Source organism: Micromonospora sp. RHAY321, from assembly GCF_023896955.1.
In the GTDB taxonomy this organism is placed as follows: domain Bacteria; phylum Actinomycetota; class Actinomycetes; order Mycobacteriales; family Micromonosporaceae; genus Micromonospora.
Map to the genome: position 1 here is coordinate 1 of NZ_JAMHIW010000009.1, position 57,671 is coordinate 57,671.

A 57,671-nucleotide genomic window follows, 5' to 3' on the forward strand; every position below is an offset into this window, starting at 1 on the left:
CGTCAACGCCGGCGGCCGACTCGTCGTCACCGCCACCCGCGTCGGCGGAGACACCCAGCTCGCCCAGATGGCCAAGCTCGTCGAGCAGGCCCAAACCGGCAAGGCAGCCGTGCAGCGCCTCGCCGACCGGATCTCCGGCGTATTCGTGCCGATTGTCATCGCGCTCGCCGTGGGCACCCTCGGATTCTGGATCGGCAACGACGGTGGCGTCACCGCCGCGTTCACCGCCGCCGTGGCGGTACTGATCATCGCCTGCCCCTGCGCGCTCGGCCTGGCCACCCCGACTGCGCTGCTCGTCGGCACGGGCCGGGGCGCCCAACTCGGCATCCTCATCAAGGGACCGGAGATGCTGGAATCGACCCGGCGGGTGGACACCGTGGTGCTGGACAAGACCGGCACGGTCACCACCGGGAAGATGACCCTGGTCGACGTGGTCCCCGCCGACGGGCAGGACGCTGACGAACTACTGCGCCTCGCTGGCGCGCTGGAGGCCGCAAGCGAGCACCCGATCGCCCAGGCGGTCGCCGCTGGCGCCGCCAAGGCCGGCGCGCTAGCGCCGGTGGAAGGCTTCGCCAACGCCGAAGGGCTCGGCGTGAGTGGCGCCGTTGACGGTCGCGAGGTACTGGTCGGTCGGCTTCGGCTGCTGCGCGAGCGCGGCCTGGACGTACCGCCCGAGGTCGAGCAGGCCGCGGCCGACGCGCAGACGGCAGGTCACACAGCGGTTCTGGCAGGCTGGGGTGGTCGGGCCCGAGGGGTGCTGGTGGTCGCCGATGTGGTCCGGCCAACCAGTCGAGCCGCGATCGGCCAGCTCCGGTCACTGGGGCTGACCCCGGTGCTGCTCACCGGCGACAACACCGCCGTCGCCCGAACCGTCGCGGCGGAGGTCGGCATCGATGAGGTGATCGCTGAGGTCATGCCGGCTGACAAGGTCGACGTGGTCAAGCGGCTGCAAGCCGACGGCAAGGTTGTCGCGATGGTCGGTGACGGAGTCAATGACGCCGCCGCGCTGGCCCAGGCCGATCTGGGACTGGCCATGGGCACCGGCACCGACGTGGCGATCGAGGCATCGGATCTGACCCTGGTCCGCGGTGACCTGACGGCCGCCGTGGACGCCATCCGGCTCTCCCGCCGAACCCTGCGCATCATCAAGAGCAACCTGTTCTGGGCCTTCGCCTACAACGTGGCCGCTCTGCCGCTGGCCGCGGCCGGTCTGCTCAACCCGATGATCGCTGGCGCGGCGATGGCCTTCTCGTCGGTGTTCGTGGTGGCCAACAGCCTCCGGCTGCGCCGCTTCCAACCCGTCAGCTAGGACATCGCACATGAGGCGCAGCTGCTTGGCACTGTGCCCGAGATCAGCAGGTCGAGCTGCCCCAGGACCAGGGCGGCGTCGGCCCGACCGATCCTGGCGTCCCAGGAGCCACGACCCGGACCCGCTCCGTTGGTGACCGGAACACGGATACGGCCGATGTGGCAACACGCCACATCGGCCGTATCCGTACCCGGGGTGGGTCGCCACTCGAAGCGGGCCTTCCCGCCGTGTGCGCCCGAGAAGGACGATCTCTGTTCAGCTCATCCAATCAGGGCGCCGGCGGCACCTACCGGAGCTGATCGCGCAGATTGTTCATCTCGGACACGTCCTGCAGCTGCTCATCATGGATCTTCTTTGCCAGCTCCGCCGCCTGGCCGGTACCGGTGGCCGACTCCATGTCCGCCATCATGATCGCCGACATGTGGTGACTGCTGAACATGTCCAGCCACGCGAGGTCGAACTCGCGGCCGGACAGCGACTGCAGTTGGCTCATCTCCTGTTCATTGAACCGTGACAGCGGCGGCTCCGGCGGCTGCGCGCTCATGTTGGCACCCTGGGCGACCTGCCGAAGCTGGGGGAGTTCGGCCTGCTGATTCCGCTGGGAGCGTTCGGCGACCGCCTTCACTCCCGGAGTTGATGCCTTATCTATCGCCAGCTGCGCGAGTTCGATGCCCTCTTCGTGGTGGGACACCATCATGGCGGCGAACATGGCCGATCCGTGGGTTGATCCTGATGGCGACGGGCTAGCCGGACTGGGCGCCGCGAAGGCTGCCACGTTGCCACTGCCGCCGACCGCGATGGCCAGTGCGATCAACGCGCCTGCTCCGATGACCCGGAAACGTCGTCTGCTCATGTCGTGCCTCCACACTGACCCCGAAGGGCCTTGATGAGGATCCGATAGCGCGAGCGGTGGCCACGCACATCGGCGAAATCTGGGCGGCAGCGCATACCCCTGCAGCCGCTGCACTAACGCCGACCTCTCCGCCGGCCAGCGTCGGGCAGGGGTCACCTTGGCCGCAGGTCTCCATCGGAGCTGAACAAGCCCTGGCGACGCTCGCCGGAAAGCAATCAACGCTCGCGACGCGTGCTCGCCGCAGCTGTGATCCTGTGCCGTCCAGCAGCCGTCCTGATGCTCAGCCCGCGTGCCGCGCCGTTGACGCCGTGTGGACCGGCTTGGAGGATGCCCGCCTTCGCTCAGGGTCGACGCGCACCCATGTACGGCATGGTGTCCAGACGCGCCATCTTCACCGGCACCCCGGCACGAGAGGCGTGGACGATAAGACCATTGCCCACGTACATGCCGACGTGATGCAGGTCGCTGTAGAAGAAGACCAGGTCGCCGGAGCGCAGGTCGGCCCGGGCGACAGGGGTTCCCTGGCGCCACTGGGCACCGGTGAAGTGGGTCAGCGACACTCCTGCTGCCTTCCACGCGTACTGCGTCAGCCCGGAGCAGTCAAAGGAGTCCGGCCCATCTGAACCCCACACATACGGCTTGCCGATCTGGGCGCACGCCACCTTCACCGCTGTCCCGGCGGCACCGCCGGGGTTGACCGCTGGGCAGGAGCCAATCCGCAGCGACGCCGTCGACGCGCTTGATCCGCCGCCGCTCCGCGACCGCAAAGTCTCGAGCCGGTCGACTTCGGCCTGGATCACCTTGCGGCGTCCTGCGAGTTCGGCGTCCAGCCGCTTCTGCTTCGCGACCAGCGCTTCGACGCTCGCGCGCTGACGCATCAGGTCGTCGCGGGCTGCCACCACCCCGGCGATTGCCCGGTTGTTGGACCGCGAGACGTAGTCGAGCATCGCTAACCGATCCGACATCGACTGCGGGTCGCCCGTCGCCAGGACGGCGTTGATGTAGGAGGCAGGGCCCAGCCGATACTGCCGCGCCGCCAACCCGTTCACCTGCCCCTGAGACAGTTCAACCCGTAGTTGCAGGGGCGCGATCTTCTTCTGCAGCGCCGCGGACTTGGCTTTGTTGGACTGCAGCTCCGCATGGATCCCGTTGTACTGCTCGATGACCGGTTCGAGTTTCTCCCACGCCGCATCGAGCTGCCGCTCAATCTCCGCCGCTGACGGCTCGGCTCTCGCTGGCACCGCGACGCTCACCCCGCCTGCCACGCTGATCAACGCGACCATGACCGCACCGACCAGCAGGCGGTTCATGCGTGACCTCACCACTGCACACCCTCTCGGCCGAGCGGATTCGGCTGACACGTCGTCGGGCACGTTGAGCGGCCATCCCCACACGGCGGTATTTCCACGCCTGAAGTGCGGGCCGGCCGATCACACCGGAGGTTACACAGGCACCGTCGAGCCGTCTACTACCGGCTGTTAGTAGTCGGCGGAAGCGGGTAGGCATGGGGGCCAGCGGCTGACGTGAAAGCGAGGACCCAGTGATATCGACGCGTCGAGCATCGACGGCGAACTCACCCACGTTGATCCGGATCAGCTATCCGTCGAATGACGTGCGCACCTACCGCGGGCTGGCACGCCAGGCGCGAGGCTAGGCGCCTAGTGATGACACCGCGACACGATGCTCGACTGGCTGAGCGGCACTGCGACGCCGACGCAAGGGTGGTCATGGATGCGCCTTGCGGTGTCCGTAGCTGGTGAGCCCTCGGGGCTTGACCACGGACAGGACCAATGCCGTGAGCAGGAGGGCCACTGCTGCGCCGGCGTGCAAGACGGGGGAGGGGCTGCGCATAAGATTGAGATCTGCTGGGCTGGTCGCGTTGCGGGCTAGCGTCGCCAGATACCCCAGGGTCTGCATGTACAGCAGGAGCACGCCGACCGCGACAAGGTTCATCGCCAGCTTTGTGAGGACCCAATAGTGCCGGAACAACCCCCACCTGCTGCCCAGGGACTGGACGAGGCCGGTAAGCAAGGACGCGAGGCTCAACGGGATGAGGGCGTACCAGCCGACGACCTCGAGAACAAGGTAGGCCCCGCGCGTCATCGCAGCGTCACTAGCGAGCCACCCCGCCATGGCGAGAACCAAAGACGTCACAACCGCGCCTAGCCAGCCGACTGAACACCCGATGTGCATCACCAATGCGACCTTGCGACCACGCGGACTCAAGCGCACGACCGGCACGCCCCGCGCCCGCTGTCCACGCCCAGGGTCACAACCGGAGAGGCGCCGACAGCGGCGGCCGCACCGTGCATGTGCCGGCCGGGCCCGTGGCCGGCGAGCAGCATCGCGATCACCAGCAACAGCAGTGCTGCCCCGACCACCGCCAGCACCTTGAACCAGCGCGGGGCCCGACCAGTCGCCGTCGCGCGAGCATCGGCCGAGGCCTTCACCGGACGAGTGGTCGAACTCTGACCGTCGCTGTTCACCGTTTGATCATCCATGGAGCATCTGCCTCTCAAGCGCCTATCGGTTTTTCGAGACAGAGTGTCGCACCTTGAGTCATGGTGACGCCAGGGGGCCACCACGTATGATTTCTTCGTGCCCAGGCTCTGGACGACCACGATCGAGGAACACCGCCGGACCGTGCAGGCCGCCGTCCTCGACGCGACCGCCGACCTCGTAGCACAGCACGGACTGACGTCGGTGACGATGTCGCAGATCGCCAAAGCCACCGGGATCGGGCGGGCGACGCTCTACAAGTACTTCCCCGACGTCGAAGCCATCATGATCACGTGGCATGAACGGCAGATCGGGCACCATCTCGACCACCTCGCCGCCATCGGATCGAAGGATGGCGGCCCGGAGCAACGGCTCCACGCCGTGCTGAATGCCTACGCGGCCATCCAGCATGGGCACCGCGGCCATCCGCTCGCGTCGCTGCTGCATCGAGGCCCTCATCTGCTCCAGGCACGTCGCCAACTGCGCGACTTCTTCGCCGAACTGCTGTCCGAGGCCGCGGCAGACGGACACGTCCGCGACGACATCGCGCCGAGCGAACTCGCGGACTACTGCCTGCATGCCCTAGACGCCGCGACCGAGCTATCGACCGAAGCCGCTGTCAACCGGCTTGTCGTCGTCACGGTCGCAGGGCTACGCCCCTAGGATCTGCGTCGAAACCGGTCGAAGCCGAGGCGGTGGTGGATGGAGGCATGGCCGGCGACATGCCCCCGTTGCTGCCCGCGAGGCCGCCCGCCTGGCGTGTGACGCTTGGACGTCACGTTCGACTACGGTGCCTTTTTCTGTGGGCTTGGGGCGCGATCCCCGCTCATGGTGGCCGTTCCTGCCGCAGAGTCGTGGGCATGGCACGCCCGGAAGGACTGGGCCTCTCGGCACGCCTGGCCACCGGGCTGCGGGCGTGGTCGGACTGGAAGGCCCTACACAGCGAGTACGGCGGTGGTCGGGTCGCCACCGACGAGCAGTACCGGGAGTGGATCGGCCAAGGCCGGAAGCTGGCTCGGCGACTGTCGGAGGAGACCGGTGCGACGGTCGCCTACCCGGGGGATCGCGGCGAAGCCAATCCCGACTTCCCGCACTGCGGCTAGGCGGAGTCGGATACCGCCATTCGTTTGATAACGGCGGAGTGGAGCGTCGCCCTGGTAGTGCGCGGCCGTTTGTCGAACGGGTTAGCGACCGCACTTCAGCCCCCGGTCCAGGCCGGGCCGAGCTGTCCAGGTGGGACAGCGGGGCGCAGAAAGGCCCGGCCTGGACTTCCGCGCTTTCGTCAGGCGGGGACCGCCTCGTAACCGGCTTCCTGGATCGCCCTCACGATGATGGCGTCGTCGATGTTCACGTCTGACGTCACCGTCACCTGACCGGTGGCAGAGTCCGCCTCGACGCTGGCGATGCCCTCTACCGCACCGACTCCGGCCTTTACCTTGTTCGCGCAGCCGTTACAGGTCATTCCGTTGACCTTGTAGGTCTTGGCACCCACGACCATCCCCTTTCTCCTATACCCCTACAGGGTATGCACTTGCTCGGACCCTACGTCACAGGAGTGGGACCGGACAACCCCAACCCCCTACGGGTATTCACGCCTCCACGGCATGCTTCGTCGGCTCACACACCCCAGCCAGGTCCTGGCTCGGGTGCCTCAGAGCCTTCCGGCGCACACAACGGGGCCTGTCGCAGAGGCGTCCTGATGCGGCGATGTCGCTTGTCCGGCGGAGGCTGCTTGCCGGCCGGCGCAATCAGCGCCTGCCCTTGCCGAACGTGTCGCCGGTGGAGTCCCACCCGACCGGCGACACGTTCAGGGGTCAGTTACTGGAGTGTGGTCTGGGCGTGATGATGAAGGCCAGGCCAGCGGCGGCGGCCGCGATGATGGCGCCGGTGGTGAAACCACGGGAGAACCCTTCAGTGCTGGTCCCGGCGATACTCGCCGCGGCCATGCTCGACACGACAGCGGCGCCGAGCGATGCCCCGAACTCGTGGAACGTGCTGACAATTCCAGACGCCAGCCCGGCCTCTCGTGGATCGATCTGCGCTAGAGCGGTGGCGGATGCGACGACGAAGACGGCCCCGGTGCCGGCGGCGGCAAGGCTGACGCCGGAAACCATGGCCACGGTCCCGCCCCATAGCGCGGGGATCACGAAGCCCGCCGCGGCGAGGAGAAGTCCCAGCACGGCGAGGGTGCGCGGGCCCGTACGACCAATGACGCGGCCCGCTGCGTTGGCTCCGAGCATGGTCGCGAGCGCTACCGGGAGAAAGAGCAACCCGGTCTGCAGGGCGCCGTAGCCGCGGTAATCCTGAAGGTAAAACGACCCGAGGAAGAAGACAGTGATCATCAGGGCAGTGGCCACCAGGATCAGCAGAGTCCCGGTCGCCACCGGTCGGCGCAGCAGCAGTCCCAAATCCATGAGCGGGCTCGCCGCGAGGCGCTGACGGACAACGAAACCACCGTAGAGAACCACCGCCGCTGCAAGGAGCGCCGCGGTCGTCGGAGTACCCCAGCCCTGGTCTCCAGCCCTAATCAGGGCGTAGATCAGAGCTCCGGTGGCAGCGGTCACCAGCGCCGCTCCCGGTACATCGAGCCGACCCGACGCGCCAGTGCTCTGCTGGGGCGGGAGTTGTACTCGCAGGATGAGCAGCAGGACGAGTCCCACCGGGACGTTGATGAAGAACACCCACGGCCAGCCCGGTCCGGCGGTCAATAGGCCACCGAGAAGGACCCCCAGGGCTGCCCCGCTGCCACCCAGCGCAGACCAGATCCCGAGGGCCTTGTTGCGTTCGTCGCCCTCGAAAATCGTGACGACCAGAGAGAGCGCGGCGGGGGACAGGATCGCCGCAGCAACGCCTTGGGCGATGCGACCGCCCAGCAGCATGGGGCCGTTGGTTGCCAGTCCAGCGAGCAGGGACGCGGCCGTGAACAGAAGGAGCCCCACGATGACAAGGCGTCGGGCTCCGAACAGGTCTGCGGCGCGGCCCCCGAGTAGCAGCAGGCCACCGAAGGCGAGGGTGTAGCCGCTCACCACCCAGGTGAGGGTTTCCCGCTCGAGGCCGAGGTCGGCACCCACGTGGGGAAGGGCGATCGCGACGACTGTGACATCCAGGATCAACATCAATTGGGCGACGCCGACGAGTCCCAGGATCTTCCAGCGGTGTGGGTTGGGTCCGCGTGTCGGACTCGTCGGGGCCATGGTTTCGGCCATGACTATCCGCCTCCTTCAGGTAAGTTGAACAGTGCTGTTCGAGTTGCAGTGGGTACCATAACTCATACAGTGGTGTTCAACTTGGAGGAGTTGCATGTCCCACTCGGGAACCAGCCAGGCCCGCAGAGCCGACGCTCGGCAGAACGTGGAGAAGATCCTGGACGCCGCGATCACCAGCCTCAGTCGAAACGCCGACGCGAGCGTGAGCGAGATCGCCCAGGCCGCAGGAGTGGGTCGAGTCACCCTCTACGGGCACTTCCCGACTCGGGACGCCCTCATCGAGGCTGCGCTGGTACGAGTCATATCCGAGGGGGAGGCGGTCCTGGCGAAGCTGGATCTCTCAGGCGACCCTCGACGGGCATTACGCGTCCTGATCGAATCAAGCTGGCTACTGATCGCCCGGGCGAGCGCCGTCCTTGCAGCGGCGCAGACGGCGCTCCCTCCCGGACGGGTACACCAACTTCACGCCGAACCGGCCCAGCGCGTCGACGAACTGATCCGTCGCGGCCAAGCCGAGGGAGCCTTTCGAGACGACCATCCGGTGACCTGGCTGACCAGCGTCCTGCACCACTTGTTGAAGGGTGCGGCGGTGGACGTAGCCAACGGGCTCCTAGCGCAGGCGGACGCGCCACGTCTCATCGCCGAGACCGTCCTGGCCGCCTACACGCGTGCCGACACATAGCAGGATTGCGCCAGCGCAGGCTGCTTCACCCACCTGAATCCGGGGAGCAGGCTGAGGGCAGCAGAGTGGGGGCCTAGGGGAGTCGTTCCAGGGAGACACCATAGACACTGGATCTCCTCCGCCGACACCCCGTAGCGCCGGCCGATCTCCGTTACGTCCTGGCCCTCACCGTATGCAGCAATGATCTCGCCCGCGCCTTCCTCTGCTGTTGGTTCGATGGCCTCCGGAGACATGTCCAGCACCGTAGTGTCGTCCACAACGGACCCACGTCCCCCACTTGGCCGACCTCGGACCCCAACGAGACGTCCGCCCACTCGCCCATCGGCCCGCACGCGGAACCCCTCAACTCGGCTCCCTAACTCCCAGCCTCAGAGACGGAATCGACGATGGCCCGGTCCTGACCAGCCACGATCAGGCCGCACCGGCATCCGGCAATTCGGCCCAGATCCGGCCGTTTCCGCCGGTCATGTCAGCCACACGACACCCGTCCGCCCTCGGGGCCTTCCCGCCACGGCCCGAGCGGGGTGCATCATCGTTCGGATGCGCACCCGCCTCAGCATCGTCGCCCTGGCCACTGCCGTCACCCTGACCGCTATCGGCTGCGGCAGCGATATCAACAGCAGTCCCTCCGTCACCGCCACCACCGCTGTCGCCGCCCCGACAGCCGCCCCGACGCCAGCCGCTCCGCATGATGCCAAGACCGTCCTCGCTGCGCTCACCGCCGCGAAGGTGGGTCTTAGCGGCGGTGCCGTGCAATCCGAAGACACCGACCCGAACGACCTCCTCGGCCGCCCCAACGGCTACCTATCCCGGGCCTCAGCGGACATGCCCGGCGGGGACCGCGACGGCGATAAGTACGGCATCGAACGGGGCCTCGTGATCGAGGTGTTCCCGACCGCGGCCGACGCCGACCGGCGGTCCAAGTTCATCCAGGACACGCTCAAAAGCATGCAGATCCTCGGCACCGAGTATCACTATCGGGCCGGCGGGGGTGCGGTGCTGGTGCGGGTGTCGGGGAAGGTAAAGCCGTCGGTTGCGAAAAAGGTGCAGGCAGCCGTCGCCACACTGTGACCGGCGGACCCGCTGCGCGGCCTCGTTCAACAGGGTGAGGGCGGCCCGTGCACACTTGGCGAATGGACAACGGCCCCGTCCTCTGACTTGTGGGCGGGGCCGTTTACTCGTGTCGTCAGTCCTCGAAGGCACCCGGCGACGCGTACGCGACGCAGGAGGCCGGCTTGCCGGTCATGAGGAGGTCTATCTCGGCAACTGCCTTGCCTGAGGGCGGGATCAACTCGGGGTAGGTGAAGGAACCCCCGCTGATCTTCTTTGCGGCGTCGTAGCAGACGACGTCTACCTTAGGGCTCTTGAGCGGCTCCGTCTTCGGGTTGGTCACCTCGACCTTGGCTGTGAATCCGTCTCCGTACTCCGACTTCGCCACCTTGACAGGGCCAGTCTTGATCTCCGGGAAAGGCTCGGAGGAAAAGGTGCTCTTGTCCTCAACGAGCAGCGTCGCCTCGACCTTGGCCGCCTTCTTGCCCTTGGGCATTTCCACCTGGGTCTGGACCGGGAACTTCTGTCCGGCCCGAGAGAAGTGCTCGACCTGTGACTCGCTCGCGAGTAGTTCGCCGTTAGCGTCCTTGACGTTGAACTGCACGGTCACGGACTGCCCAACTTTGTCCGAGGTGTTCTGCACGATGGCGATGAGCGACACGTAGATGTCCCTCTGACCGAAGCCGGTCTCCAAGAGCGAGCCAATCGGCTTCTCCTCGGCCGCGGCTGCGGTGCTGTTGGTCCCACCCGTCGAAGAGCCCTGCTCCACCTTGTCAGCCTCACCGCAGGCTGCGAGGGACAGTACAGAGCACGCAACGAGAGCGGCGATCCGAATATTAATCAAGCTGGTCCCCGTTCAGGAGTTGTTAGGCCCGGGAGACGATAACGCAGCTTACCGACACGAAGGCCAACTATCCGGTGTGCGCTGTCGCACGAACGGCTGCATCGGTCGCGCCCTTCGTCAGAGCAATTGGTCGAGCGGATGCAATTGACCAACTGGCCGCTGGCATACGGCAGCCAGTTCAACCCAGATTTCTTGGCCACCGCCGTGAGCAACCTGGACTTGCTGCCGCAGGCCTCGCTGCGAGTCACCCCTGCCGTCAGCCCTGAAGGTGCAAGTTCAGCGTTACGGCTGTGATGAGGGATGATGTCGATCCGCCATGATGAGCGACGGCGGGTAATGGAGGGTGGTCCGGCCCCTGCGGCCTGACCAGGTCGAGGTCGAGAGCGTCAGAGCGGCGCCCGCATCTCCGGATGGATCGCACCAGACCGGATGTGCGACGCGGCCCTGGGGTACCGAGGGGTACGGTCATCCGATGGCGCATGTGCCTTCCCTGCCGCGGCGGGAGCGGCAAGTGTTGGCCGCGCTGTCCGCGGTGGCCGGGCGCTACGGCACGGCATGGGTCGGCACGCCCCCCGCGCCGAGGCGATCGCCGCAGTGCACGAGGTGACCACAAACCCGTGGCTGCTGCACGTTCAGCCGAATCGGTAACCGGACCCGTTCTTCCTTCCGCTGCTCGTGAAGGAGGCGGGTCTCCTGGCCGACGCAGGCGAGCAGCGGCGGCGGGCCGAGTCAGCCGCCGTGCCCTCCGGTCCCACGCATGCTGCGGATCCGCCATCCGGGACGCGAGACACCGTGGCCCGACTTGCCGAGCGGACCCCGCCAAGCAACTGGGTGCAGGCCACGAGGGACAGAGACCGCCCGCACCTACTGACGACGGTGGCGTCCCAGCGGACGACCGCCGATCGCTCACGCTCGTGAGTCACGCCGTGCCACACGACGGGAGGACGGAAGGCGACGTGCCCTCGAAAACCGCGGCCGCTGTGGCCTACTGGTACCGGCGGATCCCGATCTGCATCCGGCGGAGATCGCCGCGAATCGGCCGATCCGAACGCGCCGTACGCCGGCATTGGCCGCCGCCCACAGACACCGCCACGCCTCCCGTCAACGGGCCGCACCCTCGCCACGTCGCTGACGGCCTGCGCCGTGGACGCCCCGGTCTGACAACCTATCCGGCCCTTCCATCGAAGGGACCGACTTTCACGTCTCGCGGCCACTCCGGCCACATCTCCGCTTACTTCTGACCACCCGTACGGCCGCTAGTTCTTGCTCCAGCGTTGATCTAGATTGCAGTCCTCATGCCTGCCTCGAAAGGTGAGAAGGCATCGACATTCAGAGGAACCGAAATGGCACAGCCTTCCACCCCGCCCGTACCGCAGCCGCCGCCCAACCAACCGCCGTCCGGTGACCAACCCGTCGCGGCCCTGGCTGCGCCCACCGCAGCACGACCAGTCCGTGAATGGATTGTGTTGGGAGCCGGTATTGCGGCCGTCATCGGCTCATTCATGCCGTGGGGCAAAGTGAGCGCACCAATTCTTGGCACGGTCACCGTGTCGGGTGTCGACGGACCGGACGGTTGGATCACGGCGGGTCTCGGCCTGGTGCTGGTCGTCTACGCCGGCATGAGCCTGCGCGGCCAGCGCACACCCATGGCCGTGCCCGTCCTTGCCGTTCTCGCTGCTCTCGGGCTGCTTGGTCTAGGCGTATGGAAGATCGTTGACCTGCAGGCGACTGAGGCGGATATGCGAGCGGAAATGTCCGGGGAGGACGATGTCCTGGGCATCGGAAAGGCGATGAGCGCGGCCGTACAGGTGAGCGTCGGGTCCGGGCTCTGGTTGCTGACCTTCGCTGGGTTGGCGGGCTCGGTCACCATGGTTCTCATCATGGTCAGCCGGTATCGCGCCCGCGACAGCAGCTGATGTCGCTGGCGCCGAAAGCGAGTTCGGCAGCAGTCCCTCTTCACGACTATGGATCGTGTTGCGTGTTGGCCTTGCGGGAGTCCTGTCCCTTGCCGCTTGCGGTTCATCGGCCCCAGGCTCGACGCCGGCAAACAGAACGGGGTCCTCCACCTCGCCTGCTGTTGCCTCGTCCAGTTCCCAGCAATCGAGCCCGGCAGCCCAGCCCTTGCTCGACGACCCCACCTTGATGGCATCCCTGAAGACCTACATCTGTGGGGCGCCTGAGCTGCCGTGCCCGCCATCTTGGGTTGACTCGACAACCATGGCGAAGGATGGGGACTCGATCAGGACCCATCTACCGATAAAGAGCGACACGGCCGGTGCCGAGTCAGCTGGCAGGTGCCTAAACGATCGGTGCGGCGGGCGGTGCGGCGGCAGCGTCACCGGCGGCAGTGCGCCCGATTCATAGCGTGTGCGGTAGCACACACATGGTGATCGCAGCTGACGTCAAGGCTGCTACAAGCTTGATCTTGGACATTTGTACACATGAACGACGCCGCACCGCGTGGCCGGCGACCCGCCCGCTATCTCACGGTCGCGCTGGCCGTCGCCCTCTGCTGCGCCCTCGTCGTGTTCATGAGTGTCCGCGCCGGCCACACCGCAGCCGCCCCGCCGAGCGAACCGTCGCTGACGGACTCGCCGTCGGACCAGCCGTCGGATCCGCCGTCGGACCCGCCGCCGGCAGATCCGACGCTGCCGGCTGACCCGCAGCCCTTGAAGGTCGCCCCGGGTGACACAAGCGTGGCGGTCGCCGCCTCGGTCCAGACCTACCTCAAGAGTCAGGGCGACCAGGGTGCGGTAGCCGTCCTGGACGCGACGACCGGAGCGCAGGTGGCGGTGAACGCGGACGTTGGATTCCATACGGCCAGCATCGTCAAGGTGGACATCCTCGCCACCCTGCTGCTCCAACGCCAGACGGAACAGGGTCTCACCGCGAACGAACGAAGCCTGGCGTACGACATGATCACCAAGAGCGACAACAACGCCGCGACAAGCCTCTGGAACGAGATCGGCGGCACCTCTGGGCTGGCCGCCGCCAACCGCACGCTCGGCCTGAGCGAGACCACCCCCGGCACCGGCAACTCCTGGGGTCACACGACCACCACAGCGAAGGACCAGCTTCGCCTCCTACAGGATCTGACCAGCACCAGCGGCCCGCTCAACGCGACCAGTCGCAGCTATGTGCTGAACCTGATGAGCCAGGTCGAGAACGATCAGGACTGGGGCGTGCCGGCCGCGGCGTCAACGCAGGCCACCGACGTGTACGTGAAGAACGGCTGGCTGGACGACGCCACCGACAATGGGCTGTGGATCAACAACAGCGTCGGCCGGATCGTCGAGCCTGGCCACGACTGGCTGGTCGTGGTGCTAACGAGCGGGAACACGAGCGAGAGCAGCGGCATCAATGTCGTCGAGCACGCCGCGACCCTCGCTGTGAGCGGCCTGCGCGCGTCGTAGCCGGCACCCACCTACCCGGTGCACCCCTATGCCTGGCCGGCACCGGCCCGGCCCAGCTGCCGGTGGCGCTCGGAACGATGGGCGGCTCCCTGAATTTCTGGTCGTACTTCGACGGCTGGGGCTACGTACACCTCTACCGCAACCAGAACGGCAAGATGACCGAACTGGCTCCGGCTGAATCGGGACCACCTCCTGAAGCATCGGGAGGTGCTGAGCGTGGAGGACTGGGCGGAGATCCGGCGGCTTACGGCGGTCGGAGGGGATGGCGATCCAGGCCACAGCACAGCGATTGAGGATGTCTCCGCAACACCGTGCAAAAGGCCCTGCCCAGTGACGAGCCGCCGCGGTATGGGTGGGCAGCGAAGGGCTCGATCGTTGGTGGTAGCCCGTAAATGCCGGTTGCAGCCGTGGGGGCGTCGTTGACGACGCTCGGGTCGATGCTCCAGCGACTGGCCATCGCCATCCGTCCGATTCGGACGGTGTTGTTTCGTACCAGGCTGTCCACTCATCGTCCGACCAGTGTTCCCATCCGTGTTCCATACCGCGAGTGCCGATGCCCAGTTCGATCTCGTCGGCCGTCGGAGCGCCGACGAACAGCGGAATCTCGCCTCGCTCGCCGTTGAAGCAGTAGGCGCGCGACAGCTCACCATCCAGGGCCCGGGCCCAGGCTTGATAGTCCGGAACTCGTTCGTAAGCGAAGAACTGCACCTCGCCCAGATGCTGACTCAGCACTCTGAGCCAATCGGGGAAGGGCGGCTCGGTCGCGTCGAAGCCCGGTGGCATATGCCGCCGGCCGTGGGCGAGGGTCCAGCCTGGCACCGCCGCGTGGGATGGACGTTAGGCCTGGCTTGCGGTCGTCGTCTTCCTGAACGCGATGGTCAACCTGTCCTACTACCTGCGCTGGATCGTCCCGACCTACCCCGCGCTCGCATCGCCGGACAGCGACCAGCCCCGTCGCATGACACGCCGGGGAGGCGATGGTCGGCGAGGGGTGCGGCGACCCCTGCCGCCCTCACCTTCGCGGTGGGCGTCCGCGCGGGCCTGCTTCGGGGCGTGGCGGCGTCGCCGTAGGCACCGAACCCGGAACACCCACCACACCCACCGGTCCCGACGGTCGCCCGGCCGGGCGTAAGGCGAGGCTCCGACGGGATGTCTGCCAGTCCAGGGACAAAGATCGCGGGGAGCGAATGGACCACCACCACGTCCTTGCACCAGTCGCGGCACGGCATCGATCAATCGGCTCGTGGGTACCGAACCCGTGGTGCCGTTCCTTCTACTTGATAGCGATGACAACAGCGGCCAGGACAAAGCCTGCCGCGGCGATGACCGCCAGGCAGAACATGACGAACAGCGGAAGATCGCCGCCCATCAAGCGTCGCCGTTGTGGTGGTCTGCCATCAGATCCGAACATCGCAAGAGCCCTTTCCTGTTGGACGGTTCCGCCTTCGGCCTCGTTCGGTGCGTTCGTTGACGACACCGGTGGGCAGGTGAACGGCTCAGCGGCGGTTCCGTAGTCGCTGGGCGAGCTGTCGTAGCCGTCGCGGGTTCTCGGGCTTCTTGAGCTGCTCGCGGCCCTTCCGGATCATCCGCTGTCCTTGCGGACTGCCGACGAACCGGCGGATGCGATCGATGATTGATGCCATGGTCCTGACCCTTCAATTGTGAGGAACAAGCCGATAGGGGTTGCTAGTCGCACCGGCGACCGGGCTGTGGGTGGCCCGTCTGCGCCCGTCGACGTGGACACTGCGGGCGGAGGGCCTTGGTCTTGTAGGTTTGATCAAGTTCCTCGGCTGAACGCGACCGCTTCATCTGCGGCGGTGTGGCGACAGACGCAGTCAACTGTTGTGATCGCCGGTTGGCCGGCAATAGTTCCGTGGGCTCGTCGCGGAGCCAGGGATATGGATGATCACTTCTCGGCGGTGGCTTCAGTCGCGTCGGCGACTGTTCCCGTGATGTCAGTGACCGCTCCTGTCGTTTCGGTGACCGCCCCGGTGGCGGTGTCGACGAATGTCTGACCCGCCTCGGTGATGCTGCCGGCGGCCTGGCCTGGTAGGTCGGCCAGACCGCCGGGCAGTTCGATACCAAGCTCGCTGACTTGGTCTCCGGCTCCTTGCAGCAGTTCGGTTGCCTTGTCCTTGAACATGTCGAACAGACCCATGGCAGTAGCCCTTCGGTTGATGTCTGGGGGTATGGAGATGCCCGCTGCCCCTGAGCGGCACCGATGCTCGGCAGCTCACGTTGGCGCTGCGTCTAGCGTCCGCTGCCGTCTACCGCTTGCTGTACGCGCTGCTGGTTGTCCGCCGGGTCAGCCGGCGCCGGTCGGAAGGGTGCGGTGAGGGTGGGCAGGATGTGGCGGCGGTTGCGGATCAATGCCGCGAGGGCGATCGCGGCGTAGATGCCGGACAGCACGTAACGCGCTGTCTGGCCGGGCAGGGCGAATTGCACGACGAACAGGCCGAGCAGGGTCCAGGCGGCCCAACGGGGGAACCGCAGGGCGAGTAGTGCGGCGACGCCGAGGAGGGTTTGGGTCGCGGTGAGCAGGAATTCCTCCACCTGGCGGGCGTCCAGGTGCAGGGATGTGGTGCCACCGCCGAGCAGGTAGGCGATGGGAAGACTGCCGACGAGCAGGGTCCACTGATTGACCTTGCTGGAGATAAGCGTGCCGATCGCGGCGGCGCCGTTACCGCGTACGGCGAACAGGATCGCGACGATGAACTCCGGGGCCTCCGACGCCAGCGGCGCGAGCCACTGCACGAGCAGGAACTGGTCGATGCCGAGCTGGGTGCCGGTGCCGATGAGCGCGTGGGCGAATGGTTCGGCGCAGGCCAGGATCACCGCGGCGGCGAACGTGAACAGGCTGACAACAAGGACGCGGCGGGTGCGTGTCGGAAGCTGGCCGATAACGGCTGCCGGGCCGACCAGGTGGGGCTCTTCGACCTCGCTGCGGGAGACTTTCCACAGGTAGAACACGAAGAAACCGAGCAGGGCGAACCCGAGCAGCAGCGAAATCTGACCGGTTACCGGGATGACGAACGCGACGACCGACGCGATCGCCAGGAACCCAAGTTCGACCCGGTAACCGGACTCCAATGTCAGCTCCCGTACCGACTTGCCGGTGCGCCGCTTGGCGATCGCCAGGGAGACGAGGACCACCACTGACCAGCCGAGGCCGAGCAGCAGGCGGTTGGAGCCGGTCATGTTCGCCGCGGCGTAGGCGACGTACTCCGGGTTACTGCCGGCGGTGTAGGCGAAATATAGATCGACGGCGTACTCGGGCAGCACGGCGATGACGGCGAGGATAGCGATCGCCAGCCCACCGGAGATGTCCACCTGCGCGGCCTCGGCGGCCCAGGCCAGCACGAATGACGCCGCTACGACCGCCATGCCGAACAACAGCAAACCCACCACCGGGGTCGGGGACACGCCGGCGAACCGCACAAACAGCGCGGGCACCGTCAGGCCGGCACACAGGGCGAGCGGGCGCAGCAGCTTCGAGAACATAGTTCTCCTTCCCGGTCGGCGACCTGCCTCGACCGGGGGATTCCCAGGGGTCTCGGCCAGACGCAACATCGACTGGCCGAAGGTCTCGCCCACCCACGTCAAACGCGGGCCCTGCCGGCGGAGAACACCAGGGTTCTCAGCATGTCGACTGGCAGGCTTGCGGGCTACTCCCCTTCGGAACCCGACCAGCGTGACACACGCTTCGTCGCTTTCGCAACCAACGAAACGAGGCGATAATCCTCAACGTCCAGGTTGCCCCTGCGGAACAATAGGATCGCCATGCCGAACCCGCCGCCACCTGACACCGCGGAGCCATTGGTGCACGCCGACGCGGAGCCCACCCGGGCCCAACTTGCGGCCGCAGCCGCTACCTTCGCCCTGCTCGCCAGCCCGACCCGGCTGCACCTCGTATGGCTGATCACCCGAGGCTCCTACGACGTAGGCACCTTGGCGAAGCGCGTCGGGGTAGGCATCGCCACCGCCAGCCAACACCTGGCCAAACTTCGCCTCGTCGGGGTCATCACCGCGCGCCGCGAGGGCCGGCACCACATCTACGCCGTCGACGACCCCCACATCGTCACCATGGTCGAACAGATCTTCGACCACATCGCCCCCGACGGCAGCCTCGCACCCGACCCGCCCTCGCGCCCAGCCACCGACACCGCCTAACCGCCCCATCCCTCCCAGTGCCCGGACTGGACTGCGACGCGGCCCGCAAGCCGGTCCTGCAGCGATCGAACGATGTGTGGGGTAGGCGGCCACAGCACCGCCCAGGGGCCCGAGTCCGGCACAACCGAAGCGGGCCGCGCATACAGCAGCGGGGCTGTCTCGCTAACGGTGTTTCCGGCGATCTTGGTTAGTAGGTTTCAGCGGCTGGGAAGCGGTCGCTGAAGGTGATGGCGAAGGCGTTCAACGCGGGTTTCCAGCGCATCGTCCATCGGGTTCTTCCTACTCCGGTGGGGTCCAGGGACCGGGTCACCAGGTACAGACACTTCAACGCGGCCAGCTCGTTGGGGAAGTGGCCGCGGGCTTTGATCGCCCACCGGTAGCGGGCGTTGAGTGATTCGATCGCGTTGGTGGAGCAGATGACGGTGCGGATCTCCACGTCGTAGTCGAGGAACGGGATGAACTCGGCCCAGGCGTTGTCCCACAAGCGGATCGCCGCGGATACTGCCCGCCCCACTTCTGCGCCAGGTCGTCGAACGCGGCCCTGGCGGCGGTGGCATTCACGGCGGTGTAGATCGGCTTGATGTCGTGTTTCCTTGGCCGCCCGGACCAGCTCAGCGGCCTCCTTCGCCTCCGCCGAGGGCTCCGCGCGCTTCTTGCGTCCGCTCTGATCATTATGTGTCGCGGTCATCACGGCACCCTCCTCACCAGGCACAACGCCTGACGGGTCAGGCCGGGAACAACGTTAGATCCACAGTCCCTGTGTGGTGCGATCGGAGAATCGGTCAGACCACCGGACAAGAGTGATTGAGCGCGATCGCGTCTATTCACCTGCGATCCAGGACGAAGTCGTTCTCGGGCGCGTCGCCGGGCTTCCCGGGCACCTGTAGGCGCGTCCGCCCGCCTGGACAGGACCGGGTCGTCTGCTGTGTGCGCACCGCCCGGTCCTGTTACTCCCGGCCCCTGACGTCACTCGGACGACTTCCCTCATCCACCGGATCCGCTCCGCCGGAGAACCGCTACTTCCCGCATCCGCGCCGTTCATGTCAGGGCTGAGCAAGCTCGCCCAGCCGCGCACCCAAACGACGACCAAGCCGACGAGGCTTCCCACGGCCCTCCGACGTGGTCATCAGCGCCTCCCGCAGTTGCGCCTCGGTGGCCTGGGCATGGCCTCGTCGGCGGGGGCTTGCGGTGGTGGCTGCTGCTGCGCTCAGCCTCGCGGTGGGTGTCGCCGCAGACCTGCGGACGTGGCGGCCGGGCCATAGGCACCGATAAGGCGGCCCGGTGAACGGTGAGGGAACCAGCCATGACATCGGTTTGCGAGTCGGTGGTCAAATGAGGTCGAATCCGTTGGTCTGGTACTACCCACATGCGAACGAAGGAGTGTGGCATTACCCGAAAGGATGAGCTGATGGATCAGGCGACGGAGGCCGTCTCTCCGCGTCCTTTCGGCCTCGCACTGCTCGGCGTTTGGGTGGCTGTACGCCCAGCACGAGTGGCGAGCCTGAGGTCGTGGACGCGATCCTCGCCTGACCAGGGCCGCTAGCGCCGCGCTTCTCGGGCTACTACCGACCCACGAAGCCGCAGACGTTCCTGACCTACAACGTCCTCGGCGGGGCGCTCTGGGGCATCGGCGTCCTACTCGCGTCAGTGTTACGGGCGACCGGTCCGGTGTGACGAATTCGTCACACCGAGCGCTGGACCAGTGACGGAGGCAGCCCCGCCCCGTCCTGGCACTGCCCTCCCCATCACCTCCCGAAGGAAGCGACGTGAGTAGAACCCCCACACGACGCGGCCGCGCAGCGGCTGCGGTCGTCGCGTCGGTGTTGACCGCCGGCGCCCTCACCACAGCGTTCGCCGGATCCGCCAGCGCCCAGCCGTCCGCCAACGTTGTCAAGAGCAGCCCCACAGGGTGGAGCCCCACTGACCAGGACCGGCTGGCCGAGGCCCGCAACAACGGCCAGCAAAAGGTTACGGTCCTAATCGGAGCGCAGTCCGGGCAGACCGGCACTGTCGCCGACGGCCTCGCCGGCCTCGGCGCGGACGTGCTCTACCGCGATGACGACCTGAGCTACCTACGGGCCAGCATGGCCGTCGATCGGGCCGACCGGGTTCCGCGGCTCAACGGCGTGCAGACCGTCGAGATCGACGCACCGGTCCCGCTGCCGGACCCGGCCCCGGACGCCTCCCAGCCCCCGGCACCCCAGCCGGCGCCCGGCAAGAACACTCCCGCCGCCAACCCATACATGCCGATCAACGACATGGGCGCGGCGCAGTTCGTGGCCGAGCACCCCACCCTCGACGGGCGCGGTACCACCGTCGGCATCCTCGACACCGGCGTCGACCTGGCACACCCGGCCCTGCAGAACACCACCACCCGTGAGCGCAAGATCGTCGACTGGGTCACCGCGACCTCCCCCACCGACGACGGCGACCCGACCTGGATCAGCATGGCCAAGAACGTCTCCGGGCCGAGCTTCACCGTGGACGGCCGCACCTGGACCGCCCCGGGCTCCGGCTCCTACCGCTTCGGCGTCTTTAACGAGCGTGACGCCGCTCTCGGCGGTGAGGTCGGCAACGACGTCAACCGGGACGGCAACCCGACCGGCAGCAGCGGCCTCTTCGGCGTCCTGTGGGACGGCGGCACGACCGTCTGGGTCGACACCAACCAGAACGGCACCTTCGCCGACCAGACCCCGATGACCGACTACAAGCTCCGCTACGACGTTGGCACCTTCGGCATAGACAACCCGGCGACCCCGATCGCCGAGGCGATGCCGTTCGTGGTGCAGGTCGATGGCAAGGGCAAGTTCGTCAACATCGGCATCGTCTCCGGCGCGCACGGCTCGCACGTCGCCGGCATCACCGCCGGCAACGGGCTGTTCGGCGGCAAGATGACCGGCGCCGCGCCGGGCGCCAAGCTGATCTCCGTCCGGGTCTGCATGTTCGTCGGCGGCTGCACCTCGCACGCCCTAATCGAGGGCATGATCTATGCCGCCAAGCAGGCGAACGTCGACGTCATCAACATGTCGATCGGTGGCCTGCCGTCGCTCAACGACGGCAACAACACCCGGGCGCTGCTCTACAACCGCCTCATCGACCAGTACAACGTGCAGATGTTCATTTCGGCCGGCAACAGCGGGCCGGGCACCAACACCGTCGGCGACCCGTCGGTCGCCGAGAAGGTCATGAGCATCGGGTCGTACATCACGGACGCCACCTGGCGGGCCAACTACGGCTCCAGCTCGCCGTACCAGGACAACCTGCACTATTACAGCTCTCGTGGCCCGGCGGAGGACGGCGCCTTCAAGCCCAACATCGTCGCCCCCGGGTCGGCCATCTCGTCCATCCCCACCTGGCAGCCGGGCGGCCCCGTCACCGGCACCTACGAGCTGCCCCCGGGCTACGCCATGTTCAACGGCACCTCGATGGCCTCTCCGCAGGCCGCCGGTGCCGGAGCGCTGCTCGTCGGCGCAGCCAAGGCGCAGGGCTTCCAGCGCAAGCCGGCTCAGCTCCGGCAGGCCATGATGTCCTCGGCCCGCTTCCTCGACAACATCGGCGCGTACGAGCAGGGCGCCGGCCTGATTGACGTGCCGGCGGCGTACGACGTGCTGCGCAAGAACATCAAGACCGTCGACATCACCTCCTCAGTGCCGGTGAACACCGTGCTGTCCGGCTTCCTCGCCACCCCCGGCGTCGGCGTCGGCATCTACGACCGTGAAGGCGTCACGGTGGGCCGCAAGTACACCCGCACCTACACCTTCACCCGCACCACCGGCGGGTCGAAGACCGTCACCTACGACCTGTCCTGGGCGGGCAACGACGGCACCTTCTCGTCCGGCACCTCAGTGGCTCTGCCCCTGAACAAGCCCGTCGAGGTACCGGTCGCGATCAACCCGGCCACGCTAGGCGCGCACTCGGCGATCCTGCGACTGGACGACCCGGCGACCACCGGCGTCGACTACCAGACGATGAACATGGTGGTCGCCCCGTACACCTTCGCGGCGGCGGACAACTTCCAGGTGACGATCAACGGCAAGGTCGGCCGTAACCAGTCGCTGCGCTACTTCTTCCGCGTGCCGGCGGGCACGCCGGCGCTGAAGGTGGACTTCACCGGCCCGTCCAGTGAGCCGGGCGCCGGCCAGGCGCGGTTCCTGCGCTACCACCCGTACGGCGTGGCGATCGACGACAACGCCTCCACCTCGTGCTTCGTCCCGGCCGCGGGCGCCTGCGCCACCGGGTCACCGAACAGCCGCACGACCTCCAACCCGCTGGCCGGCGTCTGGGAGGTCACCGTGGACGGCCGGCGTACCTCCGATGCGGAGTGGACCAAGTTCGCGTTGACCGCCTCGGTCCTCGGCGCGACGGTCTCCCCGAACCCCGACGTGATCGACTCCGCCACGCTGAACGTGCCGGTGTCCCGGTCGTACTCGCTGACCAGCACGCTCGGCTCGTTCACCGGCCGGGCGGTCGGCGGCACTCTGGGCAGCGCCCGGCAGGGCCAGTTCGCCATTGGCAACGGGACCGTCCAGGAGTACGACCTGACGGTGACCCCCGGTTCCACTCAAATGCGGGCCACCATCGGTGGCACCTCCGACCCAGCCGCCGACCTGGACCTGTACGTGCTCAACTGCACGTCCGGGACCTGCGTGGAGGCCGGGCGCAGCGCCGACGGCGACTCCGAGGAGTCGGTCACCATCGCCAACCCGGCGGCAGGCGCTTGGAAGGTGCGTGTCGACGGGTACTCGGTGCCCTCCGGCTCGACCAGCTACAACTACATCGACGTCTTCACCAACCCGGCCTTCGGCACGGTCGCCGTGAGCGACGCGAACGCGCCGCGCCCCAGCGGCACCTCCTGGACTGTGCCCGGCTCCGTGACCGTCAAGGCCGCCCCTGCCACCGGCCGAATGCTGTACGGCACGGTGCAGGTCCGCACCGACACCAACATCCTGATCGGCAGCGGTGACATCCTTGTACGAAACGTAGGCTGACACTCCTTGAGGCAGGAGGCCCGCCCCCGGTTCTCGGGAGCGGGCCTCCTCGCGTTCGTCATGCATCCGATCCGCCGGCCGTCCCATAAGCCTTCGATCCCACTGGTCCGGTAGACGATCGTGTCGTTGCGGTTGCCCGGCTCTTGGGGCGCCGCGCGAGCAGCTCTGCTTTCCACTGCGCGACCGACGCCCGATAGTCGAGCTTCCCTGCTCGGGTTACAGCACGCTGTCTCCCCGCTGGCTAATGCGGCGGCGGCAGGGCGGTTGATGGATGGTGACACCGGGCGGGCAGACTGGATGACCATGTCGCCGTTCATGCCCACCCTCCGGTTGCACGATCGGTACGTCTTGCGCGAGCGCATCGGGCTCGGCGGGATGTCGGAGGTGTGGCGCGCCGACGACGAGGTGCTCGGCCGGCCCGTCGCCATCAAGGCACTCGCTGGCGAGTTCGCCGTCGACCCGCAGCTGCGGGCCGCCATCCAGCGGGAGGCCCGCGCGGCCGCCCGGCTCACCCACCCGCAGATCACCCAGGTGTACGACTACGCCGAGGCGACCCTGCCCGGCGGTACAGTCGTGCCGTACCTGGTCATGGAGCTGGTCGACGGAGGCAACTTGGCCGACCGGCTCACCAGCGGGCCGCTGGCCTGGCCGGAGGCGGTCCGGGTGGCCGGGCAGATCGCTGCGGCGCTGGCCGCCGCGCACCGCATCGGCGTGGTGCACCGGGACATCAAGCCGGGCAACATCATGCTCACCGAGACCGGCGCCAAGGTGCTCGACTTCGGCATCGCCGCGCTCGCCGGCCCGCACCACCCGCTGGCTGGGCAGACCGGTGAACTGCTGATGGGCACGCCGGCCTACTTCGCGCCGGAGCGGCTGGCCGCCGGCCCGCCGGACCCGGCCAGCGACGTCTACGCCCTCGGTGCGCTGCTCTACCGCACCCTCACCGGGGAGGCGCCGCTGCCCGTGCGGACCTGGGAGGACGCGCTGGAGGTGCACGGCCGGCACAGCCCGGTGCCGCCGCTGCGGATCCCGGGCCTGCCCACCGACATCGCCGAGGTCACGCTCGCCTGCCTGGCCGCCGATCCGGCCCGCCGGCCCACGGCGGCGCAGCTCGCCACCCGGTTCGGCGCCGGCCAGCCGGCCGACCCACCCACCGCGATCCTGCCCACGCTTGCGGGCGGCCCGGCGGCCGTCGCTCCGGCGCACCCGCCCACGCTGATCGACCGCCCCCCGATGGCACGGCCGCAACGACTGGGACTTCCAGCCGGCTCATCGCGCCAGTCGAACCGGCTCCTCGGCGTGCTCGTCGCGGCCGGCCTCACCCTCGTCGTGGGTCTGGTCGGGGTACTCGCCCTCGACGACGGATCGGACACTCCGCCCGCTGCGGGACCGTCCAGCGTCGGGCCCGTCGACCAGCCGACGTCGGAAGCGCCGCGCCCGCCGTCCGGGTCAACTACCGCTGCGCCACCGACCGGCGGAATCACTTCGGTCACCCTGCAGCAGTTGGCCGCCCAGCTGGCGGGGGTGATCGACAACGCGGAGCGCCGGGGCGAGATCGACCCGAAGACGGCCGAGGAGTTGCGGGACAAGCTCGCCGAGCTGGATCGGGGCAAGCCGAAGGATCGGGCCAAGCGGATCGGGGAGTTGACCGAGCGGATCGCTGAGGCGGGTGACCGGGGCCGGATCAGCGCGGACACCGCGAACCGCCTGCGGGACCTGCTCGACGGGTATTCCCAGGAGCGCCGCGGTGAAGACGACGACTGACAGCTCAGGTGGCTGGGTGCCCCGGTGCCATTCACCCTCAGCGCGATCGATACGAGGTGACGCAGGGCGTGCCGTATTAAGCAATTTGTCCCGACCCTGTCCGCGTGCGTGTTTCGTAGTGGCTGCTGGACACCCCGGCTTCCACCACGAACACGCCTTCAATCTCCGGGCTTCCACGCAGAGGCGAATTGGCAGGTTTGATGCCCTTGCATCATTGCAGTGCTTGTCGGAAAGCAATGGTCGCGGATCCGCCGTTGGCGGCTAGCCTGCTGGTATGAGCGACGGCGGTGACCGGGTGGGCGTAGGGGTGGGCCTGGGCGTACACGGCATACAACCGCCAATGCTGCTATCGCAGCCGTTCACGGGCGCCACGGTGACGCAGGTGCGTCATCTGCTTGCCGCGCAGGTCGCGGCGGCCGGGTTGTCCGGCGATGCCGCAGACGACTTCGTGCTGGCGGTTCATGAACTGGTGACCAACGCGGTGCGCCACGGCGGTGGGGCAGGCCAGTTGGAGCTATCCCTGCGCGCTGACGTGTTGGTGTGTGAGGTGACCGATCACGGTGCCGGCATGGGTGACCTGCTCGTCGAGATGCCGGCGGCGGACGTCCCGGGCGGCCGAGGGCTGTGGTTGGCGCATCAGCTAACCGGCACGCTGATGGTGGTTGCAGGGCCTGCCGGAGTCACTGCCTCGGTGAGCGCCTGCCTCACCGCGCAATCGACACTTGTCGCTCCGGACAGCTCAACCTCTGAAAGGGATAGGGTGGACTGATCTGCCGATGAAGGGTGAGCAGGCGTGAATCCGGAGCAGAACTGGCAGTATCAGGTCCGTGCCGACGGTGACGCGAGGACTGTCGCGCTGTCCGGCGAGATCGACATCAACGGTGCCGAGGAGTTGCACAGGTTGCTGCAGGAGGTGGTTGAGGTTGATGCAGGCAGCGGGGTGCAGGTCGACCTCGCCCGAGTGACATTCATCGACTCCACCGTCATCACCGCGCTCATCAAGTCGCGGAACTCGGCGAGGGCTACAGGTCGCACTTTCGCTGTGGTCAACCCCGCCGCCCAGGTGAAGCGGGTACTCGCGGTGACCGGCGTCCTGAACGCCCTGACATCCGGCACGCGCTGACCGCCACAACAGGCCACGGGTCGAACAGGATCCGGCAGCGATGGCGCAGGGACGCACGGCGGCAACACTCTCCACACCTGCCTATATGGGCATGTGGCGATGTTGGGTCTGCGGCCATTGGTGGCCGCTGCCGTGGGCATGCCGCCGATGTCGTCAGCGCCGCCGTCAGATGCGGCGCGACTACCTGCGTCGAGCAGCGCCGCAGGACGCGCTACGGGACATGACCCTACGCAAGGACGATCAAATGTAACGCTGCGACCCCGACCGGCGCATGTATACCGGACGCGCGGTGTCAGCGCTCCACGCGGCAAGGGCGGGGCTGCCCACCCTCCAATCGCCCGAGGGCGACCCCGCCCTTTGCCGCGACCTGCTGAGCTTGACCGCCGCGGGGCACGGGTGCCGGCTAGAGCACGCCCCCGCACAGGCACAGCAGAATCAGCACGGCGGCGACCAGGGCTGCCTGCTCACCGGTCCACGCCGGCTTCACGACGACACCACCGTGGGTCGGCGTGATACGGGCCGCCGCGCGCCAGTCCCGCTTGACGTAGACGCGGGTCGGGCCGCTTCGGGTGGTGACGCGGAAACCGGCAGATGTAGCCGCCGCAACCGCCTGGTCGATCGGCACCTGCCACGCGCGGCTGCGCACACTACCCCTCGGAGAGAACGGGCTATCCGGCGGGGTGGAGGTGGCGGACACGGGACTCCAGGGGGCGGCGGTCGAAGCCAAGCGGTCAATCGATCACTGTAGGTGTAAGCCGCAACCCGAAGCAACGGTGCGAACCGGATGTAACGGTGCATGGCCAGGCGGCGCATGTACATCGGATGCGGTGCGAGCATCCACATGCAACAGGGGCGGGCGCCCGGCCCCTCCCCGACCCCCGGAGGGTGGTCCCGCCCCTGTCGCATCCTCGGCGCGCCACGCCCTAGCTAGTCGTCGTCGCCCGGGAAGAAGTCGTCCAGATACTGCGTGCGCATGTACTCGCGCCACCGCTCCGGCGTCGGCTTGGCGGCCGCGGCCTCGGCGATCCGTGCAACGGCCTCAGCCGACAGGACGCCCGCCCGCTGAAGCTCCGCGATGAGAGCGTCGATGCGGGCCTCGTGGATCACCGAATTCCGGGTCAGGGCCTCTGCCCTCGGCTGCCAGCCCATGCCGACCATGCTGCGTTGCCTCGGATCGCCCTCCTCGGTGACCAGCACCAGAAGATAGCGGGCACCACCGTTGTCGGTGCTCTGCCAAGGGCAGCGGCCACCGAAGCGCATCGACAACGGCTCGTCCCGGACACCGACCAGACGGACGGGCAGGTACTGCTTGTCCAGGTCCAACGTTTCCGGGTCGTTGGCGTCGTACTGCTCGGTGATCAGCCGAGTGAGCTTGCCGTGCTGCTCGGCGTCAACCGTGACCAGTGCCTCCACCATGAAGCCCTCGTCCTGGAGCAAGCTGAGGCGATCGACCTTGGCCTTCTCGGGTACGAGCGACAGGTCAGCGAACTCCAGCTTTCGCACCTCGACGGCGTCATGCTGACGGAAGGTCAAGCTGTGCTCCCAGGGTCCATTGTCTTGGTAGGCGTGGTGTTCCTCCACGGCCCACAGCCCACCATCGGCATCCTCGACGGGCTGGACCTCCAGATTGCCGAGGCGGCTCGCGTTCAGCCTCTCGCGGAGCTGGTCGTGCAGCCCGGCGCCAACACGCATCTCAACCGAGATGCGCCTTAGCGGCTTGAGAGTCAGCGGAGATGTGACGGGCTCCAGTTCGGTGAAGTCCAGGTCGCTCGGCTCGCCCAGCAGGACCAATCGAATGTCATCAGGCATGAGAGACATTCTGACGTGCGCGACCGACAATCCCGCGGACCCGCGCTACCTGCCCGGTAGCGGTTCCACGCCATACCGTCGGTGTTGTTACCCCCCGGGGCGAGTTGCCCTGCCACACTCGTTGCATGGCTCAGGCAGGGCCGCTTCCGGGCCGCGCCTGCTGCCCCCGCCGGGCGGGGAGTGGTTCAGCCCCCTGCCGTGCCCCCTCAATGCGCGGAGCCGAGGTCCCGGTCTGCCCGGGATCCTCGGCTCCACCGTCGGTGCGGGCGCGGTGGGATCGCGACCCCTCACAACGTCCGAACGATACGCACGGCAATTTCCTGGCCGGCGAACATGCCCGCCGCGGCGGTGACCTTCGCGGGTACCCCGAGCTGCCGGCCGACCGGTGCCAGCAGCGAGCCGACGACCGTGCCGATCGCCGCTCCGAGGACCCGCACGAGGATGTCTGCTGGCGTCATGTCGCACTCCTACCTTTCCTGAGTTGGGCTTGCGGGAGGGTAACTGTCGGGTCCGACAACAGCGGCGGGATGTGCCAGCCGGCACCCAGCACCGCCGCGAGTTGAGACCCGGAAGGCCGCCGCCCAGACACCCGTCGGGACGGGATCTGGGCCCGAACCCGATCTCTGTCCTGATCCGTGGCGTCGTGTCCTGGCTGCCGAAGGCGTCCGTCGCGATCGTCATCGTCGTGGTCGCAGCAGCGATCGCCAAGGCGGTCAAGGACCTTCATCTCGGCCGCCCTGGGCGGCCTGTCCTACGGCCGGGTGCTGGCGAGCATCGCCTCGGTGTTCATCCTGGCCCTTGGCGTGATCTCCGCGCTCAAGCAGATCGGGGTGGCCGCCACGGTCACCACCCCGATCCTGATCGCTGTCCTGGCGACCGTCGCCGGTGTGCTCATCGTGGGTGTCGGTGGCGGCCTGGTCCGGCCGATGCAGAACCGGTGGGAGGGCTGGCTGACCCGGGCCGAGGAAGAGTCATTCCAGGCCGCCGTAGGGGTTGGCAGGTTCAGCCGGTCGTAGCATTTGATCCTGTGGTTCGGTGGGACAGGATGTTGCGCCGTGCGTGCAATGCTGACTCTGGCTGATCGCGAAGAGATATCCCGTGGCTTGGCCGGAGGCTTGGAGTACAAACAGATCGGCGTCCCACGTCCTGAGCATCGAGGTCCTGCCCCCGACGCTCCGCCGAGCGACCGGCGCGCCGGCAGCCCGGCGAGTCGGGCCGGTCCACAGGCAGAGGCTGCGGCAACGGCGCAGCGATAGCCTGTCGTCATGGCGAGTGCCGAACTGGATGAGTTGATCGTCGCGGACGCCGACGCGCTGGGCGCGTGGTTGTCGGCCAACCACGCCACGTCGCCCGGTGTCTGGCTCGCCCTGACCAAGAAGGGCGGCACAGTCACGACGCTGACCTGGCAGCAGGCGGTCGACGAGGCCCTGTGTTTCGGCTGGATCGACGGGCAGGCCCGTAAACGGGATCAGGAAACCTCCTGGATCCGGTACACCCCTCGCAGGCCCCGCAGTTCCTGGTCACAACGTAACGTCGCCCACGTGGCCCGCTTGGAGGCGCAGGGGCGAATGCTGCCCCCAGGCCGCGTCGCGGTGGAAGCCGCGAAGGCGGACGGGCGGTGGGCGGCGGCCTACGCCCCGCCGTCGGAAGCCGAGGTACCCGCCGACTTACTCGCCGCCATCGCTGCCGACCCCGCCGCCCAGGCCATGTTCGACGTACTCACCAAGGCCAACCGGTTCGCTCTCATCTACCGCGTCAATGCCGTCAAACGGGCGCAGACCCGCGAGCGGAAGATTGGCGAGTTCGTTGCCATGCTGGCCCGTCACCAGACGATTTACCCGCAGAAGGCCAAGTCTCCGAACTCGCCGTAATCGGCGTCTTCATGATCATATGCACTCATCTGCCGCCCTCCGTGCATGCTGACCGACTGAGGCAATCACGCTCGGTAGCTGGCCTCTGAGAACAGGGCCTGCAGATCCGACATGGGCAGTGCTTGAGTGGGCGACTCCATGCACGCCACGGTAGTGACCTCGGCTCACCTCATTGCTCGCCAACGTCAGCCGTCACGCAAGATTGAATGCACTGTCATGCCGCCGACCGCGCGCGGTGTCTAACCGCGCCGGTCACAGTGGGTAAGGGCCAGCCCTGGTGCTGTTCCTGAGGAGACGCGCCGGTGCGAAGGTCAAGGCGTCGGGCGACGCCGCGGTCACGCGCCGGCGATCGGGGAGCACGTGGGGAGCAGCCGGATGCGCTGAACGGCGTTGAACTGCATCCAACAGCACGCAACGCCGCTCAACTGCACCCGCGTCCACCTGCGGCTTCTCGTTTCTGCACGTCAGAGCTGGTGCAGCGTCCTGCTTCACACCGAAGAGCTCACCACCAACTAGGCTCTCACGAGCTTCAAAGTCGCGCCGAGCGTCATCGGTGGTGGGGCAATGGGTCGTGTCGCCCCTCGGACACATCATCACCACATATTGATCATGATCCGCGCAGGTTGGCCTGCGCGGATCTTTTTGTTGTTGGTGTGCAATGCCCCTGGTCGCAGACGATGGTGATCTTCCTCTTGTGCAGGAGTGCGACCAGGTCATGTGGGGTCTGGATCCCGCTGGGCAGGCGGGGATGGTCGGCGAGTCTTGCGATGATGTGGTCTTCCCTGAGGTAGAGGATCTTGCGTCGGCGGTCGGTGGGCTGTTGAGTGCTGGTATGGCCGTGGCGGCATCGGTAGCCGGGGCGTTGGTTGATCCAGTGAGATTCCAATCTTCGGCCGCATGGTCCGCAGCGCAGTAGGCCGGTGAACAGGTAGTGGCGGGTGGTGCCGTCGTGGGCGCTGCGGTGGGAGCGGATGGTTTGGGCGGCGACGAAGTCCTGCTCGCTGACCAGCGCGGTGTGGGCCTGTTGCTTGGAGACCACCCAGTCCACGGTCGGGTTCCGTCGGATCGGTTCTCGCTCCGAGCGGCTAGCGTCGGCGTCGTTGTGCGCGGGTTGCCGGTTCCAGACCTGCCGACGCGTGTAGCGAGGGTTGGCGAGTATCGCCGCGACCGTTCGTAGGGTCCACCGGTCGCCACTGCGGTGTGGATTGCGGTCGGGATCGATGCCCGACGGGCACGGTATCCCGGCGTCGTTGAGGGCGCGCGCCATGCTGGCGAGACTCTGGCCGTCCAGGCGTTGAGCGAACATCCACCGCACGTGTACGGCCGTGGCCGGATCCGGTTCGAGGCGTTGAAGCCGGCGACCCCAGCGCGCTTGGGCGGCGTTTGGATGACGGCCGGCGTCGTGAGTCGGTAGCCGTAGGGCGGCCGGCCTCCGAGATACCGTCCCTGCTCCCGCGCTTGGGCCCGCATTGCCGTGACGACCCGGAACCGGGCGCGCTGAACCTCGCGTTTCGACTGGGTGCCCAGCATCAGGATCAGCGCCTGGTGGGTCGGGTTGTGGTGATCGACAGGCCCGTCCGTCTCGGGCAGCCATAGCTGCACAGCGTGCTGTTCGAGCACGGGTGCCAGGTGCTGCAGCTGATTGGCGGAGAACGCCCGCTCGTACTCGCCGACCACGATCGCGTCGAACCCGCGATCTGGGTCGTCGAGCGCGGCCAGCAGCGCGGCGGCCTGCGGGCGCTGCCGCCAATTGCGGCGTCGAGAGCAGCCGACATCGAAGTATTCGGCGACGATCACCCCGTGAGCGGCGACGAGTTCAGTGGCGCAGTCCCGTTGCCAGTGCCGGGAGGTCACCCGGTCCTGGTGCTCGACGGTCGACATCCGACCGTAGAACGCAAACCGCAGACCACGCCGCCGTTTGGTAGGCAGCTGCGGGTTGGCCTGCGGCTGCCCGTTGAGCCATCGAGTCAGGGGATCCTCGAGATCGTCACGCTGGTTGTCCGACACGCCGATATTTCTACGAAGGATCTTCGCGGTCGAGTCGGACAAGCAGTCCGCTGGCGTTAATCACGGCAGTCGGGCGATTCGAGCACCAAGGCCCTCGTCAGAGGATGCCGCGAGCCAGCCTGGCAGGTTGTGCTGGTGAACAAGGCATGGGGCGCCGCCGTCACGACGATCGATCCCTGCCCGTGGGCTGCCTCTGGGGCATGGTGCATGGCGGTCCCGAGCTTCTACTCTCTGCCTATGGCTGATCCACATACCGTGGTCGACGGCGACGTCAGCGCCGAGCGGCCAAGTGAGGGCTGGACCCCTGATCTTCGGGTATCGGAGGATTTGACACCGCTGCCTTACGTTGATCGGGCACTGCCAATCCTCGGTCTGTTCGCCGGGCTGGTGGGGCGCGGAACCCTTACCCGGTATCGGGTCGCGTTGCTGCGTGAGCTTGCGGCCCAGCCGCGAGCACGAATGAAGATTTGGGAGATCCAGGAGAGTGTCGATTGGCTTGAGCCCGCGTCTGTGACCCGGTTGATGCAGGACCTGCGCGGCCGTCGCCGGCCAGCGCGGAGCTCCTTTCGGAGGTGCTGCGCGACGCGGGCCGTTTCGACGAGGCCGTTGACGTCTGCGATCAGGCCTGGCGCACGTACGGCACCCTAAAAGCGTTGCATTACAAGGTCAACATCCTGGCGGCGCGAGGCGACCTCGACGGCGCCGAGGCGTGTGCCGCGCAGCTGCTTTCCTGCCCTGATCTGCCCGCCGAGCAGCGCCGCCAGCTGCACCACCGGATGATCGAACGTCGGGTGATGCTCGCCGACTGGCCCGGCGTCGAAGCATGCTGCCGGGCCGCGGTGCGCGACGGCCCCGACGACGACGCCGCATGGGGCTTGATCGTCGCGCAGCTCAACCAGAACCGGTGGGAGGCCGCATGGGCGTCGTACCGTCAGTTGATGCCCGGCGTCGAAAACCCGGACGCCCTGACGGCGTGGGTCGACCTGCACTTGCGGTTCGGGATCACGCCGCACACGCCGGCCGCCGTCACGACGTTGAAGATCCGGTTCGGTGCCGACGCGCACGCGCTGGCCCAGCTGGCCCGACTCGACGCTGGGGCACCGTGACGGCGAACGCGGCCCTATCGGAAGGCCCGTCTCACCGGCTGACCCGCCACTCCCGGCCAGGTGACACCCCGGCGCGATTGCGGCACCATGCGACCATGACAGGCCGATCCACTCGGCGGTGGCCGGGCGCGGTTAGAGCTGTCCTGCGTGCGAAGAGGTTTCGCTGATGTTCGTTGCCCGCGCTGGCGACTTCCTCGTGGAAGCGGAACGGGACCTTGACCGGACAGCCGACTACCGATGCCCGGTCTGCGGCCGCCCGGCGGTGCTGAAACCGAGCCGGGTGAAGGTCGCGCATTTCGCGCACGCGGATGGGGCGGACTGCCCCGCGTCCGGGCATGAGGGTCCCGATCACCTGGCCGCGAAACGGATCCTGTCACAACGGTTCCGAGACCTCGGGTACACCGTGCGGGCCGAGGAGACATTCGGGTGGGAACGCCGTGTGGACCTCGCCGTGGCTATGCCGGACGGATGCTGCATCGCTGTCGAGGTCCAGGACAGCCCGATCCCGGTGGACGAGATGAAACAGCGGATGCGTGTCGACCAGGACAACGGGTTCGTAGCGACCCTTTGGGTGTGGATCGGCCGCAGGGAGCAGCAGCTGCGGCAGGCCGAGATGGACGGGGAAGGCCGCATAGCAAACGAGGTCCGCTGGCTCGCGAACCGGATGGACGTCGGTGTCTTCGCCCTGCCGATCGACTACGACGACCTCGCCGACGGCGTCGTCGAGCCGCTGCTGCCACGGCGGTACACATTCGATGACGTGTATCGAGAAGGCCACGAGGCGTCGTGGTTCGAAAGCGGCGTCGAAGTCGGCGTCAGCTACGCCGACCGGACCTTGCGTGCCACGAAACAGGCCGCCAGCGAACCATGCGGGTTCGACATGTACGTCATCCCCGGCCGATACCACAGCCCCCGGAAGGCCGACTGGACCGTCGTCCTCGGCAAGCGGCTGCCGCGCCGGTCATGGGACCCGCCGTGCAGCGAAGACCGTGACGAGCCAACCGGCTTCTGGGAGCAATAAGGAGCGGGCGTTCAATGGCCAGCACCGTGGGCGGATCACGGTATCCGGAATGGCACGCGCCACGACCAGCTCCGCCGAATACAGCAGACGCTGCCCAGCACCAAGTCACTCGGTGCTGGCACGGACCGGACGGCCGCAGGCGGCGCAGCCGCCGGTCTCACGGGGGCAGCGGCGCGCGCGCCGGCGAGGGCGACACCTCCTCGGGGCCCTGATAGTGCAGCACGATCCCGGTACCGACGGGCATGCGCCGGGCGCGCAGCACCCCGTGCCGCTGCGGCACCAGGCGAACCGTCGCCTCGCCCAGCAGGTCGAACCCCGTCGACCAGATGTTGATTCCTCCTGGGTACGTGTCGGTCACCCGTAGCCACCTTTCGGGATCCGGTGCCGCCGCGTACCAGACGACATCCGGTACAACCACGGTCTGCCGGCGCCACCGGCGTGCTCGGCGGGTCAATGAAGGGTTCGCGAACGCCTCCCACGCCGACCGCGCCTCGGGTGTCGGCCACTGCGGGCTCAGCGCGAGGGCGGGGTCGAGGTTGTCGATCCAGTGGGTGGTCGCGCCAGGCAGAATAGCTCGCAGTCCCTTAGCCTCCTCCCCGGCAGGAAGTACGTATGGTTGCCCTTCGATCTCGCCGCCTGGAGTCCATCTTCGGCACGGCGCTGGACACCCTCGCCTCGCACCACATCCACGCACTGGTGACTGCGGGCGTGCAGGAGGCCTTCGACCTGGACTTCAAGCAGACGCTGTACGGCGGGAAGGACCAGGAGAAGCGGGCGCTCGCCGGCGATGTCGCGGCCCTGGCGAACACCGGGGGAGGGGTGATTGTCCTGGGAGTCGAGGAGGACGACCAAGCCCGTGCGACGAAGGCGCCGGGTGTCGCCATCTCCGATGCCGAGGTGGCCCGGATGCGCCAGTCGATCGCGTCGCTCGTCGCGCCGATGCCGGCAGTAGATATCCTCACCGTGCCCGAGCCGACAACCGGCGTCGGCGACGACGACACCCAGCAGGGCTTTATCGTCGTGGCGGTACCCCGCAGCCCTGGTGCGCCACACGCCGTGCTGATCAACGACGGCCTGCGCTTCCCCGTACGCAACGGTGCCACGACTCGCTACCTGTCCGAGCCCGAGGTCGCCACCGCCTATCGCAACCGGTTCGCCAGCGCGCAGCGGCAGGACCAGCGGATCGTCGAGGTCGAGCGGGAGGCGATCAGCAGGCTCGCCATGGACGACAACTACGCCTGGGTGATTGTGTCGCTGGTGCCCGACCTGCCCGGCGACATGATCCTCCAGGACGCGTTCAGGGCCTGGGAGATGGAGATCAGGCGCAGGCCGACCATCACCGACGAGGGCGTCGGGATCCATCGGACGCGTGTCGGACGCAGGCGACTCCTGGCTGACGGGACGAGCAACTACGCAGCCGAGTCCCGGTTCGTCTCGCTGGAGCTGCACACGGACGGCTCCGGGGCCTTCGCGTTGGGGATCTCCAACCTAGGGTCGCGGAGAGCAACGGCGCAGCGCGGGGGCGAGCCTGACGACTCTGGGCACCAGGTGGTCACCGACGAGGGGATCGCCGCAGGTATCGTCTCCGGACTTCTCCAGCTCGGTCGGCACGCGCGCGACCGGGCGGCGGCCGGCGGCACCGCCCTGATCCGGGCCCAGCTGCATCCGGTTGGAGAATCGCGGCCGACCACGATCGGCCACACCCGGTTCTACGGCATGGGGGAGACCCGCACTGGCGAGCAGTACCAGGTCAGGGCCGATCCGGCCGAAGCCGCTGCCGCCGTCGACGACCTGGCGCAGCCCGGCCCAGCTCTCATCGAAGCTGGGGCACTGCTGCTCGACGAGCTGGGCCAGGCGTTCGGCGTACCAGAGATGGGCCAGCTGACGCGGGACGGTCGGATCCGCCGAGGGTACTGGAGTTCCAGCCGGCAGTCCGAGATTGTCCAGTGGGCCGAGGCGTACGGCATCGAGGTGACCGAGGAAGGCATCTGATCGCCAACCCACGAAGCCCTGGCGCAGCGTCGGGGCTTCGTGGCGTGGCACCAGAGCGTGGCAGCCGCGACGGACGCGCGAGTGCTACTTGACTTGCCGAGGTCAGTTCTCGCCTGCTCCAGTTCGTCCGACGAAACGCGCAGCCTGTTGCCGTTCATGCTCACCGTGCGAGCCTAAGCGCTGGTAACGACAGTCCCATCGACAGTGGGCGAACGTCTCCGGCAACCTGGCGGCGCGCTGTTTCCCCGCTGACAAGGCGCGGCGATCGTGAGCGTGCTTGACTGCGGCGGCTGCGGGAGCCAGCGCTGGTACCAACCAAAGCACTGGGCCGGCATCTCACGATCAGTCGGCGGCCCGGTGCGAGCCCCGGTTTAGGGGGCAGGTTGGGAGACTGGGTCTACAGGCAACCATCGACAATGTGTCGAAAATAATTTAGATGACGAAGCTCGCTTTAATGAGCAAATGTGGCAAACCGATCAAAGCGTGCATGCGGCTGCGGGGAGTGTCACATGCCCCTGGTATGACGGTGCCCGGGCGTGGCAGGGGACCCCGATCTGGATCGCGCCTAGGGTTCGGGCACGATGGGGGGCTGCCGCGCGCCGAGGATGTGGCGTGGCACGTGGAGCGAGAGGGCTGAGCGTAAGACGATGACGGATGACACGGACGTGGGTACGGAGCTGGCTGCCGCCGATATCGATGAGGTCGACGAGGTGGAGGCCAGTTCAGCAGCCACGGCCGGGTCGCTGGCCGAAGACGAGGTTATCGACTACATCACCGACCGGCCGGTCAAGCTGCGCGGCAACGAGGAGGTCCGGCAACGGATCGCCCGCGCGCTGTTCCTCGAGTACGGAATATCTGTCGACGACATGGAGCGGGACTTCCCCATCCCGGTGTCGATCGACGGCCGCCGCCGGAGTACTAAGCGGGCGGATATCGCGGTGTTCGCTCCTGGACGCGAGCACACCCTGGGCAACCTGCAGCGGGTGGTGGTGTGCAAGCCGGAACCGAAGAGCGGCCGAGCGGTCACTAAGATCCGGACCCACGAGCAGGCACAGAAAGACCTCGAAGCGCTGCAGGACCTGCTCGGGCAGGACCAGACCCCGCAGGCTCAGTACGGCATGTGGACCAACGGGCTTGACTTCTTTTTCCTGTACCGTGAGTCGACCCGTTTCGGGGTGAGCTTTGAGCCGCGCGCCGACTGGCCGATCGCCATCGACAGCGTCAGCGGTACGTTCGGCACGGCGGTACGCCTGCGGCGTGGCGAGGCCGCCATGCTCAAGACGGTCTTCCGGCGCTGCCACAACTACGTGCACGGCAACGAGGGGCTTCCCAAGGACGCCGCCTTCTGGCAGTTCCTCTACGTCATCTTTGCCAAGGTGCACGACGAGCGGGAGAGCCGTCGTCTGGGCGTGCCGCGCCGCTTCTACGCGCTGCCGCAGGAGCCGTTCACTAACGACGGACGGCAGGCGATCCACGATCGCATACTCGCCCTGTTCGCAGATGTGAAGCGGCGGTACGAGACCTTCACCGAGCGAGACGAGATCACGCTGTCCCCCCGGGCGCTCGCGTTCATCGTGGGTGAACTGTCCTCCTACGACCTCGGCGGCACGGACATCGACGTTAAGGGCATCGCCTACCAGGAGTTGGTAGGCGACAACCTACGGGGTGACCGCGGCCAGTACTTCACGCCTCGTGGCGCGGTCGAGCTGATGGTGGAGATCCTCGATCCGCAGGAGGGCGACATCGTCTTCGACCCCGCCTGCGGGACGGGTGGGTTCCTGCGGGCCACCCTGCGGCACCTGCTCAAGAAGTGGCAGGACGAGGAGGGAACCGCCGGGCTGCCCGACACCGAGGAGCAGCTGGAGACCCACCAGGAGCGGCTGGCGGCGTACGTCGCGGACCACCTGTACGGGGCGGACTTCGACCCGTTCCTGGTCCGAGCCACGCGCATGAGCATCATGCTGCTCACCGGGGTGACGGGCAACGTCTTCCACATGGACTCACTGGCCTTCCCAAAGGGACACCTGCTAGGTGTGGATGAGGCGCGGAGGCGCCTGCCGCTCGACAAGCCGGTCGTCGACATCCTGATGACCAACCCGCCCTTCGGCACCGACATCAAGATTGAGGACGGGGAGATCCTCGACCAATACCGCAGCGGCGTGGCCCAGCCATGGTCGCGCAACCGCGAGACCGGGATGGTCGAGGCCACCCCCGGCGGTCGGGTCTCGGCGATGTCGCCGGAGCAGCTGTTCATCCAGCGGGCCGTGGAGTGGGTCCGACCCGGCGGCAAGGTCGGCATCGTACTTCCCAACGGGATCCTGTCCAACCCCGGCCCGTCCGACGAGGGCATCCGGCGCTGGATCCTGGACAACTGCTGGATTCTGGCCAGCGTCGAGCTGCCCGTGGAGACGTTTGTGGTCGAGGCGGAGGTCAATATCCTCACCTCGCTGCTGTTCCTGAAGAAGAAGACCGAGCGCGAGCGGCTGGCCGCCGACTTGGGCCACCAGGTGGATTATCCGGTCTTTATGGCCGTGGCCGAGAAGGTTGGGTTCGACCGTCGGGGCAACCCGGTGTACAAGCGACGCCCCGACGGCGAGGTCATCACCGAGGCGACGGAGGAGGTTGAAAACGTTCGCCGCAACGGGGTCGAGACGATCCGGCGGATCGTCCGCCGACGCAAGGCCGTTGACAACGACCTTCCCGAGATCGCGAAGGCGTACCGGCGGTTCCGCGAGCGTCATCCCGAGCCCGGGGCACCGCGATGAACGGCCGGATCGACTGGTTCCCCGAGGAGACCCCGTGAAGCTCGCCGAAATCGACAATCCGGTCCGGGTTGCCTGGCTCGCGGACCAGGGCCTCCGCCTCGACCCCGGCCCGTACGTCTCCGAGGGGTACGCGGCACGAACGTTGCTCCAGCGTTTCCCTCGGACTGAGCCGCTCCAAGATGTCACCACCCGCATCTTCCATGCCGGCCGTTTCCGTCGACATTGGACCACCCATCAGCAGCACGGAGTTCCCTTTCTCGGAAGTGCAGACATCTTTCAGGCAGATCTGTCCAATCTGCAGATGATCACGAAGAGATCCTTCGCCGATACCCCGAATCTTCCGCTGGAGCCGGGGTGGACGCTGATCACCTGTTCCGGCATGACATCTGGACGTGTCACCTACGCCAGGCTCAGCATGAACGGGTCCGCATGTAGTCAAGATGTGATGCGAGCCGTTCCTGACCAAACGAGAATTTCGCCGGGATACCTCTACACGTTCCTTGCTGGGCCGCTTGGCGCTTCAATGATCAAGGGAGGTATCTATGGAACCAGTGTACGTCATATCGAACCAAGCCATATCGCCGACATTCCGGTCCCTCGGCTAGACGAGGAGACCGAACTGAAGATCGACGGTCTCATCCGGGAGGCTATGCAACTTCGGCAGCGGTTCGAAGACGGCATTCAGACTGCCACACAAGACCTATTCAAATCCGCTGGACTTCCTGAGCTTCTCGACCTTCTCTGGCACGATCAGTCTCGCGACCTCGAATTTAGTGCCAAGCCAACGTCGACGACCATTAGGGCATTGAACCATGCCCCCCGAGCGCAGCGCCTCCTTTCAACTCTGAGGAGCGTCCCTTACCGCACCCTCGGAAGTATTTGCGGCGGCGGCCAACTCAGCTCGGGAGTTCGCTTTAAGAGAGTTGATAGTAATCCCGGTTTTGGCGCAAGGCTAATCGGTCAGCGCCAAGGCTTTTGGCTCCGCCCGGAAGGGCGATGGATTGATCCTGGACAGGCGCCTCCCGGCATTTACGCTAAAGATGAGACTGTCCTCATTGCGGCACAAGGTACGCTGGGTGAGAGTGAGGTCTATTGCCGGCCTATTTTCGTAACTGGAACTTGGCTGGAGCACGTGTACAGCCAGCACTTTCTTCGTGTGGTGTCTGGCGATCCAGAGTTCCCTGGCGCGTACTTGTTCGCTTTCCTCCGGTCGGAGGCGGCGTTCAGAATGTTGCGCTCCATGAGCGTCGGCGGTAAGCAGCAAGACATCCATCCAGAGCTACGGGTTGAGTTGCCGGTGCCCGTGTGTACAGCATCCGACAGAGAGCGAATCGCTGAGACGGTCCGGCAGGCCTACCGAGACCGCGACGAGGCTGATAGGAAAGAGGATCTAGCGTCTGCACTGTTGGACGAGGCGGTGCGAGAGGCGGCGCGGTAGGCATGGCGGAGATCGTCGACGGGGGTCCTCCGGCCAACGATGCGGAACGCTTGGTACTCAAGCACCTGGCTGAGCATGCCCCGGACGACTGGGTTGTTCTGCACAACGTCGAGGTCCCGGTGCGTGGAGACTGCTACGAGATCGACCTGGTCGTGATCAACGGTCGGGGCGTCTGCCTGGTCGACGTCAAGGGGACCCGGGGGCGTATCGATGTCGCCGGTACCCGGTGGCACCCGGCGAGGCGAGCCCCGTTCCATTCGCCTGTAAGAAAGTTGCGCGGACACACCCGGGCGGTCAAGGGCTTGCTGACCAATCATCAGCCGGGGCTGTCGCGGGTGTACGTCGACCAGTTGGTGGTGCTGCCTTGGCCGGACGCCCGGCTGGTCGACCCGAATGACCGTGAGGACGCCGACGCGCTGCACGTAACCGACCTGGATGGGCTGATTCCGGCGCTTGGGGATGTCTCTCGGGTCCGCTCCGGGATGCTGCGTGACGTCCGGCAGCATCGAAACGCCATCCTCACGGCGCTGCATCGCAAGGTACGCCAACCAACCGGTCCCAAGAAATTTGGCGACTGGGTGGTGTGCGAGCGACTCGGCGGCGACGACGAGGTCACCGAGTATCGGGCGCGGAACGCGATGGCTGGCACGTCCGAGACGGTTCTGCTGCGGGTATACCGCGCGGACCCGTTCCTGCCGGAGCTCGAACGCGCCACTCAGCGGCACATGATCGCCAACGCGTACGAGGTGCTGGCAAAGTTGCCGCCGAGCCCGTTCATCGTCGGGCGTCGGACCTTCTTCGCCATCGAGGACGAGAGCCAGTTCGTGCTGGTTCTCGACGACACCCGCGGCCAGGCGTTGACCGTGCACCTGACAGATCCGCGGCAGGCGTTGGGCGCCGACGCGAAGCTGCGGGTCTTCGGTGACCTCCTGCGCGGGCTGGCGCACGCGCACGCCTACGGGGTCCTGCACCGGGCATTGACGCCGGCCGCCGTACTCGTCTCGGACGTCAATGGCCGGGCGCTGCTCACTGGGTTCGACTACGCCCGTTCCGAGGGGCCGCGGGATTACACGGTGGCCGGCCGGCTCGTCGAGGTGCTTGGCCCGGTGTACGTGGCGCCGGAGTGTCAGGGGCACGCCCCGGCGATGAGCCAGGCATCGGACGTCTATGCGGCAGGTGTGGTCGGCTTCCAGCTGCTGACCGGTGAGGTGCCGTTCGCGTCGTCGGCCGAGCAGTTCCAGAAGGGCAGCGAGCTGCCGTCGGCGGTGTTGGCCGCCGCCGGTGTCGGTACGGCTCTGCAGGCGCTGCTGCGGCGGATGTGTGCCCGGGCGCCGTCCGGGCGGCCGTCGGCTACGCAGGCGTTGCGGGAGCTGCAGCGCCTGGCCCGCACCGGTGCCGTCGGCTCCGAGGACAGCGGGCCCAGGCCGAAGCCGACGGCCGGCGTCGACTACGCGAGCCTGCCGGCCGGCTACCAGCTGACCCCCAAGTACCAGGTCCGGGACAAGCTCGGGTCGGGGCACTTCGGCACGGTCTACCGAGTGTATGACAATCTGGCCGATGAGGATCGAGTCGTTAAAATTGTTCACAAAGGCTCTGACTCGGTAGTCGAGCGGCTGAAGCGGGAGTTCCAGCTCCTGCTCAACCTGCCACGGCACCGCTGTGTCGTTGAGGTACGCGACGCTGACTATCTCGATCTGGGCCGGGTGCCCTATCTGGTGTTCGAGTTCGTTGACGGCCGCGACGCGAAGGTGCTGGTGGCCGAGCGGGCGTTGGGGCCGGCCGACGTCGTGCGGTTCGGTATCGACGTCGCCGAGGGACTCGTCCACTTGCATGGTGAAGGGATCTCGCACTGCGACATCAAGCCCGCGAACCTGCTGCGGACGGATGCTGGCTGCAAGATCCTGGACTTCAACGTGGCGACCAGGGCAGACGACAGCCTGTCCCAGGTGGGCGGGACTCCGCAGTACGCCCCGCCCGACTTCGCCAGCGGCCCGCTGACCCGGGCGGATCTGGCTGACCGGGACCTGTACGGGCTTGGGCTGACGCTCTACGAGTTGCTTACCGGGGGGTGGCCCTTCCAGGGCAAGCACCAGGCCACAGGTGAGAGGGCGGCCGATCCGCGGACCTACACCGGCCTGGGAAGTCTGTCCGATGGGCTGGTGGATGTCGTGCTGCGGGCCGTCGCGCCGTTCCGAAGCGAGCGGTATGCGGACGCGGCCGAGTTCCTGGCCGCCCTGCGGTCGATCGGTGGCCGGGTCCACCAAGCGGTGGATGTCCCAGCAGAGTTGGCGGTGCCAGCCCCGGCAGCCCCGGCAGCGCAGGCCGATCGCAACCTGTTCGTCGAGCACCTGCGGTCGCTCTATAGCCAGAGTGCCGGCAGCAACGCTGGTACTCGCAGCGGTAGCACGGGCGGCACCGGCGAGCGGATCGACCTCTATGTGGCGACGGCGCTCGACGCGAAGCTGACGCCGACGGTCCTCGCAGGGCGGTACCGGTTGGTCATCATCACGGGCAATGCTGGCGACGGGAAGACGGCCTACCTTGACCGGCTGCTGCACGCCGCTCGCGCCGACGGCCCGCGCGCGCCCGTGTATCGCGACAATGGCGCGGATTTCCAGTTGCTGGATGGGCGCTGGCTGCGAACCAACCACGACGGCAGCCAGGACGAGGGCGACCGGGCTAACGACGATGTCCTGCTGGACTTCTTCGCCCCGTTCGCCGGGGCCAAGCCGACCGGTGACCCGCAGGAGACCAGGCTGATCGCGATCAACGAGGGCCGGCTGGTCGACTTCGTAAGCACCCACGAGCAGCGGTTCCCGACGCTCGCCAAGCGGGTCCGGAGCGGGCTGGCCGGCACCGCCGAGGACGGCCCGATCGCGGTGATCAACCTCAACCGGCGAAGCTTGCTGACCGAGGTGGACGACCTCGAAGCACCGGTCTTCGACCGCCTGCTGGCGCGGATGACCGATCCCCGCCGCTGGGAGGACTGCGCGGGATGCTCGCTCGCGGCGACCTGCTACGCCCGGCACAACGCCCAGACACTCGCCAACGACGGGGTCGGCCCGAAGATCGTGACGCGGCTACGGACGATGTTCACCGTGACAGCGCTACGGGGCGTGCAGCACTTGACCATGCGGGACATCGGATCGGCACTGGCCTACCTGCTCACCAGTGGACGCAGCTGCGAAGAGATCCACCAGCTGTACGCCGACGACGACAGCGCTTCGGTCCTCGACGGGTTCTATTTCAACAGCTGGGCCGGGCCGGCCGGCGGCCGTGACCGGCTGCTGTCCCTACTGTCGCAGGTGGACGTCGCGGCCGTCGCTGACCCGGCACTCGACCGACGGCTGGACTACGTCGGCCCCGACGCCGGCCGGGCACTCATGGTCGTCGACCAGCGTGGCGACTACGACCTGCAGCTACTCGCCGGGCTATTCGCGCAGCTGCCGCGTGGCGCTGCCGGCACTGCCGCCGACGCCGACCTGCACCGCCGCTACCTGGCTGCGGCCCGCCGCCGGTTCTACTTCGAATGCGTCGACGAGGAGCGCTCGGCCGTGATGCTGCCCTACCGGTCGGCTCGGGCATTTATGGATCTGCTTGCCTCCCCCGACCGGGTGCCTCGTTACTTGACCACGCTCATCGCTGGGATCAACCGCGGGGAAGGGTTGCCAGGCGCGGCGGTCCCCGATGGAGCGCTGGCGCTGCAGGTCAGGGCAGTGCCGGGCGGCACAATCCGCAGCTACCGGCTGTTTCCCGCCAGCAGCCTCCGGCTTTGGCCCGCTGGCGATGCCGCCTCGACGTACCTGGAGGGCGGGTACCAGGAGTTGATGCTCAGCCATCGGGGGGTCGCCGGTCACGAGGCGCAGCTGCGGATCCGGCTGGATCTATTCGAGCTGCTGTCGCGGCTCGGCGACGGGTACCTGCCCAGCGCCGCCGAGCAGCAGGGCCTGTACCTAGGATTGAGCATCTTCAAGCACGAGCTGTCGGCAACGCCGTACCGGGAATTGCTGCTCACCGTGACGGGCAGGGACGTGCACCGGATCCACATCGCCGACGGCGGCGTGTTGGTGATGGACGGCGGCGTGACGGTCACGGACGGCGGGGAGGCGTGATGGGGCTGCACCGCGACGACCGTGAGTTCCGCCATCCCGGGGTGAGCTTCCTCGACTACAAGCAGCTCGACATGGATCGAGTGCTGACCGGGCTGCTGCCGCGGCTGTGGTGGCGGGGTTCGTCGAGCGTCGTGATCGGCTCGCCCAACGACGTACCGGTCGGTGAGTACGCGGCCACCATCCTGGAGAGCACGGCCTGGTTCCAGGGGTTCGATCCGGAGATCACCCACCGCTGGGTCGAAACCTGCCTGCTTGACCTGATCAACCGGGGCAGGCAGGGGCAGGCGGTCGCCGGGCTGCGCCCCCTCCACGGCTTCGCCTACAGGTACCGGGTGGCCAAGCGTTCCCGTCCGTACGGCGCGGACGAGCAGCTGTACTGGATGATCTACCACGAGCCGGGCGGGCGGGGACCACGAATCCTGGGAAGCCTCAAGCAGTTCTTCTTTGCCGGCATCGACGCCCGCACAGGGACGCCCACGCCGACGGCCGGTAACGGGGTCGACGTGGAGACTCAGGCGCTGATCAACCTTTCCCAGGTAATCCACCGCAAGGTTACCGACCGGGAGGCCAAGGCGGCTCAGGGGTATCCGCCGATGGACCCGGAATCGGCGCGGCTGCTCGTCGACGACGTGATTCGGCTGCTGTACCACCAGGAGCTCATCCCGCGGTCGGTGCTCGTTGACCACCTGAAGATCCTGTTCGCGTTCCATCTCGCCCGCTACCACCTGAGGCTGATGCGGCTGCTGCCGGCGCGGATCACCGGTGAGGCCGCCGACCCGCCGTGCGGGTTCTTCCTCGACGTTGCCGGCGTGCCCGGCACTCCGCCGGCCGTCCTGGCCGAACGCAGCGCGCGGCACTGGTACGCGCGGATGCCCGAGTTCATCCAGGCCACCTTCACGGTCAAGAAACTCGACGACCTAGCCTCGCACCTGGTGAAGATCGGCAAGCTGCACCGGCCGCCCACAGGCGTGTTCGCGGTGCCCGAGCTACTGCGCCTGATCGGCCCGTCTTACCGGGCCGACCGGGACCGGTTCGCCGAGTCCCGGCTGCCGAGGGTCCTCGAAGCGCTCCAGGAACCTGGACAGGATCTGGATCCGGCGATCGCTGATCTACTCGACCTGGGCCTGGACCCGTTCACCACCTACATCGAGATCATCGCAAGTTGTCGGGTGTCGTTCCACCGCAAGTACCTCACCGGTTGCCTGGACGCGCTACTCCTGAAGAACCGCCCAGGGGCAATGATCGCCCAGCCGCGGCGCGGCGAACGCCGGTTCGTTCTCGACAGCCGCCTGCTGGAGGTCCTTCTGCAGTTGGCGCTGTTGCGCCCGGACGCCGCTGGCGGGCTACACACCGAGCCCATCCGGGTCGACGAGTTCCTCGCCCTGCTCCGCGAGCGTTATGGCCTGTACATAGACCAGCTGCCGCCCGGCGACGGGTTCAGCGTGACCAACCTTGCTGACCAGTCCGCGCTGCGTGCTAATCGGGAAGCGTTCGTCGCGAAGCTGCGCCAGATCGGCTTCTACAACGATCTGTCCGACGCGTACCTCACCCAGACCATCACGCCCCGGTACCGCCTCACCTCGGCTGGAACATCGCGATGAGTACAAGCACAGGGCTGCGGGAGATCACCGACGCGGACTTCGACGAGGCTCTGGAACGGATTCTCGTGCCCCGGTTGTCTGGCCTGATCGCGGGCCGCGGGCCGGGCCACTGTGCCCGGATCACAGACGTCCCAGCCCCGCTGGCCGAGCGCCTGTGCCGGCGGCTGCGCGACGCCTCGGGCAGCCGCGCCCAGATCCACGTCCTCGGCCAGCCGCCGGTGGTGGCCGAGGACGTGGCCGTGACGAGCACCAAGCTGGTAGAGCTGCGCAACCCGGACGCCGAGGGCCGGCAGCGCCCGGTCCTGCTGGTGTTCATCCCGCCGGGCGTGCACGTCAGTGCCGAGGACTCCTTCGACGTGGCCACCTTCGAAGACGTGGCTCTTGGTTCCGTCTACCCGGAGCTCGTCGAGCGGCTGCTTGCCAGCGTGCCGGTCGAGCTTCGCCACGACATCGGCGAGGTGTTCGCCGTCCTCGACGACGGCACGGCCGTGGGGCGGCCGGGCGTCGGCGCAGCAAGGCCGGCCGGGGCCGCCGAGCGGGCACGGTACCTGCTGACCGTGACCGCCAACGACCACGACCGGCAGGCGGCCGGCGCGGCGTTGTTCGAGCTCGGTCTGGTCCCCGACTTCGAAGTCTTCACCGATCCGGCCAACCTCCGAACCAAGGTAGAGCGCAACGCCAGCCGGGTCCGCACCCTCAGCACACCGGACCGCTCGGTTCGGCAACGAGTGCTCGCCATGCGGCTAACCGACCGGGCCTTCCGAGCAAGGCTTGCGGACTTCCTCGTCCACACGGGCCTAGAGGATCCAAGGACGTGGACCCGACGAATCGTCGTTGACCACGCGAACTGGCCGCTGGCCTTCCACCGCTGGCCCCTGCCCGACGAGCAGCCCGCACCCACCGTCAGGATTGAAGTCGACGAACTGAATTTGCCGCTGGCCGGCAGCAGCCAGGAGCACGCCAAACACCCGGTGCTCGCCAACATCACCGGGCAGCCGTACCTCCTCGCCGGCCCAACCGGACCAGCACAGCTCCCCGTTGCCTTTCGGGTCGAACCCGACCCCCGAGGGGTCACCGGCCTGGCCAGGTTCGCCGTGCGTCTGGTCTCGGAGGACGCCGGACCGACCGGCATTCAGGCCACCGTCAAGGTCTCCACCACGGCCCGGGACCCGTACAAGGCCGTCCTGAAGAAGCTCCGCGCCGTTCACCTGGAACCCGGCTGGCACTACCTGCACGTCCAGGCGCTCGACGCGGCCGGCGTCCCACTGCCCACCGCCACCGACCAGGGTCGCGCGCCGATTAGCACCGCACCAGGCAGCACGGCGCCAATCGGCCACCCGCCCGAGGAGAGCGACCGCTTCTACGTCGTCGCCGACGGCGACCTCGATGAGCCTCCGCCGCAGCAGCGGGTGAGCAGGGGGCACGGCGTCACCCAGGTGCTGAGACAGCTGCAGTTCGCCGCCCTCGCTGAGGGGCGCGACTGGCGCGCGATCACCTGCCGTTCGGCAGCCTGGAAGGACCCGGACCGCACGACGGTGGCGGCGGGGTTCGGCGCGCGAGGCAGCACCGACATCGTGCTCGGCCCGGTCCTTGGCACCCTGGAGCGGGAAATCCTGGCCGCACCACGACAGCTGCGCCCCTGGCGGATCAGGGTGGCGGCCGGCACCCAGCCGCAGCTCGATCCCCCCATGGCACACGACACCGATTCAGCGGGTGGCCAGCTGACCGACGCAGACGAGCCGACCAGCGTGCTTCTGCAGGCACGTGCCGCGGTGTTCCAAGCCGTAAGCGGCACCGACGGCATGGTTCTGGCCGGCCGGGACCTGTCCGAGCTCCGCGAGCCGATCATCGCCTACGCCCAGGCGTACGCCACCGCCCTCACTTCGTACCTGCGCCGCGTGGAGCAGCCGGCCGTCGGGCCCGGACTGCTGCGTGACCTCGCCGGGCTACTGCGTATCGACACCGTGACGGTCGACCACCGTGACGCCGGCGGTGCCCACCGCGAGCTCATCCTGGTCGCCCCTACCCATCCGGTCCGGATGCTATGGCTGCTGACCTGGGCCGAGCTGGGTCGCAAGTGGCTGGACGACGCGACGGCCGCCTCCGCCAACACGATCGCCGCCGCCGGCCACACGCTCCTAGGACTCGATCCGAACGGGTTTCCCTTGACCGTGGTGACCGATGACGGGCGGCTGACTATGGCTGCCGCAAATCTCACCCCGTACTGGGGCGTCTGCCTGCCTTCCGAGACCCAGGACCCGCAGACAGTCCTCATGGACCTAGCCACAGCGCTAAAGGTCGCCGGTGGGCCAGCGGCGGGAAGCGCGGTGTCAGCTACCGCACTGGCCGACCGGCTCGAACGGTACCTGCGCATGCACCCGTACGTCCGCACGCTGGTGGTATGCGTGATCAACCCGGGCCGCGGCGAAACCCTCGCCGATACTCTGGTCGAACTCGAACGCCGACCGGCGATGCGGCACCTCACCTACGACCTGCGTCTGTTCACCACCGACCCGCAAGCTCTCGACGTCGGCGAAGCGCTCGCCGAGCTCCTGCGCGGGACCTGGAGCGCCACAGCCGAGGCGGAAGCCTTCTGTACGCCGAGCCACACCACACCGATGCCAAAACTGTCGGTCGCTGTCCGACCACTCGACGAGTACCGTTCCGCCACGAGCCAGCACAGCGCCCACGTGACGTTCCTGTTCGATGCATTCGCTGGCGAGCAGTTCGACGTGGGCGACGACCTCGATCCCGTCCCCGTCCCCGTCCACGGCCTCGTCCAGCCGATGAATCTGAAGTTCAACGACACCGGCACGGTGGTGGCCTGGCACAAGCAACCCCGTCATGGCAGAGCGCGCGAACTGCCCGACGCCGAGGAATGCTCGGACCTGCTCGCCGCACTACCGGCAACCATCGCCGCAGCCACCGCCACCGTAACCACCGGAGAACCCGGACTGGGACGGGTTCTCCGGATCACCCTTAGCCTTGACGCCGATGACACCGCTCTGCTGCACCAGGCCCACCGGTATAGCGACTGGGTCATCACCATCGACCGCACCCTCGGCGTCGAGTACTTCGATAGCCCCGGCAGCACCCGCCGGCCCAGCTACGTCATCGACTACGCACCAGACGGCGACGCGGGACTCAGCCATCACATCGTCGTCAGCTCTCGATCGATCGACGAGCTGCGCGCCATGCTCACCCCGATGGTCGACCAACACGGCGTGCAAATCGACCGGCGTCACGCCGGTACGTTCTTCGACCAGCTACGGCTCCTGTCCGGACGGCTCGCCTTCAAGATCGCATCGGCCGCGCCTAACCAGCGCACCGAAGTCTTGGGTCTCGCCATGGCGCGGCTGTACCTGGACTACCAGGGCGCCCTGCAGGATCAGATCCTGGTCCCGCTCGACGCGCACCTAGAGCTCTACCGCGAGGCCCGCCGCCGCGCCGACGAGGTCGCCGAAAGCGTGACCCTGCGCCGTACTGACCTTGCCCTTTTCAGCCTCGACGCACGTCGGCGTACGATCACCTGCCGCCTCGTCGAAGTCAAATGCCACACCGCCTTGACCACCATTACCGACCTGCAACACCTAAGAGACACCATCGTCGAGCAGCTCGACCGCAGCGCAAACGTCCTCGCCGACAGCTTCGACCCCCACCGTCACCAGCCCGACCGCCCCGACCGCCCGGTCCGCAACACCGAGCTGGCCGCACTGCTGCGCCACTACCTTGGGCGGGCAGTACGGCACGGGATCATGAATCTCGAAGCCGCAACCGAGGCGCACTGGCTGCTCGACCACCTCGACTGGACCTACCGCCTCGACTTCACCCGGACCGGCCTGATCTTCGACCTCTCCGGCTCGGGAACCAGCGTCGACTCCGAAGCGGGCGTCGAGTTCCACCGAATCGGCCGAGACATCGTCGAAGACCTCCTCGGCGCGATCGAGACCGATCCCGTGCTCGCGGCACGCGGGTCCGCTGACAGCCAGACCTCGCCGACGAGCAGCCGCCGCGATCTTGCCGTCCCACGGCTCGCCGACGCGGCGTTTCAGTCGCCCGCTAGGTCACATGAGGTCCCAGGCTACGAGCCTGCGCAATCTGACCAATCCCTGGCTGCCGAAGACGATGTCGTCGACGATCAGCCCGCCTACGACGGCAGCACCGGTGGTACTGCCGAGTCGGCGGTGCGTGAATCGAATGAGCCGCAACACCCAAGTCGACCGGCCGAGCAACCGGCCCTCCGAGGGGGCGAGCAGAACCCGGCCGTCATTCCGGACATCGTCGTGGGCGCAAACCGTCAGTCGCCGCAGTACGGCGTCCTCGGTGAGATCTCAGGCAAGCGGATCGCGCTCGACCTCAACGAGACCCATACCATCAGCCTCTTCGGGGTCCAAGGTGGCGGGAAGAGCTACACCCTCGGCTCCATCATCGAGGCCGTGTCACTACCCGTTCCGCCTCTCAACCAGCTGCCCAGGCCGCTGGCCACCATCGTGTTCCACTACAGCCCGACGCTCGACTACCCGCCCGAGTTCGCCAGCATGGTGGCGCCCAACGACGACGCTGAGCAGGTCGCGCGACTCCGCGAGCGCTATGGGGCCGAACCAGCGGCGCTGACCGACGTGGTCATGCTGGTGCCGGCCGACCAGGTCGAGCAGCGACGCAAGGAGTACCCGGCCATCGAGGTTCGCCCACTCAAGTTCGGGTCGGGTGAACTGCGCGCCAGCCACTGGCGTTTCCTCATGGGGGCTGTCGGCAACCAGTCGACCTACATCCGTCAACTCGGCCGCATCATGCGTGCCAACCGAAGTGCGCTCTCACTCGATGCGCTCCGCACTGGCATCGACCAGTCCACGCTGTCCGACCAGATCAAGCAGCTCGCCCACCAGCGGCTTGACCTCGCCGCCGACTACATCGACGACAACACTTGCATCCAGGACCTGATCCGTCCCGGCCGGCTGGTCATTGTCGACCTGCGGGACGAACTCATCGAGAAGGACGAGGCACTCGGCCTGTTCGTCGTGCTCATGGAGCTGTTCGCGGAGGCCACGAGCGCAGGTGAGCGTTTCAACAAGCTCGTCGTCTTCGACGAGGCGCACAAGTACATCGAAAGCCCCGATCTCGTATCTGGCCTAATCGAAAGCGTCCGCGAGATGCGCCACAAAGGCATGAGCATCCTTGTCGCGAGCCAGGACCCACCCTCCGTCCCGATCCCGCTCATTGAGCTGTCTAACCACGTGATCCTGCACCGGTTTACTTCACCGGCCTGGCTCAAGCACCTGCAGAAGGCCAACGCCGCGCTAGCCGACCTGACACCGGCGAAACTGGCCGCGCTCGGGGTCGGTGAGGCGTACCTGTGGTCGAACAAGTCCACCGATCCCGCCCTGACTCGCTCCGCAGTCAAGATCTCGCTGCGCCCACGGGTGACCCGGCACGGCGGCGGTACGCGAACGGCAGTCGAATGAGCCATCGGAGCTGCCTGGCACAACCTGAATCCTACGCGTTTCCCGTTGAGAAAGGAAAACAAATGAATTCAGAAGAGGTTGATCTCTCAAATAACTGCCCAGGAACTGGGCGGCAAGGAAAGATTGAGTACCAACAAGGCGGCGACGATTGGTACGTCAAATGTCCCGTTTGCGGAACGACCTGGGCGGGGGGCAATCACACCATCGAGGCACACGAGGATTGGCGTGCGCGATAGCCGCGCGATGTGCTAGCGCAGTCACCGATCAGCCGTCGTGCGGCCGGTTCGGCTATCGCCAGCGACCCGGACCGGTTGGCAGGGTGTAGCGGCGTGACCGGGGACAGCGGCGCGTGCCCCGGCCGTCGACACACCGCTTTTCGAAGTTAGCCTTTTTGGCTGAGAGGGATTAGGTGACCGTGACCGCACTTGATAGTCCCCTCGCGATTCAGATATTCGGTGAAGTTCCAGGTATCCTTTCATATTTCTCGGACAATCGGCCAGTCCTTGATCTTCTGCAAAACCACGGGCTTGATCGCATAGGTCTTGAATCAATTGAATCTGATCTGAAAATTGCGCTTATGCGCCCCTCCTTCGTGCACGAGCAAGCCCTTGAGCTCCCAGGCATGACCAGTGGTTTACTGCAGGCCCTAGCCGCCCTCGGCCGAACCTTTGTTCGGCGGGAAGCCGCAGTTCATGCACTGCTGACCCTCAAAGTCAGTAACCAGGCTGACTTGCATAACCGCGTGAGTGAAATACTCAGCAGTATTCCGCAGCTCACTTCGAAAATGTCGTGGATTCGCAAATCCTCGTTAGTGGCAAGATCCGAAGATCGGGAAAGCTTCTCGCCTGCGGTCTGCGCCGAAATTTGCCATCAACTCTTGGGTTTTCTATGCGTTGCGGGACAGGCCCCCGCTGCTGCAAGCCTCGCTCGCTCTCTATTCGGGGCTAGCAGTACCATCGTCCCTGCGGAAGTCGTCGACGGGACTGTACTTGGTAAGCGGTCCCATAGAACCCCTCGAGAGCATCTGGATGTGGTAAGCCAGGTGGTGCGTCTATTCAAATTGCCTGAGCGTGCATCAATCTTGGTGTCGTCTGCGTTGACTCATAGGTCTTGGACGTACAGCATGAACCAAGCGTCTAGATCGGCTTCTCCAAATTCGAGTCCAGTGCTAGCTGCTTTTGGATCCGCCGTACTCTCCTACGAGTACGCGTTATCTGCTGTGACTCAGGCTTGTCGACAGCCTCCTGCCGTTTTCAGGTTTGAAGACCTAACACAGACCCACTTCGTGAAATCATTTGAACTTGCGAAGCTTGAGCCCGGAGTGCTGCTGTCGCCGAGCGAAGAGCGGCTTGGTATGCGAGAGAAGATGGCCGCCGAATTTTTTAAGGCGGTGGTTGGTGCTGTCTACTTGGCAAAGGATTGCCCAAATACGCTCGTTGCCGACTGGCCCGCCGAGTGGGCGATTATTTTAAGGCACATCGCACCCGGTGTTCTTCGGGCACTTAGTCCTATCGACGCGTTGACTAAGACGCTTAAGACGACCCAGATTGAGATCGAGGCATGGCGGGTTGAGGTCCGAGGTCCGAAGCATGCGGAGCAATTCCGGGCTTACTTGACGATTAATAGCCCCGCTCTCGGCAAGTCCTGCATAATTGACGGCCCGTTAACTTCCGGGCGTGACGTCATCGCTAAGAGTAGCGCAGCACAAATTGTGCTCGAGGCTCTGGTCGCCGACTACGAGGATTTTGCTGCCGGCGCCGCATCCCCCCTCGCTAGCTTCATCCACGACCACTTCCGCACACTAACAGAGGAATATGGGACCCGCCTCACCGATGATCGCAGCGCAGGCACCAGCGGTTCTGGTCGCCGTTGTTATCGATATGTTGCTGTAGAGGCTTACATCCCAGCCGGAGCGCGGTATCCTGAATCTGGCAGTCGCGTAATGGTTCGTCCAGAAGCAGGGTTAGTCAGCCGATACCTTGACTGGCTTGTTGGATCAGGTAGGCGTCTCGTTCCTCGTCACCGCATATCGGTGCCTGGCGCTAAGGGCTATCTCTTCACCGATATTTTTGACGCCCTTACCTTCGAGCTCGTGGAGGCAAAATCTTCTGCGCGTCGTGATCCCGTGCGGTTGGCTATAGGCCAATTGCTCGACTATGCGAGGTTTGTGAGTTACCGCAGGCTTGCTGTCCTGCTGCCATCCCGGCCTGAGGACGACTTATGTGACCTGTTAATCTCTCTCGGCATCTCCTGCATTTACGAGGCTGGGCCAGGCGATTTTTGCCGAATCGACGCCGATGCGGGTAGCAATGGCCCATATCCTTACGGTTCCGAGCCGCCTGCGCGCTGAATCGTATCGGACCGCTGCTGTGACGCCGGCGCTGCACTACGGGTTGCCGGGTCGGTGGAGATGAGGAATCCGGCGAACTTGCTGCGCAAAGCGATCCGGCACCTGGACCCACCCGCGCTGCGAAAACTGTCCGGGATCTTGGCGTCGTGAGCGGAGCCCGGATTTGAGTGAAGCTGGATGCGCGAGTTGGCACCAGAACCAGGTTGGAGCATCCATTGACCGTGCCGGTGGACGCTCCACCGCTCGCTTAGGACGAGGTAGTCCAGGTCATTGAGCGCAGGCGAGCTTGCCCTATCCCCAGTGCTCCTCCTGATACTTGATGAGGTCGTCGCCGTGAAGCTGTTTGGTCGCGTTGCCGACGCGCACCCAGAAATCCGACGCGTCGGCGCCGCCCTTGGCCGGTTTGGCGAAGATGGGCCGGCCGGACGCCGCAACGCTGACCTGGCAGATCATCTTTTCTTCGACCTGGGGGAACCGGATGCGCACGGTGGAGGCGGTAGAGGCGGACAGGTTGTGGTCGAGCAACTGCCGAAGGAACAGCTCGTAGCCGTCGGCGTTCTGCTTTGTGCCGAGCGTGGTGAAGTCGCTCTCGATGCCTAGCACATTGCCGTCGTCCTCGACGCCGATGAGCAGGACGCCGCCCTCGGCGTTGAGGAAGCCGCACACCGCTTTGACGAGGATCTGCCCGAGTTTCGGGTCGTGCTGCTGGGTGTGGACGTTCCATCGGCCGCTGGACTTGAACTCCGTTGTCTGCGACTCGCCCGCTGCGATCAGATCCTCCGCGGTCGTCGGCACGTACCTCTTGCGCTCGCCGGCGAGCGTGTTGAAGGCGTCCCGGACGACCCGTGCGATGAGTTGGCGGCGGCGCTCAAGGAAGGTTGGGTAGTCCAGTTGCTCCCAGCCAACCGGAAGCGCGTGCCAGCGGGACTGCCGGGCGAGGGTCTCCGGGTCGATCGTCTCCGCGATGCGGGGCAGATAGTCGCGCGGGGCGTCGGCGTTGGTGCGCTCGGTCGGTGGCCAGTCGACGTACGCCATGTTCGCAATCGCGTTGGTTTGTCGGGTGCCGGAGATGCCAAGGGATTCGAGGTGCCTGCGATGGAACAGCCGGTCGCGTTCGATGGAGCGGGGCGCGGCACCCGAGGGATCCAGTAGGTCCTTGACGCGCAGGTCGCTGAAGAGCACTTCGGCGTCGAGGATGTTGAGCGCGGCGAGGTAGGCGAAAAGCGCGGGGGAGCGGGACGAGGACGTGTCGAGCCGGTTCGGCAGTGAGATGTCCCAGTAGTCACCGGTGAAGTTCGCGGCGACGATGCGGTCCAGCTCGGCGACGAAGGCGGTGCCGTCACCGGCGGTAAGGCCCGCGATCCGACCGAGATCCGACTCGAGCTGAGACTCCGGCGAGCCGGTATAACGACCGGTGGTGTGCGCCATGAAGAACCACCGCCCGATGACCGGGCGTAGCGCTGGCACTTCGAGGCCGAAGTCGTGTCGGCCGATGAGCCAGAGCGTGTAGCTGAACAGCAGGGCGTTGTCTGACGTGATCATCTTTCGGCTGCGGAAGCCGGCGGTGGCCAGGCACTTGAGGAATTCGTGCCAGCTGGTCAGGTCGAGCGCCTTCTCCTGCGCTGCGGCCAGCCGCTCGAACTGTTGCTGACGGCGCTCCGCGCTGACCCGGCCAGTCTCGAGGTCCTTGCCGCGCAGGATGTTGTAGACGTGCTGCAGGCGGGCGCGCCGGAAAGCGACCGCAACGGCGACCCGCAACAGCTGGTCCGGACTCGGGTCCAGAAACGGGTTCCGGGGGCTTGGCCCGGTCACCGTGGGGTCGACGGCGGCGCGGCTGAAGTCCTCGAGTTGCCGTCGGCCCTTTTCCGCGTGGACGGACATGAGGGTGAGGATGAAGTCCGACTGGTTGAGCTGGACGCCCTCGGAGTTGATCCTGACGAAGATCTCGGCGACCTGTTCCTCGTCGGCGGCCGCCCCCAGCTCGACCACCTGGAACCGGAAGTCGCGTAGGTCGCGGACTCGGTCGATGCGCTCTTCCAGCTCATCCTTTGCGGCGTCCGGCATGTCCTCGGCGGTCACCTGGCTCAGCCGGTCGAAGAACTGGCGCACCGTGGTCTTGTAACCGCTCGACCACAACGCGGTGATGTCCGGGATGAAGTGTGCATCTCGCTCGATGGCCGCGTCGGCCACCTCGAAGGTCTGGTCATCGGGACGGAAGGCGATCCGGATGCGGCGCTGCTCGAAAGATTTGGTCAGTACCGGTCGACCGGTGAGCACGGCGAACAGAGAGGTCAGGCGCTGCTGACCGTCGACGATGAGCAACTGCGGCGACCGGCTGGCGGACTCCATGCCGATCTGGCGGGTGCCGACCTCCGCGCCCGTCTCCCAGAACATCAACGTGCCGATGGGGTAGCCGCGGTACATCGAGTCGAACAGGTCCCGCGTCTTGGCGGCTGACCAGACGAACGGGCGCTGGATATCCGGGAGGCCGATGCGCCCGACCTTGATGTCCTCGATCAGGTGATTCAGGGAATACCCGGTATCGCGATACAGAGTGGGCGGCACGGTCGGTGCTCCTTGGGCGGACTGTCTCAGGTGGACGTGAGGCACGTCGCGGTGGTCACTACTTCTACCACGCGTCATCCAGCATCGAGGTCCCTGAACCCTCCGAGGACCGATAACCGGGTACCCAACTGTCGCGGCACCGCCGCCGAGTTTCGTCGTCCGCCGCCACCCGTGAGTTCATCGCCCCTCGCAGGTTGGAGGTCCGATCTTGCTGGGCGTCGAATGGTGAGCCGGGCGCGCCGGGTGTTTCCGCACTCCGAACCCGCGGCGGCCGAGCAGAAGCGCGGAAGCCGCCGTCGCGACGACACCACCACCCTCCGCGCCAGGTCGGAGCAGATCGCGTCGGAGATCGCCGACGACTGGCCGGACGCCAGCCGGGCACTACGCAGCACCGAGCACCCCGATCGGCTGCTGTGGGCGCTGCGCGCGGCCACCGACCTGGCCGAGGGCCGGACCCACGATTCCCTCCGCGCATTCGTGCAGAGCCATGCCAACGACACGAAAGCCCGCGACGACGTACATCACCTGCTCGCCACTATGGGCTTCGACCACGAGACACTCATCGCACTCGGCGTGGCCCGCAACCCGTACATTTGGCTCGGCGGCCCGATCCTGCTGCACACGACCGACGGCTCCGTCCTCGACCTGTCGGCGTTCCCCGGGCCGTACGACATTCGGCTGAGCCCCCACATGCTGCCCCGAGTGACCGTCACTGGGCCGTGCGATGTCCTGCTGGTCGCGGAGAACCGGCAGGCGGCCGAAACGGTCTGTGACACCCGGGCGGACCTGCCGGCCGTCTGGTGCCACGGGCAGCTGCCCGACGCTGTCGTGTAGATGATCGTCCAGGCGGCGCAGCAGACCTCCGCGGTCGTCATTTGCGCCGACGCCGACCTCCGCGGCGTCCGCATCACCGCCCGCATCCGTCACAACCTGCCGCCGGACACCACCATCCACGTCGTGGACGTCGGCACCGTGCCGCACGACGAAGGCCGGCCCTTCAACGCTTACAACCACAGCCACCTGCAGCAGCTCGCACATCGCCCGGATCAGGTCGGCGCTTTTGCGCAACGCTGCCTGCACCGGGGCTACGCGATCGAGCAGGAAGCCACTGCACAGGTCGCCCTACAGGCTGTCGCAAGCGTCGGCCGGCTCGGATAGGCATCGACGTGCTCGTCTCCCGCCTCGCCGACCGACGTGAGTACATCCATCGCAATGAGCCCTTAGCCGCCGCCGAGGTCACCGAGCTACTCAACAGCGTCCTCGCCATCGAAGGCTTCGAGATCCCCCACCGCAGGGGTGACCAGTCATCCGTCCCTACAAGCAGCCAGAGGACCAAGAGCAACAGTCACCAGACGTCATGCTCCACGTGGCCATGGCAGACATCGTCCGCGACGCCGACCTCGCGATCGTCCTTGAAAGTCGGCTCAACGAGGCACGTATCTGCGACCGCAACGGTGCCTACGCCAGCGCGATCATCATGCTCGGCAGCCTTCTGGAAGGCGTTCTCCTCGACGCCGTCAAGGCCCGCACGCCCAACGCACAAAAGCCTCTCGACAAGTGGACCCTGCCCGAGCTGATCGAGACCGCCCACCATGAAAAGTGGATACAAGCCGACGTCCGCGGTTTCGCTGGAAAACTCCGCGAATACCGCAACCTCGCGCATCCCAACGC

At 66.8% G+C, this 57,671-nt stretch carries 41 protein-coding genes and 4 pseudogenes (1 of these 45 running past the window's edge); 27 read left to right on the forward strand and 18 right to left on the reverse strand.

The annotated features are described in order from the left end of the window. Positions 1 to 1,309, forward strand: a 1,309-nt coding sequence (locus M8C17_RS19745) for a heavy metal translocating P-type ATPase (protein ID WP_252417990.1), incomplete at its 5' end; no start/stop codon positions are given. Positions 1,310 to 1,595: 286 nt separating this feature from the next. Here the strand turns inward: M8C17_RS19745 and M8C17_RS19750 are convergent. From M8C17_RS19750 to M8C17_RS19765, 4 genes are all read right to left on the reverse strand, one after another. Next, the gene (locus M8C17_RS19750; RefSeq protein WP_252417991.1) at positions 1,596 to 2,162 is read right to left on the reverse strand and encodes a DUF305 domain-containing protein; all 567 of its coding nucleotides are present in this window, start codon (positions 2,160 to 2,162) and stop codon (positions 1,596 to 1,598) included. 341 nt (positions 2,163 to 2,503) lie between these two features. Further along, positions 2,504 to 3,472: a C40 family peptidase gene (locus M8C17_RS19755; RefSeq protein WP_252417992.1), complete on the reverse strand. Its 969-nt coding sequence runs from the start codon at positions 3,470 to 3,472 to the stop codon at positions 2,504 to 2,506. Positions 3,473 to 3,887: 415 nt separating this feature from the next. Next, on the reverse strand, positions 3,888 to 4,265 hold the full coding sequence (locus M8C17_RS19760) for a hypothetical protein (RefSeq protein WP_252417993.1): 378 nt from the start codon (positions 4,263 to 4,265) through the stop codon (positions 3,888 to 3,890). Positions 4,266 to 4,384: 119 nt separating this feature from the next. Continuing rightward, the gene (locus M8C17_RS19765) at positions 4,385 to 4,648 is read right to left on the reverse strand and encodes a hypothetical protein (RefSeq protein ID WP_252417994.1); all 264 of its coding nucleotides are present in this window, start codon (positions 4,646 to 4,648) and stop codon (positions 4,385 to 4,387) included. Between the two features lie 112 nt (positions 4,649 to 4,760). Between M8C17_RS19765 and M8C17_RS19770 the strand changes: the two genes are divergently transcribed. Beyond that, complete coding sequence (locus tag M8C17_RS19770) at positions 4,761 to 5,324, forward strand: TetR/AcrR family transcriptional regulator (protein ID WP_252417995.1); 564 nt, start codon at positions 4,761 to 4,763, stop codon at positions 5,322 to 5,324. Between the two features lie 197 nt (positions 5,325 to 5,521). After that, positions 5,522 to 5,764, forward strand: coding sequence for a hypothetical protein (locus tag M8C17_RS19775; protein WP_252417996.1), 243 nt, complete (start codon positions 5,522 to 5,524; stop codon positions 5,762 to 5,764). 179 nt (positions 5,765 to 5,943) lie between these two features. On the opposite strand, the gene M8C17_RS19780 is transcribed toward M8C17_RS19775, so the two are convergent. Then, a complete protein-coding gene (locus M8C17_RS19780) occupies positions 5,944 to 6,153 on the reverse strand; it encodes a heavy metal-associated domain-containing protein (protein ID WP_252417997.1) in 210 nt (69 codons plus the stop codon). Positions 6,154 to 6,475: 322 nt separating this feature from the next. Further along, a complete protein-coding gene (locus tag M8C17_RS19785) occupies positions 6,476 to 7,867 on the reverse strand; it encodes an MFS transporter (protein WP_252417998.1) in 1,392 nt (463 codons plus the stop codon). 145 nt (positions 7,868 to 8,012) lie between these two features. Here M8C17_RS19785 and M8C17_RS19790 point away from each other — a divergent pair, with 145 nt between their 5' ends. Continuing rightward, on the forward strand, positions 8,013 to 8,549 hold the full coding sequence (locus tag M8C17_RS19790) for a TetR/AcrR family transcriptional regulator (protein WP_252417999.1): 537 nt from the start codon (positions 8,013 to 8,015) through the stop codon (positions 8,547 to 8,549). Positions 8,550 to 9,089: 540 nt separating this feature from the next. Further along, positions 9,090 to 9,620: a hypothetical protein gene (locus M8C17_RS19795; RefSeq protein WP_252418000.1), complete on the forward strand. Its 531-nt coding sequence runs from the start codon at positions 9,090 to 9,092 to the stop codon at positions 9,618 to 9,620. A gap of 115 nt (positions 9,621 to 9,735) precedes the next feature. Here the strand turns inward: M8C17_RS19795 and M8C17_RS19800 are convergent, their stop codons facing one another. After that, complete coding sequence (locus M8C17_RS19800; RefSeq protein WP_252418001.1) at positions 9,736 to 10,368, reverse strand: hypothetical protein; 633 nt, start codon at positions 10,366 to 10,368, stop codon at positions 9,736 to 9,738. Positions 10,369 to 11,786: 1,418 nt separating this feature from the next. Here M8C17_RS19800 and M8C17_RS19805 point away from each other — a divergent pair. The 3 genes and pseudogenes from M8C17_RS19805 to M8C17_RS32325 form a co-directional block, all read left to right on the forward strand. Then, positions 11,787 to 12,359 (forward strand): hypothetical protein, encoded by a 573-nt coding sequence (locus M8C17_RS19805; RefSeq protein WP_252418002.1) that lies wholly within the window; start codon positions 11,787 to 11,789, stop codon positions 12,357 to 12,359. 525 nt (positions 12,360 to 12,884) lie between these two features. Then, a complete protein-coding gene (locus tag M8C17_RS19810; RefSeq protein ID WP_252418003.1) occupies positions 12,885 to 13,856 on the forward strand; it encodes a serine hydrolase in 972 nt (323 codons plus the stop codon). A 207-nt stretch (positions 13,857 to 14,063) separates the two neighbouring features. After that, positions 14,064 to 14,233: pseudogene (locus M8C17_RS32325) on the forward strand (IS21 family transposase); the annotation flags it as partial. 896 nt (positions 14,234 to 15,129) lie between these two features. Here the strand turns inward: M8C17_RS32325 and M8C17_RS19815 are convergent. From M8C17_RS19815 to M8C17_RS19825, 3 genes are all read right to left on the reverse strand, one after another. Further along, positions 15,130 to 15,333 carry a hypothetical protein gene (locus M8C17_RS19815; protein ID WP_252418004.1) on the reverse strand — a complete coding sequence of 68 codons (204 nt, stop codon included), beginning with the start codon at positions 15,331 to 15,333 and terminating at the stop codon, positions 15,130 to 15,132. A 429-nt stretch (positions 15,334 to 15,762) separates the two neighbouring features. Next, positions 15,763 to 16,014, reverse strand: a complete 252-nt coding sequence (locus M8C17_RS19820; protein WP_252418005.1) for a hypothetical protein — start codon at positions 16,012 to 16,014, stop codon at positions 15,763 to 15,765. A gap of 92 nt (positions 16,015 to 16,106) precedes the next feature. Beyond that, a complete protein-coding gene (locus M8C17_RS19825) occupies positions 16,107 to 17,357 on the reverse strand; it encodes a sodium:proton exchanger (RefSeq protein ID WP_252418006.1) in 1,251 nt (416 codons plus the stop codon). A gap of 318 nt (positions 17,358 to 17,675) precedes the next feature. On the opposite strand from M8C17_RS19825, the gene M8C17_RS19830 reads away from it, so the two are divergent. Further along, a complete protein-coding gene (locus M8C17_RS19830; RefSeq protein ID WP_252418007.1) occupies positions 17,676 to 18,026 on the forward strand; it encodes a helix-turn-helix transcriptional regulator in 351 nt (116 codons plus the stop codon). Between the two features lie 187 nt (positions 18,027 to 18,213). Here the strand turns inward: M8C17_RS19830 and M8C17_RS19835 are convergent. Further along, positions 18,214 to 18,617 (reverse strand): annotated as a pseudogene (locus tag M8C17_RS19835) (transposase); the annotation flags it as partial. Positions 18,618 to 19,792: 1,175 nt separating this feature from the next. On the opposite strand from M8C17_RS19835, the gene M8C17_RS19840 reads away from it, so the two are divergent. From M8C17_RS19840 to M8C17_RS19855, 4 genes are all read left to right on the forward strand, one after another. Then, positions 19,793 to 23,014 (forward strand): S8 family serine peptidase, encoded by a 3,222-nt coding sequence (locus tag M8C17_RS19840; RefSeq protein WP_252418008.1) that lies wholly within the window; start codon positions 19,793 to 19,795, stop codon positions 23,012 to 23,014. A 297-nt stretch (positions 23,015 to 23,311) separates the two neighbouring features. After that, a complete protein-coding gene (locus M8C17_RS19845) occupies positions 23,312 to 24,778 on the forward strand; it encodes a serine/threonine-protein kinase (RefSeq protein ID WP_252418009.1) in 1,467 nt (488 codons plus the stop codon). A gap of 274 nt (positions 24,779 to 25,052) precedes the next feature. Continuing rightward, the gene (locus M8C17_RS19850; protein WP_252418010.1) at positions 25,053 to 25,547 is read left to right on the forward strand and encodes an ATP-binding protein; all 495 of its coding nucleotides are present in this window, start codon (positions 25,053 to 25,055) and stop codon (positions 25,545 to 25,547) included. A gap of 24 nt (positions 25,548 to 25,571) precedes the next feature. Further along, positions 25,572 to 25,901 carry an STAS domain-containing protein gene (locus M8C17_RS19855; protein WP_252418011.1) on the forward strand — a complete coding sequence of 110 codons (330 nt, stop codon included), beginning with the start codon at positions 25,572 to 25,574 and terminating at the stop codon, positions 25,899 to 25,901. Between the two features lie 403 nt (positions 25,902 to 26,304). On the opposite strand, the gene M8C17_RS19860 is transcribed toward M8C17_RS19855, so the two are convergent. The 3 genes from M8C17_RS19860 to M8C17_RS19870 form a co-directional block, all read right to left on the reverse strand. Then, positions 26,305 to 26,547: a hypothetical protein gene (locus M8C17_RS19860; RefSeq protein WP_252418012.1), complete on the reverse strand. Its 243-nt coding sequence runs from the start codon at positions 26,545 to 26,547 to the stop codon at positions 26,305 to 26,307. Between the two features lie 281 nt (positions 26,548 to 26,828). Beyond that, the gene (locus M8C17_RS19865) at positions 26,829 to 27,710 is read right to left on the reverse strand and encodes a hypothetical protein (protein ID WP_252418013.1); all 882 of its coding nucleotides are present in this window, start codon (positions 27,708 to 27,710) and stop codon (positions 26,829 to 26,831) included. 287 nt (positions 27,711 to 27,997) lie between these two features. Continuing rightward, entirely contained in the window at positions 27,998 to 28,168 is a 171-nt protein-coding gene (locus M8C17_RS19870; protein WP_252418014.1) for a hypothetical protein, read from the reverse strand. 149 nt (positions 28,169 to 28,317) lie between these two features. On the opposite strand from M8C17_RS19870, the pseudogene M8C17_RS19875 reads away from it, so the two are divergent. Both M8C17_RS19875 and M8C17_RS19880 read left to right on the forward strand, forming a co-directional pair. Continuing rightward, a pseudogene (locus M8C17_RS19875) lies at positions 28,318 to 28,711 on the forward strand (hypothetical protein); the annotation flags it as partial. Between the two features lie 264 nt (positions 28,712 to 28,975). Further along, positions 28,976 to 29,581 (forward strand): YdeI family protein, encoded by a 606-nt coding sequence (locus tag M8C17_RS19880; RefSeq protein WP_252418015.1) that lies wholly within the window; start codon positions 28,976 to 28,978, stop codon positions 29,579 to 29,581. A gap of 607 nt (positions 29,582 to 30,188) precedes the next feature. Here M8C17_RS19880 and M8C17_RS19885 read toward each other — a convergent pair. After that, entirely contained in the window at positions 30,189 to 30,887 is a 699-nt protein-coding gene (locus M8C17_RS19885) for a recombinase family protein (RefSeq protein WP_252418016.1), read from the reverse strand. A 194-nt stretch (positions 30,888 to 31,081) separates the two neighbouring features. Continuing rightward, positions 31,082 to 31,462: pseudogene (locus M8C17_RS19890) on the reverse strand (recombinase); the annotation flags it as partial. A gap of 698 nt (positions 31,463 to 32,160) precedes the next feature. On the opposite strand from M8C17_RS19890, the gene M8C17_RS19895 reads away from it, so the two are divergent. Both M8C17_RS19895 and M8C17_RS19900 read left to right on the forward strand, forming a co-directional pair. Further along, positions 32,161 to 32,694 carry a hypothetical protein gene (locus M8C17_RS19895; protein ID WP_252418017.1) on the forward strand — a complete coding sequence of 178 codons (534 nt, stop codon included), beginning with the start codon at positions 32,161 to 32,163 and terminating at the stop codon, positions 32,692 to 32,694. A 166-nt stretch (positions 32,695 to 32,860) separates the two neighbouring features. Beyond that, a complete protein-coding gene (locus M8C17_RS19900; RefSeq protein ID WP_252418018.1) occupies positions 32,861 to 33,715 on the forward strand; it encodes a competence protein CoiA family protein in 855 nt (284 codons plus the stop codon). A gap of 157 nt (positions 33,716 to 33,872) precedes the next feature. Here M8C17_RS19900 and M8C17_RS19905 read toward each other — a convergent pair whose 3' ends face one another. Beyond that, complete coding sequence (locus tag M8C17_RS19905; protein WP_252418019.1) at positions 33,873 to 34,073, reverse strand: hypothetical protein; 201 nt, start codon at positions 34,071 to 34,073, stop codon at positions 33,873 to 33,875. Between the two features lie 254 nt (positions 34,074 to 34,327). Here M8C17_RS19905 and M8C17_RS19910 point away from each other — a divergent pair, with 254 nt between their 5' ends. From M8C17_RS19910 to M8C17_RS19940, 7 genes are all read left to right on the forward strand, one after another. Next, positions 34,328 to 35,707, forward strand: coding sequence for a helix-turn-helix domain-containing protein (locus tag M8C17_RS19910; protein WP_252418020.1), 1,380 nt, complete (start codon positions 34,328 to 34,330; stop codon positions 35,705 to 35,707). Between the two features lie 647 nt (positions 35,708 to 36,354). Next, positions 36,355 to 38,472 (forward strand): N-6 DNA methylase, encoded by a 2,118-nt coding sequence (locus M8C17_RS19915; protein ID WP_252418021.1) that lies wholly within the window; start codon positions 36,355 to 36,357, stop codon positions 38,470 to 38,472. Positions 38,473 to 38,506: 34 nt separating this feature from the next. Continuing rightward, positions 38,507 to 39,910 (forward strand): hypothetical protein, encoded by a 1,404-nt coding sequence (locus M8C17_RS19920; protein WP_252418022.1) that lies wholly within the window; start codon positions 38,507 to 38,509, stop codon positions 39,908 to 39,910. A 2-nt stretch (positions 39,911 to 39,912) separates the two neighbouring features. Further along, positions 39,913 to 44,022: a serine/threonine protein kinase gene (locus M8C17_RS19925; RefSeq protein WP_252418023.1), complete on the forward strand. Its 4,110-nt coding sequence runs from the start codon at positions 39,913 to 39,915 to the stop codon at positions 44,020 to 44,022. Continuing rightward, positions 44,022 to 45,623, forward strand: coding sequence for a hypothetical protein (locus M8C17_RS19930; protein WP_252418024.1), 1,602 nt, complete (start codon positions 44,022 to 44,024; stop codon positions 45,621 to 45,623). Before M8C17_RS19925 ends, M8C17_RS19930 begins: the two co-directional genes overlap by 1 nt. Continuing rightward, complete coding sequence (locus tag M8C17_RS19935) at positions 45,620 to 51,085, forward strand: hypothetical protein (RefSeq protein ID WP_252418025.1); 5,466 nt, start codon at positions 45,620 to 45,622, stop codon at positions 51,083 to 51,085. Before M8C17_RS19930 ends, M8C17_RS19935 begins: the two co-directional genes overlap by 4 nt. Positions 51,086 to 51,500: 415 nt before the next feature. Continuing rightward, on the forward strand, positions 51,501 to 53,435 hold the full coding sequence (locus tag M8C17_RS19940; protein WP_252418026.1) for a hypothetical protein: 1,935 nt from the start codon (positions 51,501 to 51,503) through the stop codon (positions 53,433 to 53,435). Between the two features lie 291 nt (positions 53,436 to 53,726). Here the strand turns inward: M8C17_RS19940 and M8C17_RS19945 are convergent, their stop codons facing one another. Then, positions 53,727 to 56,000 carry a DUF262 domain-containing protein gene (locus M8C17_RS19945; RefSeq protein ID WP_252418027.1) on the reverse strand — a complete coding sequence of 758 codons (2,274 nt, stop codon included), beginning with the start codon at positions 55,998 to 56,000 and terminating at the stop codon, positions 53,727 to 53,729. Positions 56,001 to 56,243: 243 nt separating this feature from the next. Here M8C17_RS19945 and M8C17_RS19950 point away from each other — a divergent pair, with 243 nt between their 5' ends. The 3 genes from M8C17_RS19950 to M8C17_RS19960 all read left to right on the forward strand — a co-directional run. After that, the gene (locus M8C17_RS19950) at positions 56,244 to 56,834 is read left to right on the forward strand and encodes a hypothetical protein (protein ID WP_252418028.1); all 591 of its coding nucleotides are present in this window, start codon (positions 56,244 to 56,246) and stop codon (positions 56,832 to 56,834) included. Next, entirely contained in the window at positions 56,835 to 57,158 is a 324-nt protein-coding gene (locus M8C17_RS19955) for a hypothetical protein (RefSeq protein WP_252418029.1), read from the forward strand. 214 nt (positions 57,159 to 57,372) lie between these two features. Further along, positions 57,373 to 57,671, forward strand: the 5' portion of a protein-coding gene (locus tag M8C17_RS19960) for a hypothetical protein (RefSeq protein ID WP_252418030.1). 58 nt of this gene lie beyond the right edge of the window; only the first 299 of its 357 coding nucleotides appear in the window; its start codon is at positions 57,373 to 57,375; the stop codon falls past the right edge of the window.

Bases quoted from the DNA above. Each gene is read 5' to 3' on its own strand.
- M8C17_RS19845 (WP_252418009.1), top strand. From the start codon at position 23,312: ATGACCATGTCGCCGTTCATGCCCACCCTCCGGTTGCACGATCGGTAC.
- M8C17_RS19785 (WP_252417998.1), bottom strand. From the start codon at position 7,867: ATGGCCGAAACCATGGCCCCGACGAGTCCGACACGCGGACCCAACCCA.
- M8C17_RS19930 (WP_252418024.1), top strand. From the start codon at position 44,022: ATGGGGCTGCACCGCGACGACCGTGAGTTCCGCCATCCCGGGGTGAGC.
- M8C17_RS19795 (WP_252418000.1), top strand. From the start codon at position 9,090: ATGCGCACCCGCCTCAGCATCGTCGCCCTGGCCACTGCCGTCACCCTG.
- M8C17_RS19870 (WP_252418014.1), bottom strand. From the start codon at position 28,168: ATGACGCCAGCAGACATCCTCGTGCGGGTCCTCGGAGCGGCGATCGGC.
- M8C17_RS19755 (WP_252417992.1), bottom strand. From the start codon at position 3,472: ATGAACCGCCTGCTGGTCGGTGCGGTCATGGTCGCGTTGATCAGCGTG.
- M8C17_RS19825 (WP_252418006.1), bottom strand. From the start codon at position 17,357: ATGTTCTCGAAGCTGCTGCGCCCGCTCGCCCTGTGTGCCGGCCTGACG.
- M8C17_RS19865 (WP_252418013.1), bottom strand. From the start codon at position 27,710: ATGCCTGATGACATTCGATTGGTCCTGCTGGGCGAGCCGAGCGACCTG.
- M8C17_RS19915 (WP_252418021.1), top strand. From the start codon at position 36,355: ATGACGGATGACACGGACGTGGGTACGGAGCTGGCTGCCGCCGATATC.
- M8C17_RS19885 (WP_252418016.1), bottom strand. From the start codon at position 30,887: ATGTTCGCTCAACGCCTGGACGGCCAGAGTCTCGCCAGCATGGCGCGC.
- M8C17_RS19750 (WP_252417991.1), bottom strand. From the start codon at position 2,162: ATGAGCAGACGACGTTTCCGGGTCATCGGAGCAGGCGCGTTGATCGCA.
- M8C17_RS19900 (WP_252418018.1), top strand. From the start codon at position 32,861: ATGTTCGTTGCCCGCGCTGGCGACTTCCTCGTGGAAGCGGAACGGGAC.
- M8C17_RS19805 (WP_252418002.1), top strand. From the start codon at position 11,787: ATGGCACAGCCTTCCACCCCGCCCGTACCGCAGCCGCCGCCCAACCAA.
- M8C17_RS19925 (WP_252418023.1), top strand. From the start codon at position 39,913: ATGGCGGAGATCGTCGACGGGGGTCCTCCGGCCAACGATGCGGAACGC.
- M8C17_RS19955 (WP_252418029.1), top strand. From the start codon at position 56,835: ATGATCGTCCAGGCGGCGCAGCAGACCTCCGCGGTCGTCATTTGCGCC.
- M8C17_RS19810 (WP_252418003.1), top strand. From the start codon at position 12,885: ATGAACGACGCCGCACCGCGTGGCCGGCGACCCGCCCGCTATCTCACG.
- M8C17_RS19775 (WP_252417996.1), top strand. From the start codon at position 5,522: ATGGCACGCCCGGAAGGACTGGGCCTCTCGGCACGCCTGGCCACCGGG.
- M8C17_RS19760 (WP_252417993.1), bottom strand. From the start codon at position 4,265: ATGACGCGCGGGGCCTACCTTGTTCTCGAGGTCGTCGGCTGGTACGCC.
- M8C17_RS19820 (WP_252418005.1), bottom strand. From the start codon at position 16,014: ATGGGTCTGTTCGACATGTTCAAGGACAAGGCAACCGAACTGCTGCAA.
- M8C17_RS19850 (WP_252418010.1), top strand. From the start codon at position 25,053: ATGAGCGACGGCGGTGACCGGGTGGGCGTAGGGGTGGGCCTGGGCGTA.
- M8C17_RS19880 (WP_252418015.1), top strand. From the start codon at position 28,976: ATGGCGAGTGCCGAACTGGATGAGTTGATCGTCGCGGACGCCGACGCG.
- M8C17_RS19910 (WP_252418020.1), top strand. From the start codon at position 34,328: ATGGTTGCCCTTCGATCTCGCCGCCTGGAGTCCATCTTCGGCACGGCG.
- M8C17_RS19935 (WP_252418025.1), top strand. From the start codon at position 45,620: ATGAGTACAAGCACAGGGCTGCGGGAGATCACCGACGCGGACTTCGAC.